Source organism: Agrobacterium sp. 20P9.1.2 (assembly GCF_057799395.1).
Map to the genome: position 1 here is coordinate 285,059 of NZ_JBYOKI010000003.1, position 57,671 is coordinate 342,729.

At 56.2% G+C, this 57,671-nt stretch carries 45 protein-coding genes (1 of these 45 cut by a window edge); 27 read left to right on the forward strand and 18 right to left on the reverse strand.

All coding sequences use genetic code 11. From position 1 onward, the window contains the following. A protein-coding gene (locus AC27VJ_RS10750; RefSeq protein WP_488684000.1) for a vitamin B12-dependent ribonucleotide reductase crosses the window boundary here: on the forward strand, positions 1–3,015 show its 3' portion. It extends 795 nt beyond the left edge of the window; the window shows 3,015 of its 3,810 coding nt (coding positions 796–3,810); the start codon falls outside the window, past its left edge; the stop codon is at positions 3,013–3,015. Positions 3,016–3,498: 483 nt separating this feature from the next. After that, positions 3,499–3,807 carry a hypothetical protein gene (locus AC27VJ_RS10755; protein ID WP_488684001.1) on the forward strand — a complete coding sequence of 103 codons (309 nt, stop codon included), beginning with the start codon at positions 3,499–3,501 and terminating at the stop codon, positions 3,805–3,807. Positions 3,808–3,961: 154 nt separating this feature from the next. Here the strand turns inward: AC27VJ_RS10755 and AC27VJ_RS10760 are convergent, their stop codons facing one another. The 3 genes from AC27VJ_RS10760 to AC27VJ_RS10770 are packed head-to-tail and all read right to left on the reverse strand — an operon-like array spanning position 3,962 to position 6,829. Beyond that, entirely contained in the window at positions 3,962–4,285 is a 324-nt protein-coding gene (locus AC27VJ_RS10760) for a hypothetical protein (protein ID WP_488684002.1), read from the reverse strand. Positions 4,286–4,310: 25 nt separating this feature from the next. Beyond that, complete coding sequence (locus AC27VJ_RS10765; RefSeq protein WP_488684003.1) at positions 4,311–5,204, reverse strand: HNH endonuclease; 894 nt, start codon at positions 5,202–5,204, stop codon at positions 4,311–4,313. Further along, complete coding sequence (locus AC27VJ_RS10770; protein ID WP_488684004.1) at positions 5,201–6,829, reverse strand: AAA family ATPase; 1,629 nt, start codon at positions 6,827–6,829, stop codon at positions 5,201–5,203. Before AC27VJ_RS10770 ends, AC27VJ_RS10765 begins: the two co-directional genes overlap by 4 nt. A 169-nt stretch (positions 6,830–6,998) precedes the next feature. Here AC27VJ_RS10770 and AC27VJ_RS10775 point away from each other — a divergent pair, with 169 nt between their 5' ends. Continuing rightward, the gene (locus tag AC27VJ_RS10775) at positions 6,999–7,448 is read left to right on the forward strand and encodes a hypothetical protein (protein WP_488684005.1); all 450 of its coding nucleotides are present in this window, start codon (positions 6,999–7,001) and stop codon (positions 7,446–7,448) included. Here the strand turns inward: AC27VJ_RS10775 and AC27VJ_RS10780 are convergent. After that, positions 7,385–8,314, reverse strand: coding sequence for a DUF2971 domain-containing protein (locus AC27VJ_RS10780; protein ID WP_488684006.1), 930 nt, complete (start codon positions 8,312–8,314; stop codon positions 7,385–7,387). The genes AC27VJ_RS10775 and AC27VJ_RS10780 overlap by 64 nt on opposite strands. 324 nt (positions 8,315–8,638) lie before the next feature. Between AC27VJ_RS10780 and AC27VJ_RS10785 the strand changes: the two genes are divergently transcribed. Continuing rightward, complete coding sequence (locus AC27VJ_RS10785; RefSeq protein ID WP_488684007.1) at positions 8,639–8,989, forward strand: hypothetical protein; 351 nt, start codon at positions 8,639–8,641, stop codon at positions 8,987–8,989. Between the two features lie 623 nt (positions 8,990–9,612). Beyond that, positions 9,613–9,795, forward strand: a complete 183-nt coding sequence (locus tag AC27VJ_RS10790; RefSeq protein WP_488684337.1) for a hypothetical protein — start codon at positions 9,613–9,615, stop codon at positions 9,793–9,795. On the opposite strand, the gene AC27VJ_RS10795 is transcribed toward AC27VJ_RS10790, so the two are convergent. Next, complete coding sequence (locus tag AC27VJ_RS10795; RefSeq protein WP_488684008.1) at positions 9,737–12,283, reverse strand: AAA family ATPase; 2,547 nt, start codon at positions 12,281–12,283, stop codon at positions 9,737–9,739. The genes AC27VJ_RS10790 and AC27VJ_RS10795 overlap by 59 nt on opposite strands. A 257-nt stretch (positions 12,284–12,540) precedes the next feature. Here AC27VJ_RS10795 and AC27VJ_RS10800 point away from each other — a divergent pair, with 257 nt between their 5' ends. Next, on the forward strand, positions 12,541–13,800 hold the full coding sequence (locus AC27VJ_RS10800; protein WP_488684009.1) for a hypothetical protein: 1,260 nt from the start codon (positions 12,541–12,543) through the stop codon (positions 13,798–13,800). A 494-nt stretch (positions 13,801–14,294) separates the two neighbouring features. Here AC27VJ_RS10800 and AC27VJ_RS10805 read toward each other — a convergent pair whose 3' ends face one another. Then, entirely contained in the window at positions 14,295–15,269 is a 975-nt protein-coding gene (locus AC27VJ_RS10805) for a phospholipase D family protein (RefSeq protein ID WP_488684010.1), read from the reverse strand. A 65-nt stretch (positions 15,270–15,334) separates the two neighbouring features. Continuing rightward, entirely contained in the window at positions 15,335–20,884 is a 5,550-nt protein-coding gene (locus AC27VJ_RS10810) for a DUF3320 domain-containing protein (protein ID WP_488684011.1), read from the reverse strand. Positions 20,885–21,075: 191 nt separating this feature from the next. On the opposite strand from AC27VJ_RS10810, the gene AC27VJ_RS10815 reads away from it, so the two are divergent. From AC27VJ_RS10815 to AC27VJ_RS10825, 3 genes are all read left to right on the forward strand, one after another. After that, positions 21,076–22,725 (forward strand): SH3 domain-containing protein, encoded by a 1,650-nt coding sequence (locus AC27VJ_RS10815; RefSeq protein WP_488684012.1) that lies wholly within the window; start codon positions 21,076–21,078, stop codon positions 22,723–22,725. Between the two features lie 131 nt (positions 22,726–22,856). Further along, a complete protein-coding gene (locus AC27VJ_RS10820) occupies positions 22,857–23,264 on the forward strand; it encodes a hypothetical protein (RefSeq protein ID WP_488684013.1) in 408 nt (135 codons plus the stop codon). Between the two features lie 59 nt (positions 23,265–23,323). Then, entirely contained in the window at positions 23,324–26,743 is a 3,420-nt protein-coding gene (locus AC27VJ_RS10825; protein WP_488684014.1) for a TM0106 family RecB-like putative nuclease, read from the forward strand. 55 nt (positions 26,744–26,798) lie between these two features. Here AC27VJ_RS10825 and AC27VJ_RS10830 read toward each other — a convergent pair whose 3' ends face one another. The 4 genes from AC27VJ_RS10830 to AC27VJ_RS10845 all read right to left on the reverse strand — a co-directional run bounded on the left by AC27VJ_RS10830 (position 26,799) and on the right by AC27VJ_RS10845 (position 32,808). After that, entirely contained in the window at positions 26,799–28,676 is a 1,878-nt protein-coding gene (locus AC27VJ_RS10830) for an AAA family ATPase (protein ID WP_488684015.1), read from the reverse strand. Between the two features lie 10 nt (positions 28,677–28,686). Next, positions 28,687–29,304, reverse strand: a complete 618-nt coding sequence (locus AC27VJ_RS10835) for a hypothetical protein (protein WP_488684016.1) — start codon at positions 29,302–29,304, stop codon at positions 28,687–28,689. A gap of 178 nt (positions 29,305–29,482) precedes the next feature. Next, entirely contained in the window at positions 29,483–30,604 is a 1,122-nt protein-coding gene (gene mcrC, locus AC27VJ_RS10840) for a 5-methylcytosine-specific restriction endonuclease system specificity protein McrC (protein ID WP_488684017.1), read from the reverse strand. Beyond that, entirely contained in the window at positions 30,604–32,808 is a 2,205-nt protein-coding gene (locus tag AC27VJ_RS10845) for an AAA family ATPase (protein ID WP_488684018.1), read from the reverse strand. Before AC27VJ_RS10845 ends, mcrC begins: the two co-directional genes overlap by 1 nt. Positions 32,809–32,838: 30 nt before the next feature. On the opposite strand from AC27VJ_RS10845, the gene AC27VJ_RS10850 reads away from it, so the two are divergent. Genes AC27VJ_RS10850 through AC27VJ_RS10870 form a run of 5 tightly spaced genes read left to right on the forward strand, consistent with a single transcriptional unit; the run spans position 32,839 to position 38,298 of the window. Further along, positions 32,839–33,699, forward strand: a complete 861-nt coding sequence (locus tag AC27VJ_RS10850; RefSeq protein WP_488684019.1) for a thermonuclease family protein — start codon at positions 32,839–32,841, stop codon at positions 33,697–33,699. Next, positions 33,629–35,161, forward strand: coding sequence for a hypothetical protein (locus tag AC27VJ_RS10855; protein WP_488684020.1), 1,533 nt, complete (start codon positions 33,629–33,631; stop codon positions 35,159–35,161). The genes AC27VJ_RS10850 and AC27VJ_RS10855 overlap by 71 nt, the downstream gene beginning before the upstream one ends. Next, on the forward strand, positions 35,148–35,966 hold the full coding sequence (locus tag AC27VJ_RS10860) for a hypothetical protein (protein ID WP_488684021.1): 819 nt from the start codon (positions 35,148–35,150) through the stop codon (positions 35,964–35,966). Before AC27VJ_RS10855 ends, AC27VJ_RS10860 begins: the two co-directional genes overlap by 14 nt. Beyond that, positions 35,963–37,297, forward strand: a complete 1,335-nt coding sequence (locus AC27VJ_RS10865; RefSeq protein ID WP_488684022.1) for a methyl-accepting chemotaxis protein — start codon at positions 35,963–35,965, stop codon at positions 37,295–37,297. The genes AC27VJ_RS10860 and AC27VJ_RS10865 overlap by 4 nt, the downstream gene beginning before the upstream one ends. Continuing rightward, positions 37,294–38,298, forward strand: a complete 1,005-nt coding sequence (locus AC27VJ_RS10870; RefSeq protein ID WP_488684023.1) for an OmpA family protein — start codon at positions 37,294–37,296, stop codon at positions 38,296–38,298. Before AC27VJ_RS10865 ends, AC27VJ_RS10870 begins: the two co-directional genes overlap by 4 nt. 62 nt (positions 38,299–38,360) lie before the next feature. On the opposite strand, the gene AC27VJ_RS10875 is transcribed toward AC27VJ_RS10870, so the two are convergent. Continuing rightward, on the reverse strand, positions 38,361–38,777 hold the full coding sequence (locus AC27VJ_RS10875) for a YdcA family protein (RefSeq protein ID WP_488684024.1): 417 nt from the start codon (positions 38,775–38,777) through the stop codon (positions 38,361–38,363). Continuing rightward, the gene (locus tag AC27VJ_RS10880; RefSeq protein WP_488684025.1) at positions 38,711–39,922 is read right to left on the reverse strand and encodes a trypsin-like peptidase domain-containing protein; all 1,212 of its coding nucleotides are present in this window, start codon (positions 39,920–39,922) and stop codon (positions 38,711–38,713) included. Before AC27VJ_RS10880 ends, AC27VJ_RS10875 begins: the two co-directional genes overlap by 67 nt. Before the next feature lie 225 nt (positions 39,923–40,147). On the opposite strand from AC27VJ_RS10880, the gene AC27VJ_RS10885 reads away from it, so the two are divergent. Continuing rightward, on the forward strand, positions 40,148–42,046 hold the full coding sequence (locus tag AC27VJ_RS10885; RefSeq protein ID WP_488684026.1) for a DNA cytosine methyltransferase: 1,899 nt from the start codon (positions 40,148–40,150) through the stop codon (positions 42,044–42,046). Beyond that, the gene (locus AC27VJ_RS10890) at positions 42,043–42,411 is read left to right on the forward strand and encodes a hypothetical protein (protein ID WP_488684027.1); all 369 of its coding nucleotides are present in this window, start codon (positions 42,043–42,045) and stop codon (positions 42,409–42,411) included. The genes AC27VJ_RS10885 and AC27VJ_RS10890 overlap by 4 nt, the downstream gene beginning before the upstream one ends. Here the strand turns inward: AC27VJ_RS10890 and AC27VJ_RS10895 are convergent. Beyond that, complete coding sequence (locus tag AC27VJ_RS10895; protein WP_488684028.1) at positions 42,380–42,694, reverse strand: hypothetical protein; 315 nt, start codon at positions 42,692–42,694, stop codon at positions 42,380–42,382. The genes AC27VJ_RS10890 and AC27VJ_RS10895 overlap by 32 nt on opposite strands. Positions 42,695–42,836: 142 nt before the next feature. On the opposite strand from AC27VJ_RS10895, the gene AC27VJ_RS10900 reads away from it, so the two are divergent. From AC27VJ_RS10900 to AC27VJ_RS10920, 5 genes are all read left to right on the forward strand, one after another. Then, on the forward strand, positions 42,837–43,316 hold the full coding sequence (locus AC27VJ_RS10900; RefSeq protein ID WP_488684029.1) for a hypothetical protein: 480 nt from the start codon (positions 42,837–42,839) through the stop codon (positions 43,314–43,316). Positions 43,317–43,459: 143 nt separating this feature from the next. Continuing rightward, positions 43,460–44,257 (forward strand): TIGR04255 family protein, encoded by a 798-nt coding sequence (locus AC27VJ_RS10905; protein WP_488684030.1) that lies wholly within the window; start codon positions 43,460–43,462, stop codon positions 44,255–44,257. Then, positions 44,254–44,835 carry a hypothetical protein gene (locus tag AC27VJ_RS10910; protein WP_488684031.1) on the forward strand — a complete coding sequence of 194 codons (582 nt, stop codon included), beginning with the start codon at positions 44,254–44,256 and terminating at the stop codon, positions 44,833–44,835. Before AC27VJ_RS10905 ends, AC27VJ_RS10910 begins: the two co-directional genes overlap by 4 nt. Positions 44,836–44,870: 35 nt before the next feature. Then, positions 44,871–45,686, forward strand: coding sequence for a hypothetical protein (locus AC27VJ_RS10915; RefSeq protein WP_488684032.1), 816 nt, complete (start codon positions 44,871–44,873; stop codon positions 45,684–45,686). A gap of 10 nt (positions 45,687–45,696) precedes the next feature. Beyond that, complete coding sequence (locus AC27VJ_RS10920) at positions 45,697–46,005, forward strand: hypothetical protein (RefSeq protein ID WP_488684033.1); 309 nt, start codon at positions 45,697–45,699, stop codon at positions 46,003–46,005. On the opposite strand, the gene AC27VJ_RS10925 is transcribed toward AC27VJ_RS10920, so the two are convergent. Then, a complete protein-coding gene (locus AC27VJ_RS10925; RefSeq protein WP_488684034.1) occupies positions 45,989–47,800 on the reverse strand; it encodes a DUF7380 domain-containing protein in 1,812 nt (603 codons plus the stop codon). The genes AC27VJ_RS10920 and AC27VJ_RS10925 overlap by 17 nt on opposite strands. A gap of 491 nt (positions 47,801–48,291) precedes the next feature. Here AC27VJ_RS10925 and AC27VJ_RS10930 point away from each other — a divergent pair, with 491 nt between their 5' ends. Next, the gene (locus tag AC27VJ_RS10930; protein ID WP_488684035.1) at positions 48,292–49,161 is read left to right on the forward strand and encodes a DMT family transporter; all 870 of its coding nucleotides are present in this window, start codon (positions 48,292–48,294) and stop codon (positions 49,159–49,161) included. A gap of 42 nt (positions 49,162–49,203) precedes the next feature. Here the strand turns inward: AC27VJ_RS10930 and AC27VJ_RS10935 are convergent, their stop codons facing one another. The 3 genes from AC27VJ_RS10935 to AC27VJ_RS10945 are packed head-to-tail and all read right to left on the reverse strand — an operon-like array spanning position 49,204 to position 54,648. Beyond that, complete coding sequence (locus tag AC27VJ_RS10935; RefSeq protein ID WP_488684036.1) at positions 49,204–52,467, reverse strand: error-prone DNA polymerase; 3,264 nt, start codon at positions 52,465–52,467, stop codon at positions 49,204–49,206. Next, complete coding sequence (locus AC27VJ_RS10940; protein WP_488684037.1) at positions 52,464–53,975, reverse strand: Y-family DNA polymerase; 1,512 nt, start codon at positions 53,973–53,975, stop codon at positions 52,464–52,466. The genes AC27VJ_RS10935 and AC27VJ_RS10940 overlap by 4 nt, the downstream gene beginning before the upstream one ends. After that, positions 53,896–54,648: an ImuA family protein gene (locus tag AC27VJ_RS10945; RefSeq protein ID WP_488684038.1), complete on the reverse strand. Its 753-nt coding sequence runs from the start codon at positions 54,646–54,648 to the stop codon at positions 53,896–53,898. Before AC27VJ_RS10945 ends, AC27VJ_RS10940 begins: the two co-directional genes overlap by 80 nt. A gap of 349 nt (positions 54,649–54,997) precedes the next feature. Between AC27VJ_RS10945 and AC27VJ_RS10950 the strand changes: the two genes are divergently transcribed. From AC27VJ_RS10950 to AC27VJ_RS10970, 5 genes are all read left to right on the forward strand, one after another. Next, entirely contained in the window at positions 54,998–55,753 is a 756-nt protein-coding gene (locus AC27VJ_RS10950) for a DNA polymerase III subunit epsilon (RefSeq protein ID WP_488684039.1), read from the forward strand. Then, a complete protein-coding gene (locus AC27VJ_RS10955) occupies positions 55,750–56,070 on the forward strand; it encodes a hypothetical protein (protein ID WP_488684040.1) in 321 nt (106 codons plus the stop codon). The genes AC27VJ_RS10950 and AC27VJ_RS10955 overlap by 4 nt, the downstream gene beginning before the upstream one ends. A 55-nt stretch (positions 56,071–56,125) precedes the next feature. After that, on the forward strand, positions 56,126–56,539 hold the full coding sequence (locus AC27VJ_RS10960) for a DUF1810 domain-containing protein (RefSeq protein WP_488684041.1): 414 nt from the start codon (positions 56,126–56,128) through the stop codon (positions 56,537–56,539). A 409-nt stretch (positions 56,540–56,948) separates the two neighbouring features. Next, positions 56,949–57,152, forward strand: a complete 204-nt coding sequence (locus AC27VJ_RS10965) for a single stranded DNA-binding domain-containing protein (RefSeq protein WP_488684042.1) — start codon at positions 56,949–56,951, stop codon at positions 57,150–57,152. Continuing rightward, positions 57,149–57,601 carry a GNAT family N-acetyltransferase gene (locus AC27VJ_RS10970; protein ID WP_488684043.1) on the forward strand — a complete coding sequence of 151 codons (453 nt, stop codon included), beginning with the start codon at positions 57,149–57,151 and terminating at the stop codon, positions 57,599–57,601. Before AC27VJ_RS10965 ends, AC27VJ_RS10970 begins: the two co-directional genes overlap by 4 nt. The last annotated feature ends 70 nt before the right edge of the window (positions 57,602–57,671 follow it).

The following is a 57,671-nucleotide window of genomic DNA, read 5'->3' on the forward strand; positions in this document are numbered from 1 at the left end:
GGCGCCATCAAGTCCGGCGGCACGACCCGCCGTGCAGCCAAGATGGTCGTCGTCGATGCCGATCACCCCGATATCGAAGCTTACATCGACTGGAAGGTGAACGAGGAGCAGAAGGTTGCCGCTCTCGTGACCGGTTCCAAGATCGTCGCCAAGCACCTGAAGGCCATCATGAAGGCCTGCGTCAATTGCGAAGGCGATAACGGCGATTGCTTCGACCCTGCCAAGAACCCTGCCCTGAAGCGCGAAATCCGCGCTGCCAAGAAAGACATGGTTCCTGAAAACTACGTCAAGCGCGTCATCCAGTTCGCCCAGCAGGGCTACAAGGACATCGAGTTCAAGACCTACGACACCGATTGGGATTCGGAAGCCTACCTCACGGTGTCTGGCCAGAACTCCAACAACTCCGTGTCGCTGAAGGATGACTTCCTGCGCGCCGTTGAAGATGATGGCGACTGGAACCTGACCGCCCGCAAGGACGGCAAGGTCATGAAGACTCTGAAAGCCCGCGATCTCTGGGAAAAGATTTCCCACGCCGCATGGGCATCTGCCGATCCAGGCCTGCACTTCAACACCACCATGAACGACTGGCACACATCGCCAGCCGCAGGTCCTATCCGCGCATCCAACCCCTGCTCGGAATACATGTTCCTCGATGACACGGCCTGCAACCTTGCCTCGCTGAACCTGCTTCAATTCAAGGACGCCAAGACCAAGAACATCGACATTGCCGACTACGAACACGCCGTTCGCCTGTGGACCGTCGTTCTTGAAGTCTCCGTCATGATGGCGCAGTTCCCGTCCAAGGAAATTGCCGAACGCTCCTACGAATACCGCACACTCGGCCTCGGCTATGCCAACATCGGCGGCCTGCTGATGTCCTCCGGCATTCCTTACGATAGCGATGAAGGCCGTGCGATTGCCGGTGCCTTGACCGCCATCATGACCGGCGTTTCCTACGCGACATCGGCTGAAATGGCTGGCGAGCTTGGCCCATTCCCCGGCTTTGCGCCGAACCGCGACAACATGCTGCGCGTCATCCGCAACCACCGCCGCACCGCTCAGGGTCTCGCCTATGGTTACGAAGGCCTATCGGTAAACCCGGTTCCGCTCATCCACACCGATTGCACGGATGCAGACCTCATCACCCACGCAGTTGCTGCATGGGACAAGGCGCTGGAGCTTGGTGAAATCAACGGCTACCGCAACGCCCAGACAACCGTCATCGCGCCAACAGGCACGATCGGCCTCGTCATGGATTGCGACACGACCGGTATCGAGCCTGACTTTGCGCTGGTGAAGTTCAAGAAGCTGGCCGGTGGCGGTTACTTCAAGATCATCAACCGCGCCGTTCCAGAATCCCTGCGCTCGCTCGGTTACTCTGAAAGCCAGATCGCCGAAATCGAAGCATATGCTGTCGGCCATGGCAATCTCAACCAGGCGCCTGCCGTCAACGCCTCGACGCTGCGCGCCAAGGGCTTTACCGATGAGAAGATCGAAGCCGTCAACGGTGCGCTGAAGGCAGCCTTCGACATCAAGTTCGTCTTCAACCAGTGGACACTCGGCGCCGACTTCCTCAAGGACACCCTCAAGGTTTCCGACGAGCAGCTCGCCGACATGAGCTTCAACCTTTTGGAACATCTCGGCTTTGCCAAGAAGGACATCGAAGCGGCCAACGTGCACGTTTGCGGCGCGATGACGCTGGAAGGCGCACCGTTCCTCAAGGACGAGCATCTGCCTGTGTTCGATTGCGCCAACCCATGCGGCAAGATCGGCAAGCGTTACCTCTCGGTGGAATCCCACATCCGTATGATGGCGGCAGCACAGCCCTTCATCTCGGGTGCGATTTCCAAGACCATCAACATGCCGAACGATGCAACGGTTGAAGATTGCGGCGCAGCCTACATGCTGTCCTGGAAGCTGGCGCTCAAGGCCAACGCGCTTTACCGCGATGGTTCCAAGCTCAGCCAGCCGCTCAATGCATCGCTGGTCGAAGATGACGACAACGAAGACGCATTGGATGATCTGATCGCCCAGCCACAGGCCGCCCAGGCCGTGACACTGACGGAAAAGATCGTTGAGCGCGTGATCGAACGCGTCAGCCGCGAGCGTGAAAAACTGCCGAACCGCCGTCAGGGTTACACGCAGAAGGCAGCCGTCGGCGGTCACAAAGTGTACTTGCGCACCGGCGAATTCGGTGATGGCCGCATCGGCGAAATCTTCATCGACATGCACAAGGAAGGCGCCGCTTTCCGTGCGATGATGAACAACTTCGCCATCGCCATCTCGCTTGGCCTGCAATATGGCGTGCCGCTGGAAGAATATGTGGAGGCCTTCACCTTCACCAAGTTCGAACCAGCCGGCATGGTCATCGGCAACGATGCGATCAAGAACGCGACATCGATCCTCGACTACGTCTTCCGCGAACTCGCCGTCTCCTATCTAGGCCGTCACGATCTGGCCCATGTGGATACGTCGGACTTCTCGCAGACGGCACTCGGCAAGGGCATCGAGGAAGGCAAGACCAACCTCGTCTCCACCGGCTGGACACGCGGTTACAAGCCAACCTTGGTCTCCAACACCAGCAGCGAACGCTCTTCGTCCGAGCCAAAGGGTTCGGCAACAGCCGCCCCTGCCCGCGCTTCCGGCAACGTCACGCAGATCTCCGGCAACACGGTCCGCAAGCTGGAACCAACCGTCGCCATCTCCACCTCCGAAGTCCTCGCCTTCAAGCGTGACTACGAGGAGCGCGCCAAGGAACTGGCCGAAGACATCGCCGAAGAGGCCATCGCCACCGAATCCGAACAGGCCGCAACGGCTCTCTTCTCCGACAAAGCAGCAGCAGACGCCGCCTCTGCCAAGACAGAAGCCAAAAAGAAGGAAGCCGAACGCCGCATCCGCTCCATTGCTCAGGGGTACACGGGCAACATGTGCGGCGAGTGCCAGAACTTCACGATGGTGAGGAATGGGACGTGTGAGAAATGCGATACTTGTGGTGCGACGAGCGGTTGCAGCTAAGTTAGCACTCAACGCCAAATAAAAATGTCGCGTCCAACTAAGAAACGCTCCGGGAGGCATTTACGCTGGATAATCCAGCGTAAAGCTCTCCAATAGACCGAAACGACTTTCAGGCGTTCTTCGACGCCTGAAAGTTCTAAAGGGAACGAACAGGGTGTCGCGTCCAACCAAACGTGAGAGACCGCTCAACTAAAATGGATTTTCCAGCTTAGTTGAGCGGCTACCGCCCGGTCCGAACCGGGAGATGGCCGACCACCAGACATCCAGGCACCTCGTGGTGCCTGGAAAATGCCTTCCAGAACAAACAGTGAAACAAACGCCAGAGTTGGAATCAGCCCACCAAGTTCACGCGTAAACATGAGGACTCCCAGTCATGAACATGCATGTGAATTCCATCGAGACGTTCCTCGAAGCTCTCCGTAAAGAACTCATGGAGGCCTCAGTGCTGCGGAAGCCAGCGAGGAACTAAAGCTTCAGCCGAAGGTGCTCGAACAGCTCACCAAGGCAGGCTTCATCACGGCGGAGATTGCCGTGAACCCGCGGAACCGATGCCCGCAGACGATCTATCGCCAGGAGGAACTCGACAGGTTCTCGAACGAATTCGTGTCGCTGTTCGGATATGCGTCCCGTCTTGGCGTGCATTTCATGAAGGCGAAAAAGGATCTGGAGAGTACCGGCGCGCCGGTGGCGATCACGACCGATGCCGTAAGCGCGACCTTCTATCGGTGGGCAGATATCCGGGCGGCCGGACCGAGGTTCGCGGAGCTTGGCATCACGTTTGCGTTTCAGTGACGATCACGTTTGACTAATTCGCCCGGCATATCGATTTTGGCATAAGCAGGTTGCCGGGGGGAGCGTCACGAAGTGCCGCCCACTGTTCATCGGAGGTCCAGAAAGCCTCGATCGGCGATCCCGTGGCAGCCGAGTAGGCGATTTGGCCCATCCCTCAGCTCTCTTCTCGGCTTACCGAAGCCTCGTACCGTCCGCTGGGCAGCTTTCGGTAGATAATGCGACCTCCGCTTCGGTAAACAAGCACGACGATCTGTCCCCACGTGTCGACCTTCTTCAGGATCTCATTCGCAGCTACCGGGTCCTGGATTACGGTCGATGGTGGCATCTCAAAGCCGCTGGTTAAAACTGGGGCAATACCGTCCCAGGCTTCCTCCACCTCAGTCATGGGGATCTCGGAAGCATCGATCTCGATCGTATAAATGCCTCCGTGCTCTATTACCCCTCTAATTACCTCGAGTTCTTCATCCGCGTATTTCATCGTCATCCTCCAGGCTTTGCACTCATTATACCTCGGTCAGTTCCTTGACAGTCAGGTCTTCCACCTGATCAGCAACCTGCGCATCCGGAAGAACATCTCTAAATTCCCCGTCGCAGAAGCCAGCATGGCTTGCCAATGCATGAAGAAGGACAGGCCGCCAATGATTTCGGTAAAATGCACCCTCTTCAACCTGCGCTTGCCTACGCAGATAGTAGCGGACGCCGTCGCCGCCGTTGAACTCGGCGGCCATATGTATCCCCGTCGTATGGCCGACGAGGTAATTGTTCACATCCTTCTGGAAACGGTCATTCATCGAAAGCGCCTCCATCTGGAATTTGATCTTGGCTAGCAGCGGTCCGGGCACCGCCGCGCCATCGTCGATCCAATAAATCGCGGTCAGACCGCCATTATCGACGGCGACATCGACCTTTAGGAACTGAACGTCGGGCAAAATGTCGAAGTAGGCGTGAGCAAACTTCCCCGCGTCGGCTGCCAGTTTGTCGCCGTTACATGCCTCGCACAGTGGAACAAGATTCCGCGCGTAAATGGCAAGTGACTTGAATACCGACTTGGGGAGGTGATGATCGAGCTCGACAGGCGGGTCGATTCCACACATCGGACACAAGTCAACCTTCTCGAAGGCATTTGTCCTTACGTGGTGGATCTTTCCATCTTCATAGGTTTGCCCGTCCGCCTTCAGCACTGCTGCCCTTAAGTCCGTCGCCAGGTTCGGGCCCTTCAGTTCTGGTGACGGCGATCCCAGCAGTTCATCGTAGCGATCGTATATGGCGATGATGGCGTCGATCTCGGCGTCTGTCGGCGCATATCCCAGATCTTCCCCGCCGTATCGGTACGTGTAGAGAACTTTCTGGAGATCATCCCGTGCAGTTTCCCTGGACGGCTTCGGCAGATTTCTCATTTCTTTTTCGAGCGCCCTGCCAGTTTTGACAAAACATAACCACGGGCCTGACCGCTTAACGCAGGTGTGAAGAAATCCTCGATAGCTTCGATTTCGAGACCGCTGTCCACGAGGATATCCAGGACTTCATGAAAGTCTGTCGCGGAGGCTACCAGGCCGAAGATGTCGTATGTCAAAATGCCGACGTTCTCGCCAAACGTTTCAAGCTTCGGCTGCGTCAAATGGACAGTGTCCCCAGCCCGAGTAACGACTCTTACGTGGCGTGCTAGCGTTTCCTGGATGACCACTGGGGAGTGCGTTGCAACAATGCAGAATGCATTCACTTCTTCCAAGATGATCCTGATGGCCTGCATCAGCGCCGCGGTCAGCGGGGGATGAAGATGCATCTCCGGCTCATCGAATAGCACAAGCGATTTTCGAGCGGCTCGCGCCGTCAGCGAGGCGATGACATGCAATGCAATCTTGTGACCCGTGCTCCAGCTCAGGAACGAAGTTTTCGGTTCATTGATGATGAACTCGGCTTCGCCTTCATCTCCTCGCTGAGCAAATGATGGCTCGGAAAGCAGTGGCTCGAGTGCAGCAAGGAAAAGCTGTCGACGGCCGCCGTTGCTGATTGCTGTGACATACTGCTCGAATTCGGCTGCAAGCACGTCGATCGATTTCAAACGGGTAATCGTTGGGCGACCATCCGCGAAAGATTGCGCACCCTCGCGCTCCTGCGCTTCAGCCGAGATGTCGCGAAGTCCACAATACGCGAACCGTCCCCTCCCTGCAGAGATATCCTTGGCAACCTGCATTCGGTCACGGCCATCCAGGCCGGGAACGTCAAAGCTATCGAAGGCACTGTAGGAAATCGTTATGACACGCGAGAAGTTGATATCGGGCGGCTGAAATGTCCCCAATTCGCGGACCGCCGCGACACTGCGTTCCGATCCGGACGCGAACGCAACATGGGAGATTCGCGAGAGCAGCGTACTCTTTCCGGATCCATTCCGTCCGATCAAAGCGACAATCCGCTGAGGAAGCAAGACCTCTTTGCGACTTGGCCCTAGTCTCCTGATTCGACGAAGGCCGACGACTGGAGGAGCGGAAAAATCAAGAGCCAGCTCATCTGACCCGTCGGTTGGCGTAAACGCGAATGGGGTGTCGAGATCGGCGAGCTTGGTGAAGTCCTTATTCAGGACGGCAGCCGCGTCATCGAGGAAGCGATCCCAGGTGTCATTGTCGCGGAAAAGCGAATTGCCCCAACCGGGCTCGTTTTGGAAGTCAGGAACGAGTGATGGATTGGCCACTACGTCTCTGAGGGAGGCCAGAATCTCTGCCCGATCGGTCTCGTTGATTGTTGAGAGTCTCTCGTAATAGTCGAGTGAACGACCGACAGAACACCATTGATCGTCAAGGAGTTCGAACGAATCGATAACCTGCAAGGGCTCGCGCCGTTTCTGTCCAAGCTTCAAGATTTTGACGCTACCAACAAGCAGGAGCTCTTCGCTCTCGCTGTCCCTATAATAAAGATAGTAGGTGGTCTTGAAGTCGTAGTCGTCCCAGGTGTCCTGCTGCAGACCCACTTTGCCCTTGATGGAGTTCAGCTCTCCTTTGGAGGGCGGGTAGATATCGAAGTTCATTGGAGCAGCTCCACCCCCAGCCATGAGCCTAGGATATTCAACCGTCGATTACCATGATTCGCCTCGCGTTCCAATTCACGCGCCCTGTTAACTGGTAGTCCGATTTTCGGGGCAATCTCTTCGTTTTGTTGGATTTGGAGAATCGGGAACCCTATCTTCGTCCTATGACATGTCCGCAGCGAAGCAAGAACATGCGCGCAATCAATCGCGGGACACTCGTCCAGAGATGATCGTCCGGAAAGTGGCGCATGCACTCGGTTATCGTTACAGACTGCATCGACGAGATCTCCCAGGCACCCCGAACATAGTTTTTCCTTCCTGGGAGAAGGTGATCCTGGTTCACGGCTGCTTTGGCACATGCACGACTGTCGCCGCGGCTATCGCGAGCCAAAGGAGACCAAGACTATTGGTCGAAGAAAATCGCCCGCAACAGGGTGTGGGAAAATCGCCACCTCGACGAGCTCAAACGGATGGGTTGGCAGATCCTCGCCCGAGATTGTTTCCGCAGGGTAAAAGATCAGGCGTCAGGCCGACGCTCAGTGTCTCGCGCGCCATTTACTCGTATCGCTTCCGCGGTCTGACGGGGTACCCTTCAACGTATTCCCCCAGCAGCCCATAGTGATTCAGGATCCGGAACGGATTGTTGGCGGCAGCCTCAAATCTTTGCGCGTCATCGATCGAACACCAAGGGCAGATATCCCCCTTTTCTCTCAACGGCTCCGAACACTCCACACATTCCGCGATCGGTGGAGCAATATCGCCTTCCGCATACACTCTCGTGCTCCCGCGGTCTGTCAACATGAACGGCGACGGATAACTGCGGCCGATCTTCCCAGAGTAATAGTCAGCGCCGAGCCCGTTCGCCGTCTCTTCGAGAACCTGTTTTAATTCCGCTGATGCTTTGGCACCTGAGATCACCGCTGCGACACATGGCTCCGGCACATAAAGGATCTTGTACCCTCCGACATCCTCCACGTAGTCTTCGAAATTGACGGCACGGACCTCCTGCTCGTAACTCCATTCCCGGTACTTTGAGAAATACCCTTCAAAGATAACGGCGTTCCGGAGTGCCATCGCGTCACGAGGCTTTTTCCTTTGTGCCGCCATCTTCGCGAATGAGACCAGCGTTTCGCTCGGTCGATCTCGGTATGTGATCTCGCGAACAAGAAGGTCTTCATAGACCTCCTGCAACTCCGACACGTCAAACCCGATTACGAAGCCCTTGTGGTTGTCGCCATAGTGCGCCCACATCGGGGTCACGACAGGAGACTTCGAGAAGCAGGTTGTCAAATACGGCGGGATCTCCTGCACAACCTCGCTGTAGGTGGCGAGGAGATCGGATCCCTGATCGAGATCAATACCGAGGAATAGCTCGTACGGATCGTTGTAGTCCGCTGGCAGCGTGCATTTGATGCCGACATGGCCATCGCGAGCGAAAACGTGTTCGGCGACGCCCGCCGAAAAATATTTGAATATCATTTTCATCGGAGACACTCCCCCAGTGCCGAGAAGTGCATATCGCAGTTTTTGACTGAGCAAAAGGGGTGTGTTGCTGACCGTCGCTTAGCCAACAGAAAATCTTCGGCAAGGCGCGCTGTGGGTCTCGCTGCTGATCCTACATTGCTCGAGGCCATACGCCAACCGCTACCGCTTTGCCATCGGGATAGCCGCCTTATCGAGCGCTAGCGCAGATGTTAACGATTGATTAGTTGCCACCAGCTAGACGAGTGGCATGAAGGATTTGGAGGCAATCGACCCGAAGGGAATCTGGCCTTCAGCGCTGGCAACTGAGATCAAAGTGGTTTTGAAATGCATAGGTTTTTACAGGTTGTCGCAATTGCTATCGCCCTGCTTGCCATCTTTTTGGCGGTGATGAGCTTTGTGGGCGCGGCTGAAGTGAAGCACCCGACCCTGCGTGGACTCATGGTTCTGTTCGCCATTGGTGCGGCCGGATACACGTTGAACGACGTTCGCGAAATTAAGGAGTCGCTTACCAGACCACTTGGTGCGATTGCATTCGGCATGTTTTCACTGGCAATAGGCTACGGTGCGGATCAGGGTGCATACTACTACGGAAAGATCTTCAACAACACCGTCGAAGATGCGTCCAGAAATGGTGCCCAGCTAGACTCGACGCTCAAGGCGACTGGCAATAAGTGACACCTTTGCTTGGAGGCTGGTCTCATGCGCCTAGCCTCCCACAATTCGCGAGGCGCATTGGATGATGACAGCAGAACAGATCACGGCAGCCCATGTCGAGGAACTCCGCCATGCACGTGAGCGGAGCGACACACACCTTGCCTCACTTGCAGGCGTGGTAATCATGGACAAACCTCACAGGCATTGATGGCTCACATAGCGACGGCCCGTGAGACCATGACGCCAGCTTGTGAACTGCGGGCAGTAAGGGATGCGCGAAGGACCTGCACAGCGCGTGCACTCTTCCGAGGCCCACAAGTTTGCGATCCGGGCGCACGAGGCATTAGCCGAACGCCCCAATAGGCCATTCTCCCTCGTCGAAGAGCTCGAAGGCGGCCTGAGCTTCCTTTGATGCACTGACCCATGTCTATTCCTCAGGGCAAAATCTGAGCGCCCTTCGACGACTTGTAAGTCTCATAGGGTTTCCGATGCAACTGCCTCTGCGAACCGGACCGGGGGAATGTTGTTTGGATGGGCAGGAAATAGTTAAGTATTTTCAGTTGGGATAAGTAGTTGCGGAAGGCTTTTTTTGGTTGGACGCGACGAAGCGCCCCTATCGTGTTCTCTGCATCGACGGCAGTGGTATGAGGGGCGTCTACACGGCAGCGCTTTTGGACAAGCTCTCTAGCTATTACGCTAAGCTTCGCGATGCTGAGGCGCTCGACATAGGCAAGGGCTTCGATCTCATAGCGGGAACAAGTACGGGAGCTATGCTACGGCATTTTGCCGAATACGCAGAGCGTCGGCCCAGTCCTTTAGTGCTTTAATATCATCCGAAATCTCTGAGGGTGGCGGTGGTTCATCATTACGAACGCGAGACGGGTCATGCGCATCGATGATGTCACTGCATTTCTTGAACGCCGCTCGGAACGCTTCCGTATCCGTCTCCAACAGCGCGGTGACCTTCTTCAAATGCTTAGTGTCAATGTAATCCCGATGCCGCATCAGCACGCCCGCGAAAACGATTTCCTCGAGCGCCCGCTCCCACGTGGCCCGTAGAAAACAGTAGATTCTAACAGCGGAACTGCGATAGCCGGCCTCGTCATTGGCATCATACAGAGCCTTGCCCGCCCGCTGGTCTTTCTCAAGCTGATCCAAGCGCGACTTGACGCCAGCATGATCCCAGGGCAATCCATCGCCCACAATACCGGTACCTTCTGGGCCCCGTGAGAGGTTTGCAAGTTTAGCGGGCACGCCTTGGCCGCGCGCGCTGTCATTCAGGTCATTTACGAACACAAGGTCGTGGGTGAAAACAATTATCTGACGTTCCTTCGCCTCTTCGACGAGCCTTCGCGCGACCTTCTTGCGCCAGCGGTGGTCTAGCGATGTAACAGGGTCGTCGAAGATGAGAGCAGACTTGTGTGTGGCTGTCGCGAGTTCGGTTAGGAAAGCCGCGAGTGCTACGCAGGTTTGCTCCCCTTCGCTCAGCACCAGATGCACCTTGGTCTTGGGATTTGCGAACAGACGGATTTGGTAGTTTGGTGATCCGTACTGACCACCGGAACGCACGACCTCAACACGGACCTTCTCCGCCGCAAGCCTTACGATCTCTCTCTGAAAGCGGTCACGCATACGGGGAGTGATGATGTCATCGGCAAGGTCGTTGCCAAGTTTCGTAATAGGGGCCGTCGCTGTCTGCCCTAGGCATCTGGCAATGCGCTCTATATCTGCCAGCCGGTAGACCTCTTTTTTAGCGACCTCAGCAAGGGCGATAGCTGCAGCACGGTCTTTGAGCTCGTCATGCTCGGCCTGTAAAACTTCGCGGCCTTCGACGTCGGCTGCCGACTCCAACTGACTGGCATAGGCGCGGGTATCGTTTTCAAGCGCCAGCAGCGCTGTTTTTGGAACTACCGACATCGGTGACAGGGTCATGACTCCGTTGTGACCGATATCTCGCAGACACTGGCGTCTACGCAGATCGGAGGTAGCCATAAAGCGCAGCACGTCGGCGGCCAAATCACCATGTTGGATGGCAATCCGCCTCCGTATATCCGCTATTAGTCGAATATCCGGTTGATGCGTCTCGAACCTCTTCAGTGAATTCCTAAAGACTTTGTCGGCCGCATCAGCCTGCTTTTCCGTGTCATCGCGGATGAAACCCTCGAAGCCACTCAGCCGCACACCGGCCTCGACACCCACCGGCTGATGGCACAGTACACAGTGTTCGCCTTCTACCGCCGGGAATTGCTTTTCGATATGCTTCGAGTAGTGCCGCGCCGCCTCCCAGAGCTCCCGCCATACTTCCGCGCCGACGGCTGGAAAAGTGGCGCCCTTGAAGACGTCATCCGCGGCGACCGTAGCGGCAACTCGTTTGGTCCTGGCGTCGTCTGCAAGCGATTTCAACGTATTCAGGGCATCGTCGGAATAGTATTCCTCAACCTTCGTAAGATAGCGCACGATCTTCGCGATGCCATCGGCGAACTGATGTTGCTCGGCGGCCGCCTCAATTGGGTTTTTAGCGAGGTCTTCGGTGAGTTGCCGGAGGCGTGCACGTTCTGTTTCTGTCATGATTGCGAGGATCGCTAGCGGCTGCAGTTTCGTATCGTGCTTCAGGCAGGACATAATACGCCCGACCGATGTGGTTGCCCGCCAAGTTGGCATATCGAATACTGGATCGCGGAGCGCATTGATCTGGGACTCCTCGGTCTGCAGCAGCAGCTTAATGTGCGTGCAGACGGCCGCGAGGTCGTCGGGAATGTCGAGCCCAAAGGGCCGGAACGCGACCTCTGTCTTGTCCTGGATGTGGACTGCGCCGCATTCGCGGTCGAAAACGCTGACGGCGGAAAGCACTGGATCAGGACTCATATCGTCCTCCCATCCCAGTACAGGCTGATGCACGCCGTCTTTAGAGATCACAAAACTAGCGGTGGCTTTGACGCCAATCGTCGAAGAAAATGCGTCGGGCATGATTTCTCCGGCTTTCCGAGCCCTGCAGGCGCGCTTCAACACTCTTCCATACCCCGATTTGCCAGCTCCATTTGGTCCGTAAACAATCGTCAGGCCCTGTTGTTCGAACATTAGGGTCTGGTTCGGAGCCAATTGGTTTACTCCGACGACATCTCCAAAGGAGACCAAGGCGATTGTTGCACCATTACCGGGGTTAGCCGGCAAGTGTATCGCTTCCAACGCCGCGGCCGTCAGTGGAATGTCGGGCGCGCCGTTCTCTTTCTTGCAGAGGTGCAAAACTTCGTTGACGGCAGCAGCATCAAGCGTACTGCCCGTCACAATACGCCGAAGGGCATCACGCTGCCACATGGGCCGCCCTTGCGACCAATCCAGTATCGTTTGAAGCACAGTCTTCGACGGGGCAGCGTGGTTCATGGTGAAAGCTTTACTTTAAGGTGTCCTAAAACAATAACAGTCCGCAACCTATACTAGCGAACGAAATATAGAAGCAATGGGACGTCGGAACTGGTAGTCATCCACATTTATTGAAAGGGATCCTTAAATTCTTAGGTTGTATTTTCTTGAGCTTACCGGAAACGTATCGTCGACGCATTTAAGGATTCAGAATGAACGTGGAATGGACGCAACATCCTGCCGGACACGGAGGATTTCATACGGGACGATCGCGTTTTGATAGCGCCAATGTTGTCAACTGGATATACGACTGTGGTGCCCGCAACACGAAGAAGTTCGACAAGGTGCTCACATCATGGATATCCAACAACACGTTTCCGGTTGACTGGCTATTCATATCGCATTTTGACACGGACCACGTTAGTGGTTTGGATACGCTGCTGTCAGGAACAGTTGTGAACAACGTGATGGTACCCTATGTCAACGATGACCAGCTCGCCTTCACCTTGCTACATGAAATCCGCAGAGGCAGACTGCAGCGTAGTTTCGTAGAACTTGTCTCCGACCCCGCACAATTTTTTCTGTCGAGAGGCGTCGGCCGCGTGACGTTTCTAGGAGGCCCGGAGAGCTCGGAATCTGGGGAGCCTACAGAAGCGCGCCCTATAAGACCTGTGGGTTGGGAAACCCGCGACTTAACCGCAAAGATGAGGCCGATGCCAACAGCGGTTCCTGCGCCAGCCACAAAATCCGGGTCGGAGAAGAAGACCGATGATAGCGTTGAAATTGTTAATCAAAACGGCTGCGAGATTTACGTTTCCAACCAAAACACTGGCCTTCTGTTAAAGCCGTACCGGACAGCGATAAGCACCAGCTCACTCAGAGGTCTTCGAACGGCTCTGTATTCACTTTTGCGCATAAGCAGTCGTGCTGTCGCTTCCCGGCCGGGTTTAGGACGACTTGCGCACGCCATAGCTCTTCACGCACGCACTCCTTCCGGTCGGAGCGATCTGCAAAAAGTCTTCAAGCTCTTCGTTGGTTCTTCCAATCGAGCCTCGTTATCACTACTCAGCGTCCCTATTCATTTCGATGAATCAAAGAGGAAACACGGTTATTTTCGCTGGAACCGGGCGTTTGAATATGATGCCCCTCATTTCTGGGGTGAATGGCCTCCGGCATGGCTGAATACAGGAGATTCCGAACTCCTCAACAAAGCTGATGTTGACGCCTTTGCAGCGGCTTATTCTGCCCACTTGCCCTCCGTGCATATGTTGGCGCTTCCTCATCATGGCTCAGACTTAAATTCGAATATCACGCTACAAAATCTTTGCCCAAACGCCGCGCTCGTCGTGCATGTGAAGGAGGGTGCTAAAAAGCATCCCGGACCCGTCGTAACTGGATTGGCTGGAAAAAGGTTGTTGAAAGTAACCGATGCTCACCAGAGCATCCTGCGTGTGTCCATAAACGTTAGTTAACCAAACCTCCCAACGCATCCGACCACACATACCCATTCTTGCTATCGATTGTACGACAGAAGTTCTGGAATAGTTAGACCACGTCTTGTCGCGGCACTAGGCAACCCTCTCAAGATGGACAAAGTTTCAACCCGCCAAACGATAACCGCTGTTCTACCCCCACGTTGTCCGCTCTCGCCTAATCTGTGGCCGAGTTCCCTTGGATAGCTACAATGGCTGGCAGACCCTCAGACGCAGACGTTTTCAGAATGAAAAGACGACCCCGCGCCTCGCGGAGCCGCATTGGACCTCCCGCAGCTTCGAGGATTGTCTTCTCCACTTGTGCTCTTCCATCCGCAATCCCGTTTGCATCGCTTGCCTTGTGCAGGTCGCCGCCCCCGACATCGCCCGCACCTGCGAACGCGGTGCCTAATTAAGCGTTCCGTACCTGTCCGCCGTGTACGATCAGCAGTGTGAAAGACAGTCGCTATTGCTGGGACCATTACGACATCAGATCAAGGTGATCTAAGCAACCATTCATCAAGTTCTTTGATGAAGTCTCCGATGTGCGTCACCTTTTCCTTCTTTCCGGATTTGATGGTTTTCGAGGAAGCAAATATCATCTCGGCGATTAGCTCCCTGTGGGCTTCATCCACCGTTAGAACACCGACAGCAGGAAGCGCGATAGCGTCTTGCTCCCTCACGATCGTAAGTTCACCTTGGTTCTCCACCACCTTCCAATATCCTGTGAAAACGGCCTTTGATCGGGTGATGTGGTAGTCGATGAGCCAATCGCCAACTTCCATGCTATCTCCCCAACCTTCATAGTAGTCGGTGCCTTCCAAGAGACGATCCGCTTTGACCGCACTGTTGTACGCCTCTTCCGCCTCATCGGTCGCCTTCCGTTCCCACCGCACGACGTTGATCTTTGAGTCAGCGAAATCCAAAGGCTTTTCTCGCACAGCTTGGATCAGATCGTCCGCCGAAGCGGCTGTGCGATCGGACGCGTCCTTTCTAATTTTCCAGAGCCTCTGAGCAGCAACAATGTCGGCTTTAGTTATAGGTTTTGCCCCTGCGAACCGCTCATTGCACCAGTCTTGGATTTTGGGGTTTAGCTCGGTATCGTCGGAGAAGACATTTGCCTCTGACCAGCCGTAAGCAGCAATGCCTTCAACGACCAGCCCGTTGGTCGATGCGTTCGAAGAACCGAGAACGACTCCGGATCCGGTTAAGTAAACCTTGCCGTGAAGTCGCAAGTCAGACCGAACTTCAACGGAAGCGCCGAGTTGCAGCAGCTCCTCGATTTCATACGGATTACAGGCCCCAGACTCGAGATTGCATACGATCTTCAGGGATCGCCAAGGCTTGCGAAGTCCTAGCGAATCGATTGCTCCTTTACCCCAGAAAGCGACCACTATGGTCGCCTCATCGGTGGCTTCGAGGATCTCGCGGACCTTTGTGAGGGCTTTGTATTCATCTAGAAAAATCATGGTTGGTCCTGAGGTAATTGGCTGGTTTAAGCATTCTATCCATCGCACTCAATAAATCGGCCGCGTCACATGGTGGATGCACCGATCAGCATATTGTCGCGAACTTGAACCCGTCCCTCCGCCACCAGTAATCCGATGCGCGACTTGATGACTTCTTTCAATTGCGAGCTCGTCGCACGGAAGCCGAGACCGCGTGCGATCGCGTTTACGGTTTCATCTTCCGTAGCACCGAAACCCGCTTCCAAGACTGAAAGGATCCCCTCATCGACCTCCATGGGCGGTATCATCTCGATCCTTCTAAGGCTCGGCGAAAGCGCTGAGCTGCGGTCGCGGAGCCTCGCATCTACACCTGGCCACAGCAGGAACTCTCCCGATCTGTAAACGTGTCCGCCGCTTACCGACGCATCAAGTGCACGACCGACGTGCGCACGGATACGTCCACCTGCTTGCTGGAGGCCCCAGGCTGTGCGAATCCTGACCACGACCTCGTCGCGATGCACCGGTCCTTCTATCTCCACCATTTCCCTGACCAGAGATACCAAGAAAGGCAGGGGAGCCTCGTGAAGCTCGTATCTGAAGTCTGCCCTCAGTGAGGCTTCCTCGTAGAAAGGAGTTGAACTTGCGAACGAAACAGGTTCCAGACTAATTTCCGTCACCGCGTCCCTTTCGATCGTGACCACTTCGACCGAGACTGCGCGGCGCGGGCCTTCTGCTGCCGAATCTCCCTGAAGTACATTGGCTTTCGCACGCTCGATGGCCTCAACGACCCGGTCGAGCTCTGCCTTGGGTCGTTGAAACCAATCGGAACTCCAAATCCGATGTATCGTCCAACCGTGGTCCTCGAGGACCGCTTGCCGTAACCGATCGCGATCCCGAGCGGATCTGGAATCGTGATAGGATGCACCATCGCATTCTATGCCGAGGAGATACCGGCCAGGGACTGCGTCGTCAGCCACGGCAAGATCAATGAAAAAGCCGGCGATCCCAACTTGCGGATGAACCTGGTAACCTCTCTCATGTAGCGCCGTCATAACCTGCTCTTCGAATACGCTGTCCATGTCACGTTCGGCTCGCTGAGAAATCGATAGTCGCCCAGTCCGCGCGTAGTGCAGGAACAGCTTGAATGCGGCAACGCCCTTCCCCTTTGCCCGCTCAAGGTCAATGTCTTCGTCGGTGATCGAAGCGTAAACTTCGCATCGACGTTTTGCTCGGCTGATCAGTACGTTGAGCCGACGTTCGCCCCCTTCCGCTCCTAGCGGGCCGAACCGCATCCCCATGTAACCTTGCCTGTTCTTTGCATAGGCCACGGAAATTAGAATTACGTCGCGTTCGTCGCCCTGAACGTTTTCAAGGTTTTTGATAAAGAACGGTTCGTGTGGATGGGAATGGAAGAAGTCCTCAGTCGCGGGATTGAGACGCCGAAGGATTTCGAGTTGGTCTTGAATTTCGCGCCTCTGCTTCACAGAGAACGCAGCGACGCCGAGCGAATGCTGCGGCGTGTTGATGGCGTGGCGGATGACCGCCTCCGCTACGGCCCTCGCCTCGACTTTATTTACGCCGTCATCGAACGTGCCACCGCTCACGGGGTGGAACCGAAGGCCCATACCTGCCTCCTGCGTATACGGGCTCGGTACGATGAAAAGTTTGTCGTCGTAGAATTGGGAATTCGAGACCGCAATCAACGACTGGTGTCTACTACGATAATGCCACCGCAGCATTTTTTCCGGGAGACCCCGCGCCGAGAACAAACCCAGGATGCTTTCGATGTCCGAGACGCTTGCGCCATCCTGCTCGTCGTCGTCCTCAGATCCGCTTGAGGTCATCTTCGAGAAGAATTTCGTCGGAGGCAACTGACGCTCGTCGCCGACGACGACGACCTGACGGGCGCGCGCAATCGCTCCCAGAGCATCGACTGGTTGGATCTGGCTGGCCTCGTCCATCACGAGAAGGTCAAACTCGAGAGCGCCCGGCGGCAGAAACTGCGCAATTGATAGAGGACTCATCATGAAGACAGGCTTCAGCGCCTGTATGGCTGGTGAGGCCCTCTGCATGAGTTGCCGGATCGGCATGTGGTTACGCCTGCGCGCCATCTCTCCGCGGAGAATGCCGACTGGTCCTATGCCGCTGACCTGAGGAATCCTGCTATGATGAGCCCTGACGACCTCGAGCCTCGACAGGCGCATGCGGTTGCGATCGAGTTCGGCGAACTCGTTCACTAAGCGACCATGAACCTCACCATCAAACCGCGCAAGCTCAGGATTCCTTGAGTGCTGATGCCGCAAGATCGCCTCATAGAAGGCGATTTCAAAATGATCGATGACTTGGGATGTTTTAAATGCGCCGCTCTCAAGCCCCTCGATGATTGCACCGACGCCAAGTTGCGCAGCATCGGTGGCCCTTCCGTTGTAAGCAACAAACTTCGAGAGTTCCTCGTCGCTCTCCACCCATCGCTGGAGAACGTTTCCGATGTTTTCGAGTCCGATGTCTGCGAGCACGTCGCTGGCAAAGATGAAATCAAGGTCTGCTCGGAGAAACTCAGTTATATCGGCAATGCGCTCGATCATCTTTGCGCAATCGTCAGAAGCTTTGCGGGCTTTAACAGCCAATCCAGCACGGTCCGATACCTTGGACGCCAGAATGCGAAGATCCCGATTATTCTCGATCCATTCGACGATTCCCGACAAGGTGGACCAATCGGACGCACCATCCCTCCAGAGTTCTCCAAAAGCTGCGTTACCCAGATCGCCGAGGCTCAACATGGATTTCTTGCGATCGCGCCCAGTCGCAAGCTGCTCCAGCCACTGAACACGAAGGCCATTGTTCTCTGGAGATGAGAGCGCGACTGTTGAAAACGACATGTCTGCGGTCGTGATCTCTTTTAAGACCGGAATCGCGTGAGCGAGAGGTACCTCCTCAGGCCCAGCAGCGTCCTTGAGCAGCATGCCGCCCTGTTCTCCCAAATCCGACCATAATGTCAGGAGGAGCCTTCGCACCTCTTCCAACATGCCGCGAACTTGATCGCACCGAGCCTTGAGGGCGCGCTTGTCGGTCAGTCTACCAGCAATCGCACGCGCTTCCGGCCCGAGGCCTCTGAGACTCCTCATCCATATGACAAGATCCTCTAGCGGACGCGGATCTGTCCGCTCACCGCGCCAATCGGCGCCGAACGCCCCGCGCCCTAGGCTGTCACCATCTTTTATGGTTGTCCGAGCCTGCTTGCCCTTCTGCAGGAGATCGAGCAGACGAACGGTTTCTTCAGGGGTTGTTTCCGGCATGATGGTTCGTAGTAACGCCTTGGCTCTCCGCCAGTCGCCACTGAAGAACTTCAGCGCCTTCCTTCCATGAAGCGCTACAGCCGTTCGCGTCAGAGAAAGGTCCATGTCCCAGGCCTGCTCGGACATCTTACCGTCCAACTCGGCCTTGGTCCGCCTGTAGATGGCAACAGCTTCAGCCAGATCACCAGCCTGCTCTAGGCCGCGCTCCCATATTGCTGCAACGAATGCATCTGGGCTCGCGTCCGGCGCGTCCGCCACCCTGTCGCCAATATCTACCAACCTGCCGATCGATCCAAGCGTGGAAGACGCATCTATTCCGAGCATCTGCTTCAAGGAGATGACCGACTGAAGGAAACGGGGCAATGCCGCATCGATCTGTCGTATCGTTCCGAAGCCGCTTTCCGGAAATGAAGCCGGAAGCTGCTTGAACTGTTCCAGCATCGGTCGCGGTTCAATTTCCCAAGCGCCATCCTTGAAGTGCTCGGCAGTTTGGCTGGAAAGGCGCGAGAGCTCCGATCCGGCGCGCACCAGTTTCTGTACATCCCCCTCCGATTCTTCCCACACCGATGAGGAGAGTGCGCTGGACGAGATTGCATGAGGGGCTGTCGCTATCGCTTCAGCCAGCCTGACTTTCTCGCTGAATTCAGAGATCGAGGAAATTGGCTCGCTGTACAAAGATGCCGTCACATCAACCATGTCGCGTCGAAGCGATGACAGGTCGGAAGCGGTGTCCTTCAGACGCTTGGTAAGCCGCTCGTGGTCGAGCGGGGTAATCGACGTGAGGCCAACACCTGACCAAGCGTGTTGCGATGGAAGCCCGATATCGTCGATCCGTTGAGCGAGCTCGCTAAGGAGGCCCTGTATCCGCTCTCGCGTTTCCGGTGACCAGCTTGCAGCTTCCGGCAGCTCGATCTCCGACGGGGGCGTCCCCATCTGCCGAAGGCGCGACAGTTGACCGATTACTTGGTATGGTGTCAGAGCGTATGGAAGATACACTTGATGTAGACGTTCTGGATGTGAGTTGAGACTGTCCCGCGCTTCGACAAGTCTCCTATCGACCGCATCGGAAATTTCTCCTTTTGGCGCGCCGAGCTCCCAGACATGTTGAAGCTCACCCAGCAAAGCTTTCTTGTTCGCCTTGTTCGAATGTAGCTCAAGACAAGCGTCACCGACGCCAGCTTGATCAAGGCGCCTTTTTACCACTTCAAGAGCAGCCATCTTCTCGGCGACGAACAGAACCGTCTTACCGTCGGCCACAGCGGCGGCAATGATGTTGGCAATAGTCTGCGATTTTCCGGTTCCGGGCGGACCCTGAATGACAAGATCATGCCCCCTTCTGACTTCGTGAATTGCCACGGTCTGCGAGCTGTCAGCGTCAACGATGTGCGTCATCTCAGCGGGCGAGATATGAGCGTCAATTCTCGCTTCCTCGGACAGTAGATCATCGTTTCTCGGAAATCCGTCGGATACAAGTGAGGTGATCAGGGTTCGGTCGGTGAACTTGGCACCAGAGGGCCAGAGGGTAGGATCCAGATCCCGGTACATCAGGAATTTGGCGAACGAAAAAAAGCCAAGCACAACGTCGTCAGGCTGAACCGACCAATCTGCTTTAATGGATACAGCTTCCCCGACCTGTTCGGCGTAAGCTCCAAAAGAAAAGTCATCGGATGCGTCGAACGACGGCATGGTAATCTTGTGGACCCGGTCGAGGAAGGCCTCCAGCGACAGGTTTGAAGCAAAGTCCTCTTGTCGGGCGCGCAATTTGAAACGTTCTGCTGCGCTTGCGCGCTCCAAGGCCACCGGAACGAGGATCAATGGCGCATAACGGACATTCTCAGCGTTGTTTGGGTCGACCCATTTGAGTGTGCCCAGGCCGAGATACAGAATATTAACGCCTTGTTCTTCCTCGAGCGTCCGCGCGTCAAAATAGAGATCCAGCAGACGCTTCTGAAGTGCATTGGGCGTCATTCGCGTTTGAAGCTTGGTGTCCCCGTGGCGAACGAGACGACCGGACCCGTCACATTCTTCATCGTCCGGAAGGGCCAGTTCCAGAACGTCTTCTGCTTCCTCACCGTCCTTCTGCTCTCGCCCCTTGGCGCCTGCGAGAAAGGTCATCGCCTTGGCCTCGGTGACAAGGATGCGGAAAATTTCCGCAGACTGCTCGTCGACTATGTCGATCGTCTTGGCACTCTTGGAGAACCTGGGGACGTTCAGCAGCCTATTTCGTGCTGACAAGTCAAGCAGCTCAGTCCTCGCACGCTCGACCTTTGCCTCAACCGACAAACTGCTGTCGAACACCGACTTCTCTATTTCGCCGTTACCAAGAACATTTTCAGACATGCACTTTCCCCATTCCCTGTGACGCGGATCATGCACAAATGAACGTTGCGGTCCATATGCGATAAAGCAACTTCACCGTTTATTCTGAATATGCTTAAACACGATTGTCGTTCGACACTTTGCTCCGGTCTCAGGCTGCACATGAGTTGCTTGGTGGCGGGCATTACAACATGGTTTGCCGGGGGGCTCACGTGCCATTCTATATTCGAAAATCAGTATCGGCGGGGCCGTTTCGGTTCAACTTCTCCAAAGGTGGAGTGGGAGTGTCTGTTGGGGTGAAGGGGCTACGGATCGGCACTGGGCCTCGAGGACATTACATTCACGCTGGTCGCGGCGGGCTTTACTACCGCGCAACACTTAGCAACGCGGGACAATCTCGTCGGAACGCCTCCTCTGAAGCGCATTCCAGAGTACCTTCTGACCTGACCTTCGAGACAGACGACGTCAAGATGATTGAAATCGAGTCTGGCGACGTATTGAACATGAAGGATGAGTCCTTCACCGATCTACTGAATGAGATCAATTCGAAGGCCGCGCAGACGGCGATGTCTTCGCTTCTGATGTGGATCGGGATTGGATTGGGACTTGTCGCTGGGCTCGCTTCCGGTGGAGCAGGTCTGATCTTCTGTGCGCTTGGCGGTCTTGGATGGATGATCGGTAGATGGCTGGATTCATACCGCAGATCTACCGTTCTTTATTACGATCTCGAGGGCGACGCAGAAAAATCGTATACGCAGCTCACTGAAGGTTTCGACAGGCTGCAACAGTGTTCGGCGAAATGGCACATTCAAGCAGGCGGCGCGGTCGAAAGCCTAACGGCGTGGAAACGTAACGCTGGAGCCTCCCATCTAGTCAACAGAAAGTCGACAGTTCTCAGCTACAAGCTACCCATTGTCATCAAAAGCAACCTGACACCCCCTGCACTCCATGTGGGACGCCAGGTCATGTATTTCATGCCAGACGTCGTACTCGTCCAGGATGGTGGCCGCGTTGGAGCCGTGAATTACGCCCAGCTCAATGTCCGCTGGGAGGATTCACGATTCATTGAGACTGAACGAGTGCCGGGTGACGCGAGAGTTGTAGATCACACCTGGAAGCATCCCAACAAAAGTGGTGGCCCTGACAGACGGTTCAAGGACAACAGGCAAATACCGATTTGCCTTTACGAGGCAATCCATTTCACCAGTAGCAGTGGCCTGAACGAATTGGTGCAGGTATCTAAAACGGGTGTCACTGACGGGTTCGCTGATGGCGTGAGAAAATTGGCTGCGCTACCGAGAGATCGGACAATCTCGACCCTAGCGAGCCCGGTTTTGAAGCCTGTGACTGAAGCTGTCACAGAACTTCCCAAGTCAAAGCATACTCGTTGGAAGAGAATCGCCGCGTCTGTAATATTCCTTCTTGTGGCACTTCCGCTTCTCGCCCAACTCATAACGCTCGGGAAAAACGGGAACGATGGACCGGAGCCAATTGCTGCGATTGCCGCCGCCACCCACGCAGAAAATGAGAATACCCCGGCCTCTTCTGCGGCAGTCGAACGTAAGCCAACAACGGAATCAAGTCCCACTGTGCAAGTTGAACCAGAGGCTAAGGTCGAACCGCCTGCCAAAAACTCCTCCGCGGAGGGCACAGAACCAGACAACCCATCCCTTAAACACGTTCAGTACGCGTCTACTGCAGTCAATCTGCGCAAGGGGGCAGGAACAAGGTTCCCAGTCATATTGGTCGTTCCAAAGAACGCGGCTGTCGAAGTAGTCGAAACCACAGGTGGCTGGAGCCGCGTCAGACTTGAATCCGGTGTAGAAGGCTGGATGGCTCGCACTACGCTTAAGGCGCAATAGACAGCCTGAATGGTAGCCCGGTCGTCGTCGATTTTACGGTACTCAGGGGCAGTCAAATTCTTAGCGGTAGCCACTCCGACAGTAATCGGTTTCCATCAGACTTTACGCAAAGTAGCTCAAGGAGCCATGGTATGAGCGAAAAAAATGAAGCTGGAGAACTTTTCAGTTGCGATATCGAGATTGATGACACCGGTCTCTTTATTGGCCTTGTTAAGTTTAGATCGTACGATACTGGAAGACTAACAGGATTGACCGAGAACTCCATACGCTCGCAGTTCAACCAACTCTTGCAGCTTAGCGCTTCTGGAGCGATGGTCCGAGACGGGGTTGTCTTGACGGGTTATCACAACAACGACGACAAGGGAGATGTTCTGCTTCTGGACGGCGAGTTCATCGGCACGTGGTATTCAGACGACTTCGAGTGGTCCTACTTCATGGAGCCTGGAAATGACGTGGAGACGTGCAGCGCGCCCTCCCCTTGGATGCTTCAAGACGCCATCACGGTGTGGCTGCGCGAGAACTCATTGCAAGCGTCGTGACCATCAAGAATTTCATAACAAATCCCTTTTTGGGCTACGACTAGGGCTAAAATAATCTGATGCAACTTTGTGACGACTCTCTTCGGCTTAGCGCTACCGACCTTGTCGGGTACCTAAATTGCCGCCATCTAACCGGTCTCGACATCGAGGTCGCGCGAGGCACGCTTTCCAAGCCTGCTTTTTGGGACCCGCTCTTGCAAATCCTGTGGGAGCGTGGCGCGCGCCATGAACAGGACTTCGTCAATCATCTGGAGGCACAAGGACTCGACGTCACTGTGATAGAAGGCGTTGGGATTGAAGACGATGCCGTTGCCCGGACCCGAGCGGCCATGGTTGAAGGCCATCCTATCATCGTCCAGGGCGCGTTCCGGCTTAACGAGTGGGTGGGCCGTACCGACATTCTTCGCCGCATCGAGATGCCAAGCGATCTTGGGGCATGGTCATATGAGGTCATCGACACCAAGCTTGCCCGCGAGACAAAGGGTGGCACAGTGCTGCAGCTATGCCTTTATGCCGAATTTGTGGCGTCCGTGCAGGGCCTGACGCCTGAGTATTCCTATGTCGTCGCGCCCTGGTCCGACTACGAGCCGCAAATCTTCCGAATGGACGACTACGCGGCCTATTACCGCCGGGTAAGGGACGGGCTGACACATGCAATCAGAGACTATGGCGAGCAGGAAATCTATCCCGACCCGAAATCGCATTGCGATATCTGCCGCTGGCAGGATCGTTGCGACCAGCGGCGGCGCGACGACGATCATCTTTCCCTCATCGCCGGTATCAGCAAAGTCCAGATCGACGAACTCAAGCGACAGGGCATCAATACCGCTGCCGACCTTGCGGTTATGTCCTTACCACTCGCCTGGAAGCCCACTCGGGGGGCCGCCTACTCCTATGAGCGCATCCGCGAACAGGCGCGCATCCAGGTGGAAGGCCGCGAGGCTGGCATTGTAATCCACGAGTTGCTGCCTGTGGCGCCAGGATTTGGGCTTGCAAACCTGCCGGCGCCGTCCTCCGGCGATATCTTCTTCGACCTGGAAGGCGACCCCTTCGCAGGTGAAGGCGGCCTCGAATATCTGTTCGGCTACAGCTTCGCCGACACAAATAGTACCGCCAGCTACACCTGCAATTGGGCTTTTACCCGCGAGGACGAGAAGGCGAATTTCGAGCGCTTTATCGACTTCGTCATAGCGCGTCTCGAACGGCACCCCGATCTGCACATTTACCACTTCGCGCCCTACGAGCCGGCGGCGCTCAAGCGGCTGATGGGCCGTTACGCGAGCCGCGAGGAAGAGATCGACTTCCTGCTGCGCTCCAAGCGCTTCGTCGATCTGTACGGCGTTGTCCGGAACGCCTTGCGGGCGAGCGTCGAGAGCTATTCCATCAAAAAGCTCGAACCGCTGTACGGGTTCACTCGCGACACGAAGCTGTCCGACGCAAACATGGCGCTCGCAAAGGTGCAGGCCTGCCTGGAGCTTGGCGATCTGGAATTCATCGATGACACCGACCGCACGGTAGTCGTCGGCTATAACAGGGACGACTGCGTTTCGACCTGGCAATTGCGCGACTGGCTTGAGACCCGCCGCGATGAACTGGTCGCAGCAGGCACGGATGTGCCGCGCCCGGAGGCACCGGAAGGCGCGCCGAGTGAGAAGCTCAGCGAGTGGCAGGAGAAGATCAATGCGCTCATCGACCAGCTAACCGGCGACGTGCCGCTCGATCCAGCGGACCGGACACCGGAGCAGCACGCGCGCTGGCTGCTTGCCCATTCGCTCGACTGGCACCGGCGGGAGCAGAAGGCGCTGTGGTGGGAGTATTTCCGGCTATCGGATCTCGCGGCGGAGGACCTGCTCGAAGAGCGGGCGGGCCTGTCCGGCCTTTCCTTCATCGGCGCAACCGGCGGCACCGCCAAGGCGCCGATCCACCGCTACAGCTTCCCCCCGCAGGAGACGGAGCTGCGCGGCGGCGAAAGCCTGCGGAACATGGGCGGTGCTCATTTCGGCTCCGTCGAGGAGATCTCGCTGGAGGAACGCTGGGTCGACATCAAAAAGCGGGGCGACACAGCCGATGTCCACAGCGAGGCCATTTTCGCTCACAACGTGATTAAAGCTGACGTGCTTGCGAACGCGCTTGTTCGCATTGGTGAATATGTCTCCGTGAACGGCATGGAGGGTGATGGTCCATATAGGGCGGCCCGCGATCTTCTCATGCGGATGCCGCCTCGGCTCGGCGGGCAGCCGATCCGGCAGGACGGCGAACCCACGCTCGATGCCGCGCTGCGCATCGCACCGCATTTGCAGCCGGGCGTGTTTCCCATTCAAGGGCCACCCGGTGCCGGCAAGACCCACACCGGCGCCCGCATGATCTGCGCACTCGTTCAGGCTGGAAAGACCGTCGGAGTGACTGCCAACAGCCACAAGGTGATCCGCAATCTTCTGGATGCCGTCGTGACGGCGGCCGACGCGATGGGCGTAGATGTCCAGTGTATGCAGAAATCTGCCGAGAAAGAGGACGACGTCCACCGTTTGCGCTTCACGACCAAGGCACCTGAACTGCTCGGCGCTATCAGCCACGGCGTCCACGTCGGCGGCGGCACCGCGTGGCTCTGGGCGTCACCCGACGCCGCCGAAGCCGTCGATGTACTCTTTATCGATGAAGCGGCGCAGATGGCGCTTGCCAATGTGCTGGCCGTCTCTCAGGCGGCATCCACCATCGTGCTGCTCGGGGATCCGCAACAGCTTGACCAACCCATGCAGGGCAGCCATCCAGAAGGCACCGACGTTTCATCGCTCCATCACATCCTCGGCGGTGATCAGACCATTGCCGACGACCGCGGGCTGTTTCTGGCCGAGACGTGGCGGCTTCACCCGGACATCTGCGCCTATACCTCTGAGCTGTTCTACGGCGGCCGTCTTCACCCACGGCCAGGGCTGGAAGTGCAGAAGATAAGGTCGGGCGGCCGTGTCAGCGGCGCGGGCCTGCGTTACGTACCCGTGCCGACCGAAGGCAATCAGAGTTCGTCGCCTGAGGAAGCTGACTGCGTCCGCGACTTGGTGGATGAGATCCTTGGTGCGGGGACGACATGGATCGACAAGCACGGGGTCGAAGCCCCTGTTACGCTCAATGAAATCCTCATAATCGCGCCGTACAATGCTCAAGTCATCGAGCTGCAGGACCGCATCCCCGGTGGCCGCATCGGCACTGTCGACAAATTTCAAGGTCAGGAAGCGCCTATCGTCATTTACTCGATGACGACCTCAAGCTATGCAGACGCGCCGCGCGGCATGGACTTTCTCTACAGCCTCAACCGGCTGAACGTGGCTACGTCTCGCGCCAAATGCATCTGCGTCCTCGTCGCATCGCCTTCCGTCTTCGAAGCACAGTGCCGGACGCCACGGCAAATGCAGCTTGCGAACGCCTTTTGCCGGTATCTAGAGCAAGCAACTACTGTCCAAGCTGTCCCGCCAGCCGACACATGAGGCGCGGCATTTTCCGTGTAAGAATGGTCGAGGCACATCACCCCGTTTCCATCTGTCACTGTGAAGTCTCACGAATAATGCGCCTGACTTCTTCCCCTTCAACGATGGCCTTCTCCACCAGGACGTCGGCTATCTTTTCGATGGCGTTTCGGAACCGCGTCACGATTTCCCGGCTGCGCTCCATCTCCCGACCAAGGACACGCTCGATGCGCGCGGCGACGTCACGATTGTTTCGTCGAAAGTGATCTCTCTGCTCGACGGATTTCAAATTGAAGTAGGCAAGGCCGTCCCCCATACCAAGCTGAAGTTCCATCCTGGTCGCAAAATCGCTTGCCTTGTGCAGGTCGCAGCCCTCGGCATCGCCCGCGCCATCGAACGCCGTACCGAGGATAACCTCCTCTGCCGCCCTGCCCCCAAGCAGCAAGGCGATGTGGTCAAGACAGCCTTGACGCTCCCTAAGTTGGGCCTCCTCCAACTCGAAATGTGCGAACCCCAAGGGTTGTCCGGCATGGGCCTCCCAAGGTACGGCGACAGTATTCAACAATCCGACGCCCAGTCGAACTCCGACAACCGCATGTCCCGCCTCGTGAATTGCGATCGTCCTTCGCTCGCCTCCGGTAATCTTTCTCGCTGGAGGTAAAGCCGACATCACATCTGCAAATGAAACGGCCCTTCCTCCCGCGCGGGCAAGCCGCTTTGCGTCTCGACCGACTGTCTGGAAATGCGCACCGGTCAACCCAACGGTCGCAGCAGCGATCGCGTCCACCTCTCGGTCTGACAACTGGGTGCCGAAATAACTGCGGGAAAGATGTTTTCGTGCGTCTGCATCCGGCAGCGAAATACGGATATGCCGGTCCAGCCGCCCCGGTCGCAGGAGCGCTGAATCGATGGCGTCCGGGGAATTTGTGGCTCCGATGACGACGACGCCTTCGAGTTTGTCGTGACCGTCGATCAACTCGAGCAGGAAGTTGATAACCTGTCTCCAGTAGGTTTCGTGTTCGGTTCCAGCAACTCGCTCTCTATCGCCGATCCCGTCAAACTCATCGACGAACAAAATGCTTGGATTCTGTGCCTTCGCCTCATCGAAACTTCTTCGCATCGCTTTCAATGTGTCGTCGAGGTGCCCGGCGGCCTGCCATCTCGCGACGGACGACGCGACCAGATGGGCACCGCACGACCGCGCGAGCGCACCGGCGAACATCGTCTTCCCGGTTCCAGGCGCTCCGCTCAAGAGCAGTCCCCGATCGACGTCCGCCCAGGCAAGCTTTCCATCTTTCCACGCCGCGATGTCTCTAGCCAGAGACAATCCCCACGTTTTCGCATCGCCATACCCTACAAGATTTTCGAGTCGCGGCGGCGCTTCCACGACAGGCCGCTGCTTATCTGTCTTAGCTGCGGCAAGTCGCGCTAGAACGTCCGAGGCAGGTCTCCCTGTCCGGAAGGCAGCAAAGACATCTGCAAGAGGATACTCCAGCATCTTCCGCGCATCCGCCATGTCGACATTCTGACCCGAGAACTCCTTCGCGGCGGCAGCCAGATGGAATGGTCTTACTGCACCGACGTCTACAACGCGGTCGGCCGCCAGGTCGATTTCTCTTGGGAACCCATGTTCCGAGGGCCAGATGATGAGGATAGAACGCCTGGATTTCAATTGGCCGCTGACCAGTTCACTATCAATACCGCCTTTGGTACTAAGTTTAGGGGAAAAGATTTCAAAGCTAGCGAGGCTGTCGGCGGTGGTCGTCAGAATGGTTGCTGCAGCGACGTATTCGTCGAGTACGGATCGAGGAGGGATCCGTAGGACGATCACAATCTGCCGACCCATCTCATTTTTTTTAAAGGCGCCGCCCAAGCGTGCCGCCGACTTGAGTGTAAGCGCATAAGCCAAGCGCTCGAGCGTCACCGTGCGGCGACGCTTACGGAAGTTTTCCATTCCAAACTCCCTAGCGCTGAAAGCGACGGATGACCGTCTCGGGGTTGATCATCTCTTCGTCGAGCTCGAGCGAAATCAATTGATGGAGAGCCATCCAAGCGATGCCTGTCATCGGCTTCACTTCAGTGAAAATATGCAGGCATTCTGCGACAGTAAGCGAGCCGACCTCGTCAAGCGCGGACAGCATTCTGATCCTGTCGTTCAGAGGCGTCCTGGAGTGGGCATACCGGAGGAGATCACGGGCGTTGGCAAGCCGAAAACCCGCCTCGATCTCTTTTCGCGGGATGCCCCGATACTGGTAACCGGCAAGGGCAGCGCCTTCCTTGGTCGCAGGATTTTCCTCGTCCTCGACAGCGTCGAGGAGAAAGGGTTTGCCGTGCTCGTATTTCACAAGAAAGTCCGGAACATGAGAACCGAGCTCAGTTTCGAACTCCAACGGCAAGCAAAGCCAAGCGACGACAGTCGGATCGACGTCGAGAATGCAGCCTAAATCTCGCGCTGCCCGCGACCGAAACATCGGGTCGCCAGAACACCGGACTGTGCCTTTTGGATAGAAAAGTTTGGAAGAAGCTTCATCAAAAGCGGCACACAAGGCCGCTGACGTATCAAAATGCGGATGGCTCATCATGAACACCCTCGACTAGATAAACGTTGCCTGCGCCGCTTCGGAGCGGCCTGCCCGTTCAACCTATTCGAGATATGTTCAGCATCTTGATCATGCAGAACAAAATACGAACAAAAATGATTATGTCAAGATTGAAACTAGCTTGTGATAGATTGTTGATCTGCGCGCCCAAGCTGCGCGCTTAGGCCGGAACCAGAATAATTTCTCGGAGGCGCTCTCGAAGAACCGACGCTTCTGCGGCTAGGTCTACCGTTACGAAGCGGATCCGATGGCCTTGTATGGTGATCGCTTCGTCTAAAGTCTGGTCAATTGCGGGATGCAGCAAAATACCTTCTGCCTCGTTTGCCAGTGTGTCGTCGTAACCTGCCTGTGATCGAATGTAGGAGTAGATCTGATAGATGTGAGCGCTCTTAAGCCCTTGTCCATCGTATCTGCGAGGCTTGATTATCCCAGTGAACTTCGTGTCCATAATGATACGACGTGAGGCGTTTTTCTCAAGTACGACATCCAAGTGCATTGTCGGAAGGATCGCACGCAGACCATCGGTCGCGTCAGCACCGTGCCAGTCAATTACGGACTGCTTCCCCACTTTCCACCCGTCACGACCGTGAAATTCTAAGAAGTAGAAGCCAGCAACCGCTTTCTCGAAAATCTGCCTGAGCAGGATTTCATCATGATCGAGCCGACTTATTTTATCGTCTCCTGCGTTTTCGGACGGCAGTTTCATGTCTAAGATCAGCTCGGCGGTCCGGACGACAACTTCGTCATGCTCGTCGTTGCGCCCGAAACGCTCGCGCGACATCTCGAACCTGGACGGACGAATCGGCGTTACGCCGACGTCAACTAATATCTGAGCAAGGCCTAGACACTGGCACGCCAGATCGCGTGACTTAACCTTCTTGCCGGCGGCAAGCAGCGCCGCGACGATCAGTCGGTTTCGCGGCGTGTCGTGCGTTAGGTCCTCATAGCGGCAGGCAATCTTACCCTTGCTCAGTAACTGACCTGATTCGGTTCTAAGCCAGTCTATTCGCCCTTTCACACGACTGAGCGAAGCCGTCCGCAGCTCGTAGCCGCGGGACAGGCCTCGTCTGAGTCTGCGTTCCACCGCAAGTATAAGCACGCGACCTAGAACGTCCGGCAAATCAGCCTCCTCATCTACCTGGGTACTCATAGGGTCGAGGAAGCGCGCTAGCCCCGAAGCATAAGAAAGCAGCACCCATAGATTGCGGATTGGGATGCCGACATGGCTTTTCCAAGGCTCTCCCGCGTAGTGTGTCGACGTCGTCACCTCTAGATCGGTCATCAGATCGCCATTAACCGGGCCGTCTGTGTCTTGGCCTTTTCCTCATCGTCGAACCAGTATTCCATAATGAGAGGCGCGACCTCTGTGGCGACGGTTTCTTGGTACCACGCCTCCCATGCGCCAGCCCCTCCGCTAGGCGGGTAAGCTGGCGTGAAGAAGCTATGTCCAACCTTGAACTGTCGTCCAAGTGCACGATCGCCTTCGATGACTGAGTTCAGGGAATTCATCCTATCAGCGATGCGGGAGACAAGCTGTTCGGGTGCTCCTTGCGCAATGACCCAGCTTCGCCAGACCTCGTTGAATTGTGGAGAGAGCGACAAGAACGAAAAGCGGCGCCTAAGCGCTAGATCTACGAGCGCCAGCGACCGGTCAGCGACATTCATCGTCCCGATTATGTAGAGGTTTGGCGGAACGTACCTCCGCTCATTAATTGTCCGGGGATAGGCTAGTCTCAAAGCTTCGAATTCGCTTCTCTTGCCGTCTTCTATGAGGGTTAGCATCTCGCCGAAGATTTGCGCTGGATTACCCCGATTGATTTCTTCAATCACTAGCACGAAGGGCGTTTTCGGGTCCGACATCGCGGCATCTATGGCCTCCAAAAAGACACCATCCACTAGCTGCAGACCCTTGGTTCCGTCTGGACGCCAACCCCGCACGAAATCCTCGTAAGAGAGCGTGGGCTGAAACTGGACAGCAATAAGCTTTTCAGGATCTCTCGCACCGATCAACGCATAGCCTAACCGCTTAGCAAGCCAGGTTTTGCCTGTGCCCGGAGGACCCTGTAGAATAAGGTTCCTTTTTCTACGCAATAAATCGAGTGTCGCAGCGATGTCTTTAGAGGGCAGGAAGCATCCATCCGCTACGATCGCATCGACGTCGTAAGACTGAACGATAGCACTTTCGGATCTCTGAATGTCTTCGTCGGAATCGGCGACCTCAGAAAAGCTCTCCTCGCCCGCGTGGAACGACCAGTCGCTCTCGAACCCTTCTGGCAGAGCTGCGGCATAGTCCTCGCCATCTTCTGTAAGGACAAATTCGCCCGATGACTGAACTTCGATTAAGCCTACCACCCGCGCCCACTTCGAGATGTATGATCCCGGTTGAGTCGACCTCCAGGTCGGCACCAGCGATTGCAGACGTCTCGCTGCTTCACTAGGAGTAATGACACCGGGCTCCCTCTGAACCATCAAAAGAAGGTGGCCCATTCCAAAGACCCGTCCGATAAGCGGCCCCCTAAGTACGGTTGCCGGATCCTCGGCTAGGAGCTCAAGCCCCCTTTCGGTTGGGCGATAAATGTCTCCGCTGTCTACACGCAGTAGTCCGAGGCCTCCCATTGCCTGAGACAAAATGTTGCCTGCGGAAGCGACATTGAGCTGCGTCGCCTCGCTAAGTATAACAGTGACGAGATCCTCCCGAGCGATGCCGTGTTCGGACTCACGAACCATAGCTAAAAGAAGCTCGAGGTTTCCCTTCACATATGTGAGGCTTCGGCGCTGTGCGTTAGCTGGCAGGATCGAGAAAGCTGGGATGTCCGAGGATTCGCGCTCGGAAGTGTGGGGCGCTATAGCGCCCTCGTCTGGTTTGCCGAAAAACTTCTGCCAGAGGAACCAGGCAAAGATCGCTTGGTCGACCTTCTCGTTGAGCGACTCGGGTTTACCTAAGGCATCACGAAATGCTGCACGCACCGGTGGGTGCTGCGCTATGAAGTCTCCACCAATGCGAGGCGCACCAACGCTTCGTTGAATTCTCCATATTCGATGGCTGTCGGCGATGCTCGTCATGTCGTCAGGGAACATCGCTGCCAGCAAGCGCGTAAGCCGTGCCCTAGGACGGCGTGCCGAATGCTTTCGTAGAACGACCTCCATGACCTGGTCGTACAAAGCTTGCACAAACGCGCCTCTTTCTTCGACACGGATTTCTTCCAAGTTCACCCTAGCTTCAAAAAGTATCCTGGCAAGCTCTCCGTCGCTGTAGGCACCACGAACCGTGACAGACTTACCGGAGCCAATTTTTGCCACGGCGTCGCTGTCCCACAGCCTCTCCTGAAACTCTGGAGTACGCCATTCCTCCCAATCAGCCTCCTGCACGCTTCGGACATGCTCTATGTAATTCTTGCGCCAAGCCTTGGCCCAATCCTCTTCTCGGTAAGTCGCGAAATCCGCGTCATATAGTCTACGAAGCTCAGTCCTATCCCAGTCAGCCATTATTCGATCCTCACACCGTATTGCGTCAGCATGGATAGGTTGAGTCCTACGCAATGCGCAAGTAGCGCAAGAACCCATTCCCCGGCATCTAGAAGTGTTTTCAATTTGAAGTTAAGCAACGGAGATCTGAATAGCACTGGACGAACACCATTTTGTTGGGGGCAAGTCACTCCTTCAGATTGCTACTACATCAAAAGTTGTAGTAGCAATCTTTGTATCTCGGAGTGCCTGTCTTTGAAATATCTGGTTGTGATACTGTTGGTGGCCCTGCTACCTGCCAGCGCGTGCGCCTCTAACGTCACAGTCGTTGACGGAGACACGCTAGACGTCGACGGCGTGCGATATCGTCTGTATGGGATTGACGCTCCTGAGGCTAGTCAAACGTGCCTTGATCGAATGGCATCACGCTGGGACTGCGGCCAAGCAGCGATCACTATGATCAAGAAGCTTACCTCCACTGGATCCGTCACTTGCGACGCTAGAGGTAAAGACGCCTACGGTAGGACGCTTGCAGTCTGCACCGCGGGCGGGGCGGAAATCAATTCGGAAATGGTTCGACGCGGGATGGCTTGGGCTTTTCGACGATACTCCCTCGACTACGCGCGGGTTGAGGATGTAGCGGCCGCTGGTCGTGTCGGGGTTTGGCAAGCGGAAACGCAAACTCCGTGGGATTATCGTGCCGAGCGGTGGCGCGCAACAGACTCTTCGGCGCCTGATCCTGCTTGTCCAATCAAAGGAAACGTGAACCGGAAGCAGGAAAAGATATACCACGTTCCTTGGTCGAAGGATTACAGCAAGACCAGGGTCAACGAGAGCAAAGGTGAGCGGTGGTTCTGCTCCGAAAATGAAGCGATCGCGGCAGGATGGCGCGCCCCAAGCTGGGGTAATTAAAGAAGAAGATTACATGGCACCAAAATTTGATTCACTGAACAAGCTCTTCGAAAGCCTTCGCGATTCAAGTCATGACTTTCGCGTGACGACAAATCCGTTCCCTCCGATCGACGCCGAAAAGCTATCCAAAACTCTGGAACTTTCGGAGAAGGCGGAGCGCAACGGCCGGCAGAATGTTCCACCCACCGACACAAGGGAGTTGGACGACGTTGAGCGGTCAGTCGTTGAACGAGTTGAGAGCCAAAGGGACGACGCCTATCAAGTTGTGGAAGATCAGCTTTCAACTTACGCCACGCGTCTTAGGAACTTGGATTTCGACGGCCACTTCGGGCAGATCCAACTGGCAAATCATGCAAGTGTGGCAGATTTCAAAGTTGAGGTTGCTGGAGGACGGGACGAACTTCACGGTCTACGCAAGGACCTAAGAGAGCGTGACGTCGAACTCGCGGAATTTCGCGAAAAGAACGGTCTTCAGAAGCGGGTGGCCAGGACCAAGAGCGGCGTTGCAACGACGGCCAAATGGCTTGTTATCGCTACCCTCCTGATTGTGGAGACATGGGTCAATGGGACATTCCTCGCCGTTGGCAGCAACCAAGGATTCCTTGGCGGAACTATGTACGCCCTCGCCTTCGCTTTCGCGAACGTGATCCTGACAGTCCTACTCGGCCTCTACGTCGTGCCTCGCATCGTGCACCGATCTTTCCTCTGGAAAATGGTGGGATTGGCTGGGATAGCTGCATGGCTTGTCGTCGCTGTGTCGGTCAATTTAGTGATGGCCCATTATCGAGAAGTCTCCGCAACCATGGTCGACGCCATAGGGCCCGAAGTGATGCGGCGTCTGAATGAAGCGCCGCTTGCGATGAGCGACATCGACTCGTGGATTCTCTTCGTCACGGGCATGATTTTCTCGTTGATAGCTTTGATAGACTCCCTACTGATCTCAGATCCCTATCCCGGTTATGCCGGCACCCACGAGCGGTATGTCGCTGCCCGCCAAGCGTATGTAGATCGCAAAAGGGACCTGATCGACGAGCTAACCGACATCCGCAACGATCATAACGAGAAGGTGGAGTGGATCGTCCGCGAACTATCCACGCGGAGGAAGGAGTCCGCCTCTATCCTCGATGCACGCGCACGGATGGTCGGCCTTTTCGCGGAGCATCAGGATCATCTAGAACTGGTGGCACAGAAGCTCCTTGCGTACTACAGAGAGGCTAACAGACAGGCGCGAACAACAGCCCAACCCGTGCATTTCAAGTCGCAATACACGATGATGAGGCGGGATATTAGTTTAAGCACCGAGAACGACTGGAGCGACAAAGATCTCGCCGAACGTATCCAAGAAGCCCAGGATCAGCTCAAAGCACAGATGAAACAGATAAGCGTCGAATTCGAAGCCGCCGTCACGGCCTATCACCAACTAGACAATCTGTTCCCGGAGACGTCCAATGGCCCGGCTTAGACGTAGAAGGCGCAAAAGCTCCTCGTCAGTCTGGGCTTGGATTGCGATCGTCGTACTTGTGCTTTTCATCGGTGCCGCTGCTTCGTCCATGGTCTATTTGAAGCTCCGCGCCGGAAACGAGGCGGAGCTCGGTGAAAATCTCTGCCCAGCAGATGGACCAAAATCGGTCACCGCGTTCTTGCTGGATGCTACCGACCCAGTCTCCGAAGTGACAAAGGCTGACCTGCAGAACCAGTTTCAGAAGATCGTCGGGCAAGTTCCCAAAGGCGGCCTTATAGAGGTCTTTGCTTTGACGGAAAAGGAAGGGGCTCTGACAAAGACGTTCAGCGGATGCAACCCTGGTGACGAGGCGTCGGCCGATCCCTGGACTTCGAATCCGAAGAAGATCCGCGAGCGTTGGAAGGCAGCCTTCGGTGACCCCCTAAACCGTGTCATACCGAATTCCAACACCGGTTCGACATCAAGCCAGTCACCAATCATGGCAGGCATCCAACGGATCGTCATCGAAGGATTTTCCAAGCCGGATCTGGATGGTCTGCCCAAACAGCTATACGTCGCATCTGACATGCTTGAGCACACGCCGACGTACTCAATGTACAGAAGCGGCGTCGGCTACGAAGCGTTTTCGAAGACTGCTGCCCGCGATCTCTATAGGACCCCTTTGGCGGGAATCGAGGTCAAGATCCTGGCCTTCCAGCGTCCCGGAGCGCCTTCATCGGACGATGTTGCCGAGTTCTGGGTCTCGTGGATCAGGTCTAACCAAGGCGAACTGCTCGGATACGAGAGATTGGCAGGCATGAAATGAGCTCCGTCTCCACTAGGGATGCTATCCGTCACAACGGTCCCATTACGGTTTTTGTCGGTTTGACGCTCATCGGAGCGTCGACAATCTGGTTTGGAAAGCTCTACGATCTGAATATCGTCTGGGTCACCGTGATACCAGTGTTGCTCATGCTGGCGTACTTCGCACTAAACATGTTGCCGGGCCTCAGACTGCTGAACGAGCAGGCCGGTGATAATCTCTACTATATGGGATTCATCTTCACGCTCACCAGCCTCGGCATCTCCCTGTTCAAGTTCACAGGACAGGCGTCGATCGAAGACGTCGTCAGGAACTTCGGCGTTGCGATCGTATCCACCATCGCAGGTATCGCGCTACGAATATTCTTCAATCAGATGCGCCGCGATCCCGTAGACATAGAAAGAGCTGTCCGGCACGAACTTGCAGAGATGACCCGCAGGGTTAGGAGCGAACTCGACTCTTCGGCGATGGAGTTCTCGACTTATCGCCGTACCAGCAACCAGATGCTGTCAGAGGGATTCGAAGAGATCGCCAAGCAGGCCGCGCTAAACGGTGAGGCCGTTAGGTCGTCAATTGAAGCGATGTCGCTGAAGGCAACGACGACGATCGATGAGACGGCAACGCGCTTGGTGGCGACGCTTGAGCAAACTCAATCAAATCTCTCTGAAATCGCTGAGAAAAACAGCAAGACAACCACCGACCTCTCATCACGTCTAGAGAAGTCGATGGGAGTGGTCGAAGACAAGCTAGTTGCGCTTGCGGCGACGCTGGAAGGTCTCGAGAAGAGATACAGCGCAGCTAAATCTCCCGATGAAGTCATCAGGATCGAGGTGTCTCCGACGGTTTCCGAGCTTAAAGAGCTTGTTTCGACGTCAACCGTAGCAATCGCTCAGAATGCCCGAACCACGCAAGAAACTGCGAAGAAAATTGTGACCGCCCTGTCGGCTTTCAAAAGCACCGCAGCTTCTCTCGACAAGCTCTCAAAAGAACTCGCGTCTTCCAGCGCGGCCGACGAGAAAGCTTCTCAGGCTCTCGGTGACCTTCTCAGCACTATCGAAAATGTTGCACCCTCTCTGAAGGTCGCAGCTTCAAACTCCATAGCCAACGGTGAGAAGATCGAAAAGCTGACCAAGTCGATCGGAAGCATCCTCATCTCGCCGCCTTCCCAAGGTGCGGCGGCGTCCGTTAGTCCGCAGCCGGTCGAAGCGCGCACAAAGGCCGACAATATCGTGGAGACGGCCCACTTTACCCCTGAAGGTTCCAAACCGGCTGCGGCAGTTGATGAAACCGCAGAAGATGGCTCCAAGCCGGCACGCAGTTGGTGGCGTCGATGAGTGAGAGCGCCTCCAGAATTGAAGCCAAGGGCTACAACCGCGGCCTTATTCTCGGCTTCACGATGGCGGAGTCGCTCCTACTTGTAATTTTCTGCCTCCTGCTCGTTGCTGCCGCGGTCATAGCGGCCGAGCGACAAAAGGCTGCTGATGCAATTGCTGCGCAGGAGAAACAGGCAGAACAAGTGCTTAAGTCAGGTTCTGAACGGGAAGAAGTCCTGCGCCTGCAGCGGGAACTAGAAGCTGCCACGAGACAGATTGGACTTTCGGCAACGACCAAGCGACCTGAAGACTGGCGGGAGCTTGTAGTGGCGAAGGATACGCTGCAGGTGATTGAGACGAGCTTGTCGGCGAAGGGTCGCGAGGAGCTCGAGGAGAAGATTTCGCAGCTCCAGAGAGAAGGTGCTGCGGCTCAAGTTGCCCGTCTGAAGGCAGCGGAACTCGAACAGTCGGTCAGGGAACTCACTGCCAAAAACGAAACTTTGGAAAAACAGCTAGCTCTGTCAACTGAGGGCTCCAGACCGCATGAATGGCCTCCGATAATTAGCCTGAGCGAAGCCAACGGAAACTACTTCCGTTCAGGGAGTGCAGAGCTCACCAGGGCGTTTGGTGAGAAGCTTAACGGTTCGATTTCATCTCAGATCGCCGACAATCTTGAGAGCTATGGGGCGGATATCGTCGAGGTTATCGGCCATACTGATGAACAGCCTGTGTCGAGGCCTACGTCCAACATGGACTTGTCGTCGATCAACGCCTTGAACGCATCAGCGCCGATCACCTCGCTCGAGCCTGCAGATAACGCGGGCCTCGGCTTAGCAAGAGCGATTGCAGTCGCCAACGTCTTGAGAGCGAATCCCGCCTTGAAAGGCGTCACGGTGCTACCTCTTTCCGGGGCCCAGCTTATTCTTCCTGGAGATGTTCTGACAAACGGCGTAGCTGGAAATTTGGAAACTAGACGAAGGATCGAGATTCGAATTCGTCGCCGGGATGCTGGGTTAAATTAATGTCAGCAGACGGTCCCTTGATAGCGTGTCCACCGCTCAGAAAGCCATGGTAACCGTCCCATCTATTTCTTTAAATAGCTCTTCCCACCGCTATCGGTGGTGCAGTATCGCCCACCCCGCGGCCCGGTGCAGTACGATCCTGACCGACACGAACACTCACCGTCTTTGGCCCGCGACATATTCTCGTCGGTGCCGCCGAGCAGCCCAAGCGCGCCGCCCATGTATGCCGAACACGAACGTTTGCTGCCACTAACGGAGCCGTCGTTGCAGATGAAGGTTTCCCCACGACAGCCGGCGATGCCGCCTTTGCTTCCACTACATGGCGTGTTTGCGGAGTGTGACGTCGCTGCACCCAGCCCAACGAAAATGAGGATCGCGACAGCGGAGACGCGACTCACAGATGAAAGAGTGCTCACTTTAGGCCGAGCTCCACTCCATTGGCTGCACGCGGCTTGCCAATGCTGCTCTTCAGCCAGCATTCAGACTTCTTGGCCACGTAGGAGAAAGCCTTGCATTGGTTCTCGCTTATGCAGGTGGTGAAGCATTCGAGATAGTTGCTCTTACGGATTCGCTTGTAGTCGCCACCGGGTAAGTCGACGCCGGAATAGCTTGTGAAATCGGAGACGATCACTCCAGCAGCCATCGTCGGTGCATATGCGGCAACCGCATCCGAGTTGCGGATCAGCGCAACGACGTTGTTCTTCAGGAAGCATGCGCGGTGCTTCGTGTTGTAGGTGATCGCCCTGCACTGATCATCGGCCATGCACGTAGCGTTACATCCGCTGTATGAAACGTCCTTCAGCATCCGGTAATCGAAGCCGATCGCATCATACCCCCTCGCATTGACCAACTCCGTTAAAACATGTGCGGGGGTCGGCAGGCTAGCTGGCGCTTTCTGCACCTCCACAGACGCCTTTACCTCAGCCTTCCCGTAGCAGAGTATCTGGAACACCGAAGTCGTGATCTTTTCGGACAGGTCGGCAGTCGCCATGGGCTGCGCGTCACGAGCGCGCTCTCCATTGCTGGCGGTCAGCGACTGCGACTGCATGAAAAGATCGGCCACTGATGCTCGAATGGCAAAATTGATGTTCTGCGCAGTTATGCCAATCTCATCCGCAGTCTTTTTTGAAAAAGTCGCGGTGGTGATACCCAGTAAGAAACCGTCGCGGTCGACCACGGGGCCACCGGAGTTGCCTGGCTGGATCGGAGTGGATATCTGGATATAACGGGTATCGTTACGAAGGCCAGCGAGAGCGTTGACGTTACCTGTGGTGATCTTGACGCTGTCGGACAGAATGTCAGCGAGAGGATAGCCGATCGCGACTATGTCTTCCCCTAGGCGAACGGGCGCCTTTGTGAAGACAATAGGCGTCAAGCTGTCACCCGAAGGAAGTCGGATGAGCGCCAGATCATTCACTTCATCGACCCTGGGGTCGGCCGCGACGCCCTTGCCTTTGACTTCCAAACGTTCGCAACCGTGAACGACATGAGCGTTCGTCATGAGCCAACCGTCAGCCGTCACCGCGAACCCGGTACCAGACGATACCGGATCGTCTGCCCACGAATTTGACGCAACTCCGCAAGCGAGAATGAATGCGTAGAGCGCTCCCAACCAATTTGCCATTGTAAACTCCCCAACCTCGGCGACACTAGATTGTAGATTAGTAGGTCGGCAATGAAAAAGTCTTGTCCGGCGTAGGGTCGAGATTAGTTTCAGCAGTTCAGGGCGCTCGTTTTTTCGAGGGCGGAAGCATTCCTTAAACCTCCACAGTCGCTCGCATTTTAGCGATCCGGTTACCGGTGCTGAAAGGTCCGATGTCGTAGTGACGTCCCGAACAGGGACACACCATTGGCAGACATCAATCCAAATGCGCAGGCGCTCTCACTGGCGGTCAAGCGGATAAACGACCTGCAGCGGCAAATGACCGATCGTGTCTTGGCGATGGCGTTTGAGATAGAGAAGCTGACGGAAATCGTGCCTGCCGGAGAGGCGAAAGCGTTCCTCAAGGCTCGATGCAATCTGCCAGTCACCGAGCTATCGGCCTACATGGGGTTCGCGAAGACCCTGAAGGGCTCGGAGGATGTCCTTCGCAAGGCGCGGGCGTCGTTCCCGGTGGTCAAAGCTCTGGTCGCTGTCGACCAGGATGCCCGTCAGGAAATTCTCGAGAGGATGGAGATCGGCGCACGGATCGATACGAGCGATGTCGCGCTGATAAGGAAGCGATTAGCCGAAGCCAAGTTGACGCCCGCTGAAGCGTTGACTGCGGCGAACAAGAAGGCCGTTGCGGCGGCTGTACGCCGACAGGCGAAGACGGCTGCTTCCTCCTTCGAGGGAAAAGTCGCTTCATTGGTGGAAGAACTGAGGAAGCACTTTCGAACTGACGTCGAGAAGTCTCCCGTCGGAGAGCGAGAGCTCCGCCAACAGGCCGGGGTCCTCCACGTCGAATGTAATCTGCTCTTTGGCGATGACACGACTGCCGTCATTTCAAGAAAACCCGCGACGCCTGCACACCGCATCGCGATAGCCCGAAAAGTGCTTGAAGACTTCGCCTCCGGTCGGCTCGCTGAAATTGGGCCAGCCGAGACGAGCGCCCTGTCGTCGCTATCGGGCCAGAGCCGAATGGCAATACACGGGCTGACTCGCAAACCGTTAGCCACAGTCCCTCCGCGACACTATCGTCCGCGGGTCATCGAACTGTGTGCAGGTGCCGGCGGGCTCGCGCTAGGCTTGGAACGCGCAGGCTTCGAGCACGTGGTGCTGATCGAAAAGAACAGAAACGCTACGGCTACTCTGCGCGCGAACAGGCCACACTGGAACGTCGTGGAGGCTGACGTCCGAAAGGTGGACTTCACCCAATACCGCGACCGCGGGATAGATCTACTGACCGGAGGCCTTCCTTGCACTCCCTTCAGCACGGTGGGCCAGAAGAAGGGGCAGTACGACAAGAACGACCTGATGAGAGAAGGCGTTCGCGCCGTCCGGGAGATGGCACCAAAGGGATTCATGTTTGAAACCGTTGAAGGCTTTCTCCACTCGCGCCACGCAGACTACGTTTCCTTCCTTCTGCGCGAGTTTTCGAAGGCCGGATATTCGACGGAGATCCACCGCATCAATGCGAGAGATTACGGCGTCGCTCAGAACAGGTCCCGCATCATGTTAGTGGGGCTGCGCAATGATCTGGCGGGCGTCTTCCGGATGCCGAAGAAGTTTCCGGCGCTCGCGACGAACGTGGGCGTCGTCCTCGCCGACTTGCTTCCTGAGAACGGCTGGTCGGGCTCGCAAGCGTGGCTCCAGTCGATGAAGGATCGCGACTACCGGGCGGACACCATTCGGGGATACCAGGGCAGCGCCCGCGACGGCGAGGCAATCCGGGCCGACCGTCGGCAGGTTCGCTACGCTCCTCCGGCGAAGGCGGCGCCGACGGACGAGGAAGCGTCGAAGGAAGGGTTTGTGCCCGGCCTGACGAACCGCATGCGGGCCAGGTTGCAGGGCTTCCCGAACGACTGGAAGTTCGTCGGCGGCCTCCGGCCTGTAGCCGACCAGATCGGAAACGCGGTCGTCCCGGCGGTGGCGCAGGTGATGGGACTAGCGATGCTGTCGGCGCTGAAGGGGTGGGAGATCGATTGGGAGGCGAACATGGGATCGCGGACTGAACTCTTGCTTCGGAAATCTCTAACGCCTCCACCAATCGACTGCGTTTGGGACGGACTACATTTAGCAACGCTGGAAGGGGTAAGCTTGCGATGAATGACAGCCAAAAAAATCGCGAAGAAGATGACGATGAGGATGGTGGCGGTGCTGGGAACGGGTCTGGTATCGGAATGATGCCACCTTTCCGAGGTTATGGCTCCGCGGAACAATTCAGTGAGGATGACGACGAAGAGGTCACCGAGGAGGATCTGGAACCCACAGCCCCAAGGGGAGATGACTTCCCTCTTTCAGATCGTGACCTTGTCGGCGAAGAAGTGCTGCCGAATGACATGGTGGTCGGCAGATACGATGGCTTTTGGTATCTTTTCGATACCGATGGCAGCAGATACGGCCCGTTTCGAACTCAAGAGAAGGCGCTGATCGTTGCTTTCAACATTCGCGCGTGGGGGCCGTCACCCTGAGTGACTTCCAGCTTCTTCTGATAGCGAGCAATTCGTCTAAGGCGGCCTTCTGCTCGCAATTCGCATCCCCGTAATCGACGGCATGAAAAGCATCGATCATATTTGCGACGACCGCGTCTCCGTGCTTCTTAGGAAACTGAAGATAGTACCGGAGCGTGCGAATGTGCAGCGAGATCTGCTTCTCACGATCCCAGTCGACGCGCGTTCGCTCATGCCTGATTCCGTCGATATAGTACTCCTCGATGGGGTAGAGTGGATCTCCGAGCTTGATAGGGGTGAGCATGAACCTCTCCAATTTGCTGAAATGGGTTGCGACATCGTCCATTCAGAATCGAGAGCTTGAACTGCCGGCGCAAGTTTCTGCCGTTGCATCCTTTTAAATGGCGGAATATTGCTGTCTTCACACCACCTATACAGAGATACGAATGTTCATCCGGGCATTTATCGTTGCTTTCTCATTGCTCTCAGCGGCGGCAATCGCGGCTGACTACCGTCCCTACGCGAACGGTCGCTTCGGCTATTCGATCGACCTTCCATCGGGGTTCAAGACAGTCCTCAGTCCGGAGAACGGCGGCGGCATCGGTCTGGAGAGCGCGGACGGCCATGCGAAGCTATCAGTTTGGGGCAACTACCTGACCGAGGGCGGATTCCCCAAAGAGAGCGACCTCCGCAAGAAGGTCGAGATCGATGAAGGCTGGAAGTTCACCTACGAGAAGCGGGGAGCATCGTGGGCAAGCCTGTCCGGGGTGAAGGGCGACCGCATCATCTATATGCGCCAAATCGCGGTGTGTGACGACGCCATGGGAAATTTCACGCTCGAGTACCCGGCTGCGCAGCAGAAATGGTACGGGCCGGTCGTCGAGCGGCTGGTGAAGACGTTGAAGGCGCCGAAGCACTGTGAGTAGAAGGATTTTCGAGGCCCTCCGCAGACGTGCCTGTTTCCGTACATTAACTTTATTTCTCACGAGCACCTATCGGCCACTGGTCGAGTGCCTTGCATGTGTTTAGTTTTGTGTATAGTGCAGAGCAAGGTTAAGGGAGAACGACGATGACTCAGGCGAAAAACGCTCCAGTCAAATATGTCATCGGGGTCGTTCGCTTCCCGGCGGTAGCCGATCTCGACAGGTTCGCAGGCGCGATCCAAAGGGCGCTCGGCGACGAGTATCCACTGGGAAACCAGCAGACGGTCAGCGAAGTCGGCATTCAAATCGAAGCAGGTGGAGTGAAGGTTCAACAGACCGACACGCCCGTGTGGCAGCTCCTCAACAAGGACAAAACCTGGGGCGTCATCGTCAACCGCGGACTGGTCGGCATTCATACGATCGCCTACGTGGATCATAAGCACTTCATCGAGAAGGTCATGAAACTCGTAGATGCCGTCCGCAGCATGGAAGACAAGCCAGTGAGGTTTATCGAGGCCGTCGCAATGCGATACGTGGACGTGGTCGCGCCTCTGGAAGGCGAAGATCTGCTCGACTATATCGATGCTGGCGTCTTGCCGTCGTCTGTTGGTATCGATGGTCTCGAAGTGACCGAAGGCCTGCACGTGCTTGCGATGAAGAGCGAAGTAGGGAAGATGCGCCTACAGGTGCTTCGCAACCCGAACACCGTTCTTCCTCCCGATCTGCATTCGCCACTTCTGATCGAGAGCGGCTGGAGTTTGGAACGGCCGCCACGAGAGTTCGTTACCATCGACACGGATCACGCTACGGTCTTCGCGACAGCAGTGGAAATCGAAAAAGTGAATTTTGAGGACGACATGTTCAGGCTGAGACAACCAATTAGTGATATCTTCATGAAGATTTCTACGGAACATGCACTCAGAGTCTGGGGATTGAAGCAATGAATACCAACATCGCTATGCGCGGACTGGTAATGTTCGCAGGCGTGGCGTCGTCCTGCTCTGCATTCGCAGGCGTTTACCAGGTCGCTCCAGGCATCAGCCACACCAGCCCGTGGCAGATCGCCCCGGAGAAAACCTCGGCCGAAATGCATGTCAGCCTCGAGGAAATGGTCGCCGAGCTGAAAGCGAAGGGTTGCCCGATCACGACGATCGCCGAGATCGCGGGCGTCGAGCGCAAGACGGTCTATACTTGGCTCGATGGCAGCTCCACTCCACAGGCCGACCGCGAGATGCGCGTCGCCAGCGTCTACCAGATGCTGAGCCAAGCGGTCGGTGGCGAATTCGGCGTGCTGCATCGCGTCTGGCGTTCTAAGACGCAAGACGGAACGAGCCTCGAATCCATCTTTTCGTCCGCCCAGGTCGATCTTGGAGGCGTACGCGACCAACTTGCTTACCTGCAAACTTCGATCGTGAATCTCCGAGCCGCCGACGAACGTCGAAAAACCAAGCCCGGCAAGGGGATGGGAGAGGAAAACGGGTACGTTGCAGAATCCGCGATTGCAGATTTCAATTGGGTCTGATCTCATCGGTCTGACAGGATTCACACAGGCCGCAGATGTCCGCTTTCAAGGATGAGGCCGACAAGCTGCTTGCGGCTGGTTGGCGACAGTGTTCGACGTTCTCCCCCAACGCCGTGGTCGGCCACGACCGCGGCCTCGCTGGAGATTGCGTTCTGGTCGTAATGACGCAGTCCTGCTCGGTGGTCGGGCCAAACCTCGAGCGCGACCCTCACATAGAGGTCGCCGTGGCGACGCCGGTCAATGGCAAGTTCAGTGCGAAGTCGTCCGAAGCCACCGGCAGGAACGGCCGGAAGTTCTGCGTCTGCCTGAAGAAAGGCGCCGACGACGCGCCGTACATGATCGACATAAACAGCCGCTTCACCTTCCCCCGCGAACTCCTCCTCCAGATGTCGCCGGACGGCCCCCGCTGCAGCGACAAGGATGTCGTCCGGATCGGCAACTGGGTAGCACGCTACTACAACCGGACGGCCCTCCCCAACCTGCTGGTGATCCAGCTCAGCGCGGCGAATATGCAGGATTTGGTGACGGCAGTGCTCAAGGACCCCTTCGCCGCAGCGCCTCTGCACGAGGAGGTTCATTCGGTCTACGGTGCCTGGGAGCCGGACGACGAGACCGGCCCTTACAGGTTCGAGATCGTGTTCATCGTCCGCAGCATCAACGCAATGGACGAACTGCGCGTCAGGCTGTCGAAGAGCCTAGGCATCAACGAGCACGAACTCCTGTGGAAGATCGAGGGCGTCGAACTTCAGTTCGAAGTCTTCGTCTACGACCAAGTTACTCTCGCTGATCTCGACGACAGGCTGCGGATCTCGGAATGGGATCTGCTGAGCGGGCTGATGGAACAGGCGTGAGGCGACGGCAATGAGCTTCTTTCAAAATCTCTCATACAAGCTAAGCCGCAATCAGGCGGCAGCCTTGAACATACTTGCGATCGGCTTTATCGGCCTTTCCATCGTATGGCTCGTGCTTGAATTGATGGGGGTGAAATTCCCCATGGAACCGGTCGTGGTTGTCTTCGGCGGACTCGCCACCCTGTTTGCGAGCTATTGGCCCTGGACCTCCTTCAGGCACGCGTCGTTGGCGCCGAATAGGCCTCGGACCACCAAAATTGCATCAGAGCCAATATTCCATGCCAAAACACACAGCCTGATTATTACCGCGTGTCGATAACGGAAGCATCAGGTCTGCCCCGCGCCTCTGTTTTGCGTGTGCAATGCACCGCAATGTCCCGATAGGCTCCCATCACGAGCAAGCTGTGGATCACGGTCTCGCAGTTGTAGAAGGTTGCGATCTCTCTTCCAGCCAAGCCATGGGCGATAGTGTTGCGAAGGTTCATCCCCCGAGCGTCGGCAAAGATCGATCGTATCCAGAAATGGATGTCCTCACCAATTTCGCCCTTTATCCTGTCCATGGCCAGGAAGTCGCCAAGGTTCTTGGAAACCTCCCATCCAGCGCGACCAGGCCTCGTCTTGGTCACCGGCTCACCAATTCGTCGCGCGAGATTGCGAAACGAATCCTCCATTTGCGGGACCAGGACAAAGAGGCATTTCACATAGTCGCCTTCCAACCAGGCTCTGATACCCGCAATCAACAGCGGCATATCTGAGAACAGGTTTGACCGCTGTATGAAAGCCGCCATCTCTTCAGACGACAAACAATGTTTTTCAACGACAGCCTCAAGCGCCTTGCATAGAAACAGCCGGTTGAATTGACGCAGGAAGTCCGCGTGTCTGAAAAGAGGTCCGTCGGTATCCTCTTCCCCGCCGACCTGTGCTGCAACGTGATCATCGGCAATCATGGACATCGTCATTCGCGCCATCAAAGGCGAGATCTTCGCTGCCTCATCGGCATGAAATCGAACCTCTGACTTTGGTTCAATGAAATAGGCTGCGACATTGTAGAGTGATTGCTCCCAATCGTCATCGCAAAGATAGGCTATAAGCTCGTCAACGTCGTCCTTCTTCACTTCGATAGGTGTCGTGAAAGACTGCATTTCTGCCCCAGACGCGCGTATCGCCTGCTCTCGCATCACATGAAGGCGCTTTTGTCGTTCGGTATCGTTGGCCCGGCGGGCATAGTCCATGGCTGTCTGTAGCCAACCCATGGCTTGTAAAGCCGATCCCTCACTTGCGAGCTTCTCGTAAGCCTCGCTGACAGCAATCGCAATTTCTGAAACACGCTGGAAGTTTTCTTTCGTCGAATGGTAGGTAATCAGAAAATTGGCGACCCGACTTGCTCCAAAGGGGTCCCAAGTCTCAGCGCCAAGGAATCGTCCGAACAATGTTTCCAGGCTTGAGATCATTCCTTCTTGTTCACCGACAGTCAGTCCGGATCTCCGGTTCAACGTCAAGGTTTCGTAAAGCGTGAGCCACAAGCCATCGTTTGAAACTTCTTGGTGGAACCGCTCAATCATAAGGCCCTTGGCCGTAGCAGTCCTGCCGTCATCTCGTATTGAGCACGACAACTGAAGAGCGCGCTCCAAGGCTTCAATGTCATCATGATCGTCGGAATTTCGGCTTTGCGTCACACCGTCGAAATAACTGTCAATCGCGAGCCTAGCAAACTTGGCATCTGCCAGCCGATCAGCCGCTTTACGGCTTAAATCCCAAATCAAGTCTGCATAACGAGCTCGCAAGACAGGGTTAGTGAGTGTCTTCGCGCGGACCTCCCAATGATCCACAATGTCAACGGACAGGTCTCTTGGATCGGGAAAGTAGTAGACCTTTCCCTGCCTATCTTGGCTCGAGCCCATAGGTCCGAAGTACGTACGCCACGGCTGATGATCTGACTGCATAGTTTGGAGGGTAAACGCAACGAGGTCTGCCCATCCTCCCCTACTCGCAGTCTTCTCCGCGAGTTTGATGCGGGCGCTCGACAGAGCAGACTGCACATCGTGGGTGGAGATTGGCTCGATCCTTTTGTCGAAATCCGAGATAACCGCCGCGATTGTTTCAGGTACGAGCATCAACACCTCCACCGTCTCCTTAGACTCAGTCCTTTCAGCGCAACGCTCTATGCATCTCGCCGTGAAGCCAACGCGTTTTCCCTTTCCGCGCTCACGTCATACGCCTTCTAATTGATTTCCACATTGATTGCACGTGGGGTCGATGCGGCCATCGAGCGCGAGAATGGTACTTTGATGACAGCTCGGGACATCCGCATGTCGTAGCCTAATGCTCTCACGCGTTAACGGTGAGACGCATGCCGCTTCAAAACAGTATGTGCGCGGCGCTCTGCCCATCCCAATTTGGAAACAAGGTGGATGGAGCGTCGTCTTAGAGGATCTTGAGCAAGCGGCTTCTCTGTCCATCGCCTTCCAGGGTCACTGCAACAAAGTCGTTAAATTGTTGGGCTAATGCTAGTCGAGTATGGTATTTGAGGCTACGTGATCCCCGCCAATTCCTCCCACCGCAAGCGCGGCTGACCTGTCCGTTTCCAATGCTGAGAGATATCACCATGACTGGCAACCAATCGACCGTGAAGGCGGCAGTATGGATGATGCTATCGTTATCGCTGTTATTGTTGATGTCAGTCTCCGGTCGCGTTGTCACTCATGAACTCAACGTTTTCCAAGCGATGGAGATGCGGTCTGTCATCGCGTTTTTCATGCTGTTACCGCTGGTATATTGGGAGGGCGGGCTCACGGCGATGCGGACCAGCATCCCGCTCAGACACATCGGTCGCAATGTCGCGCACTATGTGGGACAATACGCCTGGCTGATGGGACTGACTTTGATACCTTTGGCGCAAGTGATCTCGATCGAATTCACTGCGCCGATCTGGGCCGCCTTTTTGGCAGCCATCTTTCTCAACGAACCGCTGACGTGGCGAAAAGGTATCGTCATCATGTTTGGCTTGGCCGGGGTCGCCGTGCTTGTTCGTCCGGGTGGCGCTCCACTTAATCCAGGTCATCTCATAACGCTTGGAGCCGCTTTCGCTTTCGCGGTATCGTTCGTCTGCACCAAAGCGCTGACGCGGTCTGACGGCGCGACAAAGATCCTGTTTTGGATGCTTGTGATCCAGTCCGCTATCGGTGTCGTTCCGGCACTTCAAGTTTGGACATGGCCGTGTTCTTCGACATGGCCCTGGATATTCCTTCTGGCATTTACGGGGTCGTTCGCTCACTTCTGCATGGCAAAAGCTCTTGCGCACGCAGACGCGACAGTCGTGATGCCTATGGATTATCTACGGGTGCCCGCGTCGGCAATGATAGGATATCTCCTGTATGCGGAAACGATTGATGTCCTTACTGCAGCGGGTGCGGGGCTGATCCTGCTGGGCAACTTGTTCAATCTTCAACGAACGCGGAAATTGATCGTCGCTTGATGTCAGACGATAACGCGGCATTCTATGCCGCGAGGCGGTGAACTACTGGAAGTTCCTAGATTTCACCTTCAACCTGTCGATATGCAAATCCCGCACGAAAATATCCCGCGCCTCAGGCACCGGTTTTTGTCTATCGCGAGAATCCCCACCGCCTGCCGAGCCGTGAGCGAACTCGTCGCCGCGTCCGGATGGTGCTTTAAATATGACATCCATGTCAGCCAGACCCGAGAGGTCCGCAGACAAGTCGAATAGTTGCTGGGCGACCAGATGCACGACCTCCCCTTCCCGCTGGATTCGTCCGTTGATGGCCATCATGATTGATCCGAGTACCACCCGGCGCCGCTTCTCAAAGAGACTCGGCCAGACGACGATGTTCGCAGGACCTGTCTCGTCCTCGATCGTGATGAACATCACGCCTTTCGCGCTTCCCGGCTTTTGCCGCACCAGGACAAGACCTGCGGTGTAGACCCATCGGCCGTCGCGGCCGGACATCGCGTCTTCGCACGTAATCATGCTGCGTTTGGTCAAGCTCTCCCGTAGGAATGCCATTGGATGTTCGCGCAGGGTCAAGCCGACGTGTCCGTAGTCCGCAACAACGTTATGGCCCTCGGTCATCTGCCGGAGCTCGACCTCAGGCTCCGCCTGCTCAGCGATCGATTTCTGCTCGCGGTCCGCAGCCGCTGCAAACAGCGGCAAGGGTTCGTCACGCAGGGCTTTGATCGCCCAAAGCGCATCGCGCCGTTCAAGCTGAAGCGATGGCCGAAAGGCGTCGGCCTCTGCAAGCTCGACAAGGGAAGCAGCAGGAACACCAGACCGACGCCACATATCATCGACCGAACTGAACGGATCGCTCATTCGCGCGGCAACGATCCGAGCCGCGTCCGACGCTGCCAATCCCTTCACCATCCGCATCCCCAGGCTTACGGCATGCCGATCAGTGTTTCCTATCCGCTCCAACGTGCAGTCCCAACGGGATCGATTGATGCAGACAGGCCGGATCTCGACGCCATGGGCGCGGGCATCGCAAACAATCTGCGCAGGGGCATAGAAACCCATGGGCTGGGAATTCAGGAGCGCCGCGCAAAACACATCCGGGAAATGACACTTGATGTAATTCGAGGCATAGGCGATCAGCGCAAACGAAGCAGCATGTGATTCAGGGAAACCGTAGCTTCCAAAACCTTCGAGCTGCGAAAATGTCTTCTCTGCAAATTCGGCGGTATAGCCGTTTCGCACCATGCCGGAGACCAGCTTCTCCTTGAACCTGCTGACACCGCCCGTAAACTTGAAGGTCGCCATCGACTTGCGCAACTGGTCTGCTTCTCCCCCGGTGAACCCTGCGCAGACCATCGCGACCCGCATCGCGCTTTCCTGAAACAGCGGCACGCCAAGCGTTTTGCCCAGCACGGCTTCTAGTTCCGGTGTCGGATATTCGACCTTTTCCTTGCCCTCGCGACGGCGAAGATAGGGATGCACCATATCTCCCTGGATAGGACCGGGGCGCACAATCGCTACCTGGACGACGAGATCATAAAATGTCCGAGGCTTCAGGCGCGGCAACATCGCCATCTGGGCTCTGGATTCAATCTGAAATGTGCCGAGGGTGTCGGCTTTGCGGATCATCGCGTATGTTGCCGGATCCTCCTGGGTGATCTTTGCGAGATCCAGATCATCGTCCTTATGCTCACGGATCAGGTCGAATGCTTTGGACATGCAGGTCAGCATGCCCAGCGCCAGGACGTCGACCTTCATGAACTTGAGCGCCTCCACGTCATCTTTGTCCCATTCGATGATCTGTCGGTCTTCCATGGTGGCAGGCTCGATGGGAACGAGGTCATCGAGGCGGTCGTGGGTCAGCACGAAGCCACCGGGATGCTGACCCAGATGACGGGGTGCGCCCATCAGTTGCTGTGCGAGTTGCAGCGTCAGCTTCAGCCTGCGGTCATCGGGATTGAGGTTCAATTCCCGCACATTGCGATCACTGACGTCTTCCGACCAGGACCACATGCCCGAAGACAATGCCTTGATCACATCCTCAGGCAAGCCAAGCACCTTGCCGACGTCGCGAATGGCACCCTTGGCACGGTAACGGCTGACGGTCGCACACAGTGCCGCCTTCTCGCGGGTATAGGTCTTATAAATCCACTGGATGACCTCTTCGCGCCGTTCGTGCTCGAAATCGACATCGATATCCGGCGGCTCGTCGCGCTCCTGGCTGATGAAACGCTCGAACAAAAGGTCATTCGTTGAGGGATCGATGCTGGTTACACCGAGAATATAACAGACGGCAGAATTGGCAGCCGAGCCACGCCCCTGGCAGAGGATCCCCTGTGAGCGCGCGAACTGAACGATGGAAAATACCGTGAGAAAATACGGTGCATATTTCATGGTCTGGATCAGATCGAGTTCGTGTCGAACGGTCGCCAAAACCTCCGGCGGCATGCCCTCCGGGTATCGGTCCGGTACACATTCCCACACATAGTGTTCGAGAGATTGTTGAGCGTCTTTCCCCGGAACGATTGCCTCTTCAGGATATTGATAGGTCAATTCCTCAAGTGAAAACTTGCAATGATCGACAATCTCCATCGTCCGCCGCAATGCTTCGGGATCGCGCGGAAATAGCCGTTCCATTTCTGCAGGTGGCTTGAGATATCTGTCAGCATGGCGTTCACGCTCGAAACCGACGTCGTCGATAGTCGATTTGGTCCTGATGCAGGTGACGATGTCCTGAAGCTGCCGCCTTCCGGGTTCATGAAACAGCACGTCGTTGGTCACGACGGTTTTGACTTTGTGGCGCGTCGCCATGTTGGAAAGATCGTGTAACCGAAGCTGATCGTTCGGTCTGCGGCGCAGGCACAGGGACACATAGGCTCGATTGCCAAACACCTCCGCCATCTTCCTGAGCTGCAAGGCGCATGTGTCGTCGGCAAGATCAGGTATGAGGATGCCGATCATGCCGTCGGCGTAGGCTATCACATCGTCCCAATGGAGGACGCAGTTGTTCTTGCCGCCTCGCCCCTTGCCAAGCGTGATCAGCCGGGTCAGACGCGAATAGGCGGCGCGGTCCGTCGGATAGACCAGGATCGATATCCCGTCCTGTAGGTCAAGCCGACAGCCAACGACAAGACGCAGGCCCGTTGCGCGAGACGCTTCCAGTGCCCGGATGATGCCAGCCAATGAATTGCGGTCGGTAACCCCGACAGCATCGATGCCGAGGCTTTTCGCCGTCTCGAACAGTTCAGTCGCGCTGCTGGCACCGCGCAGAAATGAGAAATGGGTGGTGACCTGAAGCTCGGCATATCTCATGCGAATATCCCCTGTACGAACCATTTGTGCGACCCGGTTTCGCTATCTACGCCGTCGCCAGCACGGAAAATCCAAAGGCGTTCGCCCGCTTCGTCCTCGATGATGAAGTAGTCTCGGACTGCGGCCCACTCGGATGTTCGCTGCCACCACTCGCCAAAGATCCGCTCCGGGCCATCGGCGCGTTTCACTTTGCGGCGCTTGCCACGCCAAGTGACTGAAACGGGAGGATGGTCGGGCATCAATGCGATGACCTCGACCAGTTCGGGATGAGCGAGCAATCGTACCGGACGCGGCCAGTGATGCGACCATGAGACGACAACATCATCTGCAACAGGTGCAATCCTCTGTACGCTGCGCTCAGGAACATCGGAGGCAACGGGGGCCAGACGATAGACACGCTGTCCACGGTTGCCGAAGATGTCGATGAGCGGAGTGATGTCCGTGATCTCATCTTCGACAAGCGACGACGCCTTCTGTGTTTCCTCAAGCGGCTCCACCATGATGGCCGCAAGGGTAAGCTTTTCGATCCCGAAGCCCGGATCGATCTTCTCGGTCCTGTCGCGAAACAGTTTCGTCAACCAGGAGACATCGCGGGCGGCCTTTGCCGTTCCTGCCCGCAGCGCCTGGGTCGTGTTGTCGACCTTGTGGACGATGAGATCGACGCGGCGAACACCCAGACCCTTTTTCTGGAGTTGGTTGCAGAGTTCGATGACCAGACGACCGACATATTTGTCGATCGTTTCGGCAGCCCCGATCGGCTCCTGGAAGATGCGGCTGACTTCGATCAGGTCGGGCGTGCGGATGGGGTCGATGGGTTCTCCGATACGCCCGAAGATCTGGTCGAGGCGGCGGGCGATTTCCGGGCCGAAGCGCAGTGTCAGTGGTGCTCGCGGCGTCGCAGAAAGCTCACCGATGGTTCGAAAGCCAAGCGTTCTTAGATCGCCAGTCATCTTTTCAGGCAGACGCAGCAGGGAAATCGGCAATCGCTCGACTGCTTTTACGGTTTCGCCGCGCGGCACGATTACGGTTTCCCTGGTGATGGCGCGGGCGCAGGCATGGGCCGCACCCCATGTGTCGGCGATCGCGACACGGGCGGTCAGCCCCCTGCCCCGAAAGCGATTGGCAATCCCGCTCAACATCGCAAGCTCTCCGCCCCGGAGATGGTCGGCACCATCCGTGTCCATGACGATGCCATCTGGGGCGTCGACCGCGACGATCGGGGAATACTGGCTCAGTGCCCAGAAGGTAATGCGCTCAAGTGCGTCGGCGTCCGCCTTCGGATCGGCATCGATCATCAGCAGCCCCTGAAACAAGGCCTGGGCCTTTGCAGCCTGCATCCCGACACGCAGACCTGCTTTTTTCGCTGCAGCATCTGCCGCCGACACCCAGCGTTTCGATCCGGATTTAGCGATCACGGCGATGGCCTGTTCAGCCGGAATGCCGGGATCGGCTCGACGAATGCGATCCGTCGACAGATCCGGAAGGTAGATCGATACGACCCTGGTCATCACACGCTCCAACGATAAATTCGGCACATTCGCCAGCACGCGACCGCATCAGTTCCAGCAACCATCTTGCCCGCCCGACACCCGGCACGGGTAACTCCTGCGACGGCAGCACACTCACCCTCCACCGGGTGGTCGATGCCGTCGGCTGCCCAAAATCATTGGCTTCCGTCTGTCGTCGCCACCTGCGGACAACAAGCGCCAGGCTTCCCTTTTTTTCCGCCGCAAGCTGAAGTCGCCGACTTGCCAGCATCGGCAGTCGCACCACCTCGCCGACGACAGCGCCTAGGCCACCGAAGGACAGCGCCTCTTCCATAGAGGCGAGCACGTCCTCTTCACGATCGCTTTCCACGAAGATCACGCGGTTTGCGTCAAGACCTGCCTGCACGAGCGCTGGAAAAAACAGGTCAGGCCGTGTCAGGCACCAGACGATCTTGCCCTTGGTGCGAGCAGCAACGCCTGCCACGAACAGGGCTGCGGCTGCCCCATCGACGGTTCCGGCGCCACCACCTGCAAATTCATGAAGAGCGCCTCTCGCGAGACCGCCTCCTGGAAGCACCGCGTCGATTGCGCTCACCCCGAACGGCAGACATTCCGCCTGCTTCGCCACCACCCCTTCCAGCGAGGCAATACGATCACGCAGATCGGCTATGACATGCTCGCGCGCAGCAGCCATCGTTCACGCAATCCTTCCGGTTCGTGTCGTTTATGGGAACGGCTTCATGCCGTTTTCAATGTTGAAGTTCACGTTCTGTTCCTGCGCCCGACAGGAGTCAAGAGGCGCTAAATTAGGAATGCAGTCCTCTATTTTTAGCAACTCGAGAGATTCGCAAATTGAATCAGTGAGTAAGATTTGGAACGGTGTTTCGTACCACGCACAAAATAAATTTTAGGGGAGCATGATCAATCCCTCAGCTTCGGTTGTCGATGTGTGCAAGCTGTGCTGATCGCAGGCATCATTTCAGGAACAATCCTACGCCGATCGCGCTTACCAATGCTGAAGTTTAAAGGAAGGTAGCACCGAAGTGATCGAAGCCAGGGTACGCGTCGTCGATCTCGAAACAGGAGGCAATGGCCCGAACGACGTTTGCGAGATCGGCTGGCAGGATGTCGTGATCGACGAGTCCGGAAAGTGGGAGGTTACTGACGAGCGCGGGGCGCTGTTCGTCAATCCTGGCCGTCCGATTTCACCCGACACGATGGCAATTCATCATATCCTGGATGCCCAAGTCGCGTATGCTCCGTTCTGGAAGGAAATAGCAACAACCGTTCTCCGTCCACCCGGCCATATCGACGCCTTGGCAGCTCATCGAGCCGCTTTCGAGCAACGATATTGCACGCCACGATTTACAGGCGGAACGCCTTGGATCTGCACATGGAAGTGCGCGTTGCGTGTCTGGCCAGAGCTTCCGCGGTTTTCCAACCAGATGCTGCGTTATCAACGAATGCCCAACGGACTGGTGCATGAAATCGGCCTCCCCGCGCATCGGGCGATGCCTGACGCCTACGTTACGGCTCATCATCTCCGCGACATGTTGAACCAAGAATCACTTGAGGATTGCCTGGCATGGAGCAGCGAACCAGGCCTTTTGCCACGCGTACCTGGCGGACCAGATCGAGGAAAACCGTGGGATCGCATCAGCCTCGAAACCCTCAACGCGTTTATCGCAGATCGGGATGTGGACGTGCGCTTCAGCGCGCTGACGCAACTGGCCCGCCGGAATGAGGACAAACCATCTCAGGATGCGCAACCAGCGCAAGGGACGCTTGGATTCGAATGAGCAAGACATATCCGGACACGCCCGATGGTCGATACTTCGTCGTAAAAGGCAGGCTGTGGCGTCGCAGCAATCCAGCGATCGATGAGCCCACCCGTACGGCACTGGTCAAGGATTTGATGGCTGCACGCCGGACAGTCCGCGATGCATCGGCAGGCTCACCAGCGATGATCGAAGCTCGAGAGAAAGTGGATGCGGCCAAGGTTGGGCTTGGTGAACGCGGCCCCGTCTGGTGGGATGACGGGGCACCGGATTTCAACCGCTATCTGGCTAGGAACACTCCATACGCCGCGTGGTTTGCACAGTTGGAAATGGAATGAGATGTGATGGCACCTAGAAGACAAAAATCTAACCCGCGGAGCGAAGGACACAGGGATGGAATTTGATCTGGCGCGGTTCATCAATGCGCAACAAGATACGTACGCAACGGCCTTACAGGAGTTGAGTGACGGACAGAAGAGGTCTCACTGGATGTGGTTCATCTTTCCGCAAATTCACGGACTTGGTCGATCGGAAACTGCCCGCTTTTACGCGATCTCTGGACGTTCTGAAGCCGAATCCTACCTGAAACATCCTGTTTTGGGCGCCCGTTTGGAGGAGTGCACGCGCGCCGTGCTCAGTCATCCGAGCCTCAGTGCACGTGAAATTCTTGGCTCTCCCGATGACCTCAAGTTTCATTCCAGCATGACGTTGTTTGGCATCATCGCCCAGAGTGGTTCGTCGTTCGAGACAGCACTCAAGGTGTTCTACGCAGGAAGAGCCGATCGAGCTACGCTTGCTGCTTTGTAAAAGCCTTGCCCATAGTCGCTCGTTGACCCGAAAGTGTCTCCTCGCGCATTGACAAAAGCGCGATATGTCGCTCCGAAAATTTAACTTTGACGGGCCGGATTGCGCCAAAAGACGACATGTTCATGAGCATCGAAGAAGGTTATTTTGATCCTCGTTTCTGGCGTTCGGGAACTTTTCTCTTTCCGAAAATCGGATACTTGCGCCGCCCAGTAATTTACATTGGCCTGCAGTTATGCATAGATCACGAACATGAGCACGCAGCGTAACATCGCCGTCAATACTAATGGCCCCTTTGGGGTCGTGGACGGCGTGTGCGCATTTTAGCGTAGCTCACTGATCACCACAGCCCTGCCGGTTTCGGAAGGGCTTCAGGTTTTGGCTTTTCCTCCCGGCTTTTCCGGAGAAAGTCATGTCTGATATTTTATCGTTAAGCCATCCAGCCATTGCCTACCTGTCCCATTGCATTGGGCATCGCGTGACAATTCACGGATTTTTCGACGCCATTCGCGACCAAAAGCGGATGCGCTTTATCGTTCTGCGCGACAAGACAGGAGAGGTTCAACTCGCTCAAAGCAAAGAAGGTTCAGCGCTGACAGAGGCGGAATTCGGATGATGGGCGACCGTGATGCTGTTGTGATTAGGCAGATTGTAGAGCTGCCCGACCAGCTTGATCAATTGCTGCTAGAGGCGGAGGCAGAAGGCTTCGAGATGATTTCTGTGCTCCAAGACGAATGGCGCAGCGGGGCCAATCGCTTTGAGCGCCCAGGGGAAATTCTAGCTCTTGCCACAATCGATGGTGAGGTCGCCGGTATTGGCGGCACGACACAGGATTTCATGGATAGCGGTTGGCTGCGTATGAGGCGGTTCTACGTTCGGCCAGCCTATCGAAGGCTAGGGGTTGGCAGACAGATCGCGTTGTTTGTTCTTGAACATGCGAAAGCTTTCGATCGCCCGATCGTACTTTATGCCGCAGGCCCAGAGGCGGAAGCATTCTGGCCAACGATTGGATTTATCCCAATTGAGCGCGATAACACGACCCATATCTTTCGTGGCAAGCAATGACGGATTAGGGCCAACTCCTGCCTGGCAGCGTTGTGCCAGAAGCGGACACTCCCTTCTTAGTTGCGCTGTC

Excerpts from the sequence above, each read along its gene's own strand:
- AC27VJ_RS10760 (WP_488684002.1), bottom strand. The coding sequence starts at position 4,285 with ATGAAATACGCGGATGAAGAACTCGAGGTAATTAGAGGGGTAATAGAG.
- AC27VJ_RS10765 (WP_488684003.1), bottom strand. The coding sequence starts at position 5,204 with ATGAGAAATCTGCCGAAGCCGTCCAGGGAAACTGCACGGGATGATCTC.
- AC27VJ_RS10770 (WP_488684004.1), bottom strand. The coding sequence starts at position 6,829 with ATGAACTTCGATATCTACCCGCCCTCCAAAGGAGAGCTGAACTCCATC.
- AC27VJ_RS10775 (WP_488684005.1), top strand. The coding sequence starts at position 6,999 with ATGTCCGCAGCGAAGCAAGAACATGCGCGCAATCAATCGCGGGACACT.
- AC27VJ_RS10780 (WP_488684006.1), bottom strand. The coding sequence starts at position 8,314 with ATGAAAATGATATTCAAATATTTTTCGGCGGGCGTCGCCGAACACGTT.
- AC27VJ_RS10785 (WP_488684007.1), top strand. The coding sequence starts at position 8,639 with ATGCATAGGTTTTTACAGGTTGTCGCAATTGCTATCGCCCTGCTTGCC.
- AC27VJ_RS10790 (WP_488684337.1), top strand. The coding sequence starts at position 9,613 with ATGAGGGGCGTCTACACGGCAGCGCTTTTGGACAAGCTCTCTAGCTAT.
- AC27VJ_RS10795 (WP_488684008.1), bottom strand. The coding sequence starts at position 12,283 with ATGTGGCAGCGTGATGCCCTTCGGCGTATTGTGACGGGCAGTACGCTT.
- AC27VJ_RS10800 (WP_488684009.1), top strand. The coding sequence starts at position 12,541 with ATGAACGTGGAATGGACGCAACATCCTGCCGGACACGGAGGATTTCAT.
- AC27VJ_RS10805 (WP_488684010.1), bottom strand. The coding sequence starts at position 15,269 with ATGATTTTTCTAGATGAATACAAAGCCCTCACAAAGGTCCGCGAGATC.
- AC27VJ_RS10810 (WP_488684011.1), bottom strand. The coding sequence starts at position 20,884 with ATGTCTGAAAATGTTCTTGGTAACGGCGAAATAGAGAAGTCGGTGTTC.
- AC27VJ_RS10820 (WP_488684013.1), top strand. The coding sequence starts at position 22,857 with ATGAGCGAAAAAAATGAAGCTGGAGAACTTTTCAGTTGCGATATCGAG.
- AC27VJ_RS10825 (WP_488684014.1), top strand. The coding sequence starts at position 23,324 with ATGCAACTTTGTGACGACTCTCTTCGGCTTAGCGCTACCGACCTTGTC.
- AC27VJ_RS10830 (WP_488684015.1), bottom strand. The coding sequence starts at position 28,676 with ATGGAAAACTTCCGTAAGCGTCGCCGCACGGTGACGCTCGAGCGCTTG.
- AC27VJ_RS10835 (WP_488684016.1), bottom strand. The coding sequence starts at position 29,304 with ATGATGAGCCATCCGCATTTTGATACGTCAGCGGCCTTGTGTGCCGCT.
- mcrC (WP_488684017.1), bottom strand. The coding sequence starts at position 30,604 with ATGACCGATCTAGAGGTGACGACGTCGACACACTACGCGGGAGAGCCT.
- AC27VJ_RS10845 (WP_488684018.1), bottom strand. The coding sequence starts at position 32,808 with ATGGCTGACTGGGATAGGACTGAGCTTCGTAGACTATATGACGCGGAT.
- AC27VJ_RS10850 (WP_488684019.1), top strand. The coding sequence starts at position 32,839 with ATGGATAGGTTGAGTCCTACGCAATGCGCAAGTAGCGCAAGAACCCAT.
- AC27VJ_RS10860 (WP_488684021.1), top strand. The coding sequence starts at position 35,148 with ATGGCCCGGCTTAGACGTAGAAGGCGCAAAAGCTCCTCGTCAGTCTGG.
- AC27VJ_RS10865 (WP_488684022.1), top strand. The coding sequence starts at position 35,963 with ATGAGCTCCGTCTCCACTAGGGATGCTATCCGTCACAACGGTCCCATT.
- AC27VJ_RS10870 (WP_488684023.1), top strand. The coding sequence starts at position 37,294 with ATGAGTGAGAGCGCCTCCAGAATTGAAGCCAAGGGCTACAACCGCGGC.
- AC27VJ_RS10875 (WP_488684024.1), bottom strand. The coding sequence starts at position 38,777 with ATGCTGGCTGAAGAGCAGCATTGGCAAGCCGCGTGCAGCCAATGGAGT.
- AC27VJ_RS10880 (WP_488684025.1), bottom strand. The coding sequence starts at position 39,922 with ATGGCAAATTGGTTGGGAGCGCTCTACGCATTCATTCTCGCTTGCGGA.
- AC27VJ_RS10890 (WP_488684027.1), top strand. The coding sequence starts at position 42,043 with ATGAATGACAGCCAAAAAAATCGCGAAGAAGATGACGATGAGGATGGT.
- AC27VJ_RS10895 (WP_488684028.1), bottom strand. The coding sequence starts at position 42,694 with ATGCTCACCCCTATCAAGCTCGGAGATCCACTCTACCCCATCGAGGAG.
- AC27VJ_RS10900 (WP_488684029.1), top strand. The coding sequence starts at position 42,837 with ATGTTCATCCGGGCATTTATCGTTGCTTTCTCATTGCTCTCAGCGGCG.
- AC27VJ_RS10905 (WP_488684030.1), top strand. The coding sequence starts at position 43,460 with ATGACTCAGGCGAAAAACGCTCCAGTCAAATATGTCATCGGGGTCGTT.
- AC27VJ_RS10910 (WP_488684031.1), top strand. The coding sequence starts at position 44,254 with ATGAATACCAACATCGCTATGCGCGGACTGGTAATGTTCGCAGGCGTG.
- AC27VJ_RS10915 (WP_488684032.1), top strand. The coding sequence starts at position 44,871 with ATGTCCGCTTTCAAGGATGAGGCCGACAAGCTGCTTGCGGCTGGTTGG.
- AC27VJ_RS10920 (WP_488684033.1), top strand. The coding sequence starts at position 45,697 with ATGAGCTTCTTTCAAAATCTCTCATACAAGCTAAGCCGCAATCAGGCG.
- AC27VJ_RS10925 (WP_488684034.1), bottom strand. The coding sequence starts at position 47,800 with ATGCTCGTACCTGAAACAATCGCGGCGGTTATCTCGGATTTCGACAAA.
- AC27VJ_RS10930 (WP_488684035.1), top strand. The coding sequence starts at position 48,292 with ATGACTGGCAACCAATCGACCGTGAAGGCGGCAGTATGGATGATGCTA.
- AC27VJ_RS10935 (WP_488684036.1), bottom strand. The coding sequence starts at position 52,467 with ATGAGATATGCCGAGCTTCAGGTCACCACCCATTTCTCATTTCTGCGC.
- AC27VJ_RS10940 (WP_488684037.1), bottom strand. The coding sequence starts at position 53,975 with ATGACCAGGGTCGTATCGATCTACCTTCCGGATCTGTCGACGGATCGC.
- AC27VJ_RS10945 (WP_488684038.1), bottom strand. The coding sequence starts at position 54,648 with ATGGCTGCTGCGCGCGAGCATGTCATAGCCGATCTGCGTGATCGTATT.
- AC27VJ_RS10955 (WP_488684040.1), top strand. The coding sequence starts at position 55,750 with ATGAGCAAGACATATCCGGACACGCCCGATGGTCGATACTTCGTCGTA.
- AC27VJ_RS10960 (WP_488684041.1), top strand. The coding sequence starts at position 56,126 with ATGGAATTTGATCTGGCGCGGTTCATCAATGCGCAACAAGATACGTAC.
- AC27VJ_RS10965 (WP_488684042.1), top strand. The coding sequence starts at position 56,949 with ATGTCTGATATTTTATCGTTAAGCCATCCAGCCATTGCCTACCTGTCC.
- AC27VJ_RS10970 (WP_488684043.1), top strand. The coding sequence starts at position 57,149 with ATGATGGGCGACCGTGATGCTGTTGTGATTAGGCAGATTGTAGAGCTG.